Origin of the sequence: Streptomyces griseomycini, from assembly GCF_014203535.1 — a bacterium.
Taxonomy (GTDB): domain Bacteria; phylum Actinomycetota; class Actinomycetes; order Streptomycetales; family Streptomycetaceae; genus Streptomyces; species Streptomyces griseomycini.
Genome location: NZ_JACHJI010000024.1, coordinates 1 through 57,671, shown reverse-complemented (window position 1 = coordinate 57,671; position 57,671 = coordinate 1). Strand labels below are relative to the sequence as shown.

Annotated in this window: 34 protein-coding genes and 21 pseudogenes (1 of these 55 running past the window's edge); 25 read left to right on the top strand and 30 right to left on the bottom strand. The window is 69.1% G+C overall.

Going from position 1 to position 57,671, the window contains the following annotated elements:
* Nucleotides 1–549 carry the 5' portion of a response regulator gene (locus FHS37_RS35915; RefSeq protein ID WP_081235485.1) on the bottom strand. It extends 138 nt beyond the left edge of the window, so 549 of the gene's 687 nt are visible here — the first part of the coding sequence; the start codon lies at nt 547–549; its stop codon lies beyond the left edge, outside the window.
* Between the two features lie 163 nt (nt 550–712).
* Between FHS37_RS35915 and FHS37_RS35910 the strand changes: the two genes are divergently transcribed.
* Nucleotides 713–1,582, top strand: coding sequence for a DUF3152 domain-containing protein (locus tag FHS37_RS35910; protein ID WP_221500721.1), 870 nt, complete (start codon nt 713–715; stop codon nt 1,580–1,582).
* A gap of 946 nt (nt 1,583–2,528) precedes the next feature.
* Nucleotides 2,529–3,017 (top strand): annotated as a pseudogene (locus FHS37_RS35905) (IS6 family transposase); the annotation flags it as partial.
* A 191-nt stretch (nt 3,018–3,208) separates the two neighbouring features.
* Here FHS37_RS35905 and FHS37_RS35900 read toward each other — a convergent pair.
* The 3 genes and pseudogenes from FHS37_RS35900 to FHS37_RS35895 all read right to left on the bottom strand — a co-directional run.
* Nucleotides 3,209–5,017, bottom strand: a pseudogene (locus FHS37_RS35900) (AfsR/SARP family transcriptional regulator); the annotation flags it as partial.
* Between the two features lie 369 nt (nt 5,018–5,386).
* A pseudogene (locus FHS37_RS40935) lies at nt 5,387–5,551 on the bottom strand (helix-turn-helix domain-containing protein); the annotation flags it as partial.
* A 58-nt stretch (nt 5,552–5,609) separates the two neighbouring features.
* Entirely contained in the window at nt 5,610–5,876 is a 267-nt protein-coding gene (locus FHS37_RS35895) for a hypothetical protein (protein ID WP_221500720.1), read from the bottom strand.
* A gap of 800 nt (nt 5,877–6,676) precedes the next feature.
* Between FHS37_RS35895 and FHS37_RS35890 the strand changes: the two genes are divergently transcribed.
* Nucleotides 6,677–7,660 carry a phosphotransferase family protein gene (locus tag FHS37_RS35890; protein WP_184829058.1) on the top strand — a complete coding sequence of 328 codons (984 nt, stop codon included), beginning with the start codon at nt 6,677–6,679 and terminating at the stop codon, nt 7,658–7,660.
* 46 nt (nt 7,661–7,706) lie between these two features.
* Here the strand turns inward: FHS37_RS35890 and FHS37_RS35885 are convergent.
* Nucleotides 7,707–8,923 (bottom strand): annotated as a pseudogene (locus FHS37_RS35885) (IS256 family transposase).
* An 852-nt stretch (nt 8,924–9,775) separates the two neighbouring features.
* Between FHS37_RS35885 and FHS37_RS35880 the strand changes: the two are divergent.
* Both FHS37_RS35880 and FHS37_RS35875 read left to right on the top strand, forming a co-directional pair.
* On the top strand, nt 9,776–10,261 hold the full coding sequence (locus FHS37_RS35880; RefSeq protein WP_184829056.1) for a hypothetical protein: 486 nt from the start codon (nt 9,776–9,778) through the stop codon (nt 10,259–10,261).
* Nucleotides 10,262–10,383: 122 nt separating this feature from the next.
* Nucleotides 10,384–10,999: pseudogene (locus FHS37_RS35875) on the top strand (IS6 family transposase).
* 175 nt (nt 11,000–11,174) lie between these two features.
* On the opposite strand, the gene FHS37_RS35870 reads toward FHS37_RS35875, so the two are convergent.
* On the bottom strand, nt 11,175–12,458 hold the full coding sequence (locus tag FHS37_RS35870; RefSeq protein WP_184829053.1) for a phthiocerol/phthiodiolone dimycocerosyl transferase family protein: 1,284 nt from the start codon (nt 12,456–12,458) through the stop codon (nt 11,175–11,177).
* 6 nt (nt 12,459–12,464) lie between these two features.
* Nucleotides 12,465–13,160, bottom strand: coding sequence for a TetR/AcrR family transcriptional regulator (locus tag FHS37_RS35865; protein WP_184829051.1), 696 nt, complete (start codon nt 13,158–13,160; stop codon nt 12,465–12,467).
* Nucleotides 13,161–13,278: 118 nt separating this feature from the next.
* On the opposite strand from FHS37_RS35865, the gene FHS37_RS35860 reads away from it, so the two are divergent.
* The gene (locus tag FHS37_RS35860; protein WP_375372337.1) at nt 13,279–14,469 is read left to right on the top strand and encodes a cytochrome P450 family protein; all 1,191 of its coding nucleotides are present in this window, start codon (nt 13,279–13,281) and stop codon (nt 14,467–14,469) included.
* Here the strand turns inward: FHS37_RS35860 and FHS37_RS35855 are convergent.
* The 5 genes from FHS37_RS35855 to FHS37_RS35835 form a co-directional block, all read right to left on the bottom strand.
* Complete coding sequence (locus tag FHS37_RS35855) at nt 14,466–15,824, bottom strand: cytochrome P450 (protein ID WP_184829047.1); 1,359 nt, start codon at nt 15,822–15,824, stop codon at nt 14,466–14,468. The two genes, FHS37_RS35860 and FHS37_RS35855, sit on opposite strands and share 4 nt — an antisense overlap.
* 67 nt (nt 15,825–15,891) lie before the next feature.
* Complete coding sequence (locus tag FHS37_RS35850) at nt 15,892–17,253, bottom strand: cytochrome P450 (RefSeq protein ID WP_184829045.1); 1,362 nt, start codon at nt 17,251–17,253, stop codon at nt 15,892–15,894.
* 10 nt (nt 17,254–17,263) lie between these two features.
* A complete protein-coding gene (locus tag FHS37_RS35845; RefSeq protein ID WP_184829044.1) occupies nt 17,264–18,172 on the bottom strand; it encodes a terpene synthase family protein in 909 nt (302 codons plus the stop codon).
* Nucleotides 18,169–19,236 carry a polyprenyl synthetase family protein gene (locus FHS37_RS35840; protein ID WP_184829042.1) on the bottom strand — a complete coding sequence of 356 codons (1,068 nt, stop codon included), beginning with the start codon at nt 19,234–19,236 and terminating at the stop codon, nt 18,169–18,171. Before FHS37_RS35840 ends, FHS37_RS35845 begins: the two co-directional genes overlap by 4 nt.
* A 228-nt stretch (nt 19,237–19,464) precedes the next feature.
* Nucleotides 19,465–20,439, bottom strand: coding sequence for a cytochrome P450 (locus tag FHS37_RS35835; RefSeq protein WP_184829040.1), 975 nt, complete (start codon nt 20,437–20,439; stop codon nt 19,465–19,467).
* Nucleotides 20,440–20,870: 431 nt separating this feature from the next.
* On the opposite strand from FHS37_RS35835, the gene FHS37_RS35830 reads away from it, so the two are divergent.
* The 4 genes and pseudogenes from FHS37_RS35830 to FHS37_RS35815 form a co-directional block, all read left to right on the top strand.
* Nucleotides 20,871–22,022, top strand: coding sequence for an acyl-CoA dehydrogenase family protein (locus FHS37_RS35830; protein WP_184829038.1), 1,152 nt, complete (start codon nt 20,871–20,873; stop codon nt 22,020–22,022).
* Nucleotides 22,023–22,139: 117 nt separating this feature from the next.
* Nucleotides 22,140–22,481: pseudogene (locus FHS37_RS35825) on the top strand (transposase); the annotation flags it as partial.
* Between the two features lie 82 nt (nt 22,482–22,563).
* Nucleotides 22,564–23,385: a hypothetical protein gene (locus tag FHS37_RS35820; RefSeq protein ID WP_311136978.1), complete on the top strand. Its 822-nt coding sequence runs from the start codon at nt 22,564–22,566 to the stop codon at nt 23,383–23,385.
* Nucleotides 23,271–23,988: pseudogene (locus tag FHS37_RS35815) on the top strand (IS6 family transposase); the annotation flags it as partial. The gene FHS37_RS35820 and the pseudogene FHS37_RS35815, both read left to right, overlap by 115 nt.
* On the opposite strand, the pseudogene FHS37_RS41235 reads toward FHS37_RS35815, so the two are convergent.
* The 5 genes and pseudogenes from FHS37_RS41235 to FHS37_RS35795 all read right to left on the bottom strand — a co-directional run.
* Nucleotides 23,966–24,328, bottom strand: a pseudogene (locus FHS37_RS41235) (transposase); the annotation flags it as partial. The pseudogenes FHS37_RS35815 and FHS37_RS41235 sit on opposite strands and share 23 nt — an antisense overlap.
* A gap of 124 nt (nt 24,329–24,452) precedes the next feature.
* Nucleotides 24,453–24,671, bottom strand: a pseudogene (locus FHS37_RS41230) (transposase); the annotation flags it as partial.
* Nucleotides 24,672–24,779: 108 nt separating this feature from the next.
* Nucleotides 24,780–25,602, bottom strand: a protein-coding gene (locus FHS37_RS35805) for an IS5 family transposase (RefSeq protein ID WP_375372338.1) whose coding sequence is annotated in 2 segments (ribosomal slippage) — nt 24,780–25,406 and nt 25,408–25,602 — 822 coding nt in all. Because the reading frame shifts where the segments join, the coding sequence is not laid out codon by codon here.
* Nucleotides 25,603–25,825: 223 nt separating this feature from the next.
* Nucleotides 25,826–26,602: a hypothetical protein gene (locus FHS37_RS35800; RefSeq protein ID WP_184829034.1), complete on the bottom strand. Its 777-nt coding sequence runs from the start codon at nt 26,600–26,602 to the stop codon at nt 25,826–25,828.
* 227 nt (nt 26,603–26,829) lie between these two features.
* Nucleotides 26,830–27,270 carry an ALF repeat-containing protein gene (locus FHS37_RS35795; RefSeq protein WP_184829032.1) on the bottom strand — a complete coding sequence of 147 codons (441 nt, stop codon included), beginning with the start codon at nt 27,268–27,270 and terminating at the stop codon, nt 26,830–26,832.
* A gap of 259 nt (nt 27,271–27,529) precedes the next feature.
* On the opposite strand from FHS37_RS35795, the pseudogene FHS37_RS40290 reads away from it, so the two are divergent.
* Both FHS37_RS40290 and FHS37_RS35790 read left to right on the top strand, forming a co-directional pair.
* Nucleotides 27,530–27,712 (top strand): annotated as a pseudogene (locus FHS37_RS40290) (alpha/beta fold hydrolase); the annotation flags it as partial.
* A gap of 165 nt (nt 27,713–27,877) precedes the next feature.
* Nucleotides 27,878–28,681 (top strand): annotated as a pseudogene (locus FHS37_RS35790) (transposase family protein); the annotation flags it as partial.
* 23 nt (nt 28,682–28,704) lie between these two features.
* On the opposite strand, the gene FHS37_RS35785 reads toward FHS37_RS35790, so the two are convergent.
* The gene (locus FHS37_RS35785; protein ID WP_184829030.1) at nt 28,705–29,454 is read right to left on the bottom strand and encodes a transposase family protein; all 750 of its coding nucleotides are present in this window, start codon (nt 29,452–29,454) and stop codon (nt 28,705–28,707) included.
* A gap of 346 nt (nt 29,455–29,800) precedes the next feature.
* Here FHS37_RS35785 and FHS37_RS35780 point away from each other — a divergent pair, with 346 nt between their 5' ends.
* Together FHS37_RS35780 and FHS37_RS35775 are read left to right on the top strand one after the other, a co-directional pair.
* Nucleotides 29,801–35,980 (top strand): DNRLRE domain-containing protein, encoded by a 6,180-nt coding sequence (locus FHS37_RS35780; protein ID WP_184829028.1) that lies wholly within the window; start codon nt 29,801–29,803, stop codon nt 35,978–35,980.
* A 514-nt stretch (nt 35,981–36,494) separates the two neighbouring features.
* Entirely contained in the window at nt 36,495–36,761 is a 267-nt protein-coding gene (locus tag FHS37_RS35775) for a hypothetical protein (RefSeq protein WP_184829087.1), read from the top strand.
* A gap of 19 nt (nt 36,762–36,780) precedes the next feature.
* Here the strand turns inward: FHS37_RS35775 and FHS37_RS41385 are convergent.
* Nucleotides 36,781–36,888: pseudogene (locus FHS37_RS41385) on the bottom strand (IS5/IS1182 family transposase); the annotation flags it as partial.
* A gap of 21 nt (nt 36,889–36,909) precedes the next feature.
* Nucleotides 36,910–38,005, bottom strand: a pseudogene (locus tag FHS37_RS35765) (transposase family protein).
* Nucleotides 38,006–38,132: 127 nt separating this feature from the next.
* Between FHS37_RS35765 and FHS37_RS35760 the strand changes: the two are divergent.
* The 3 genes and pseudogenes from FHS37_RS35760 to FHS37_RS35750 all read left to right on the top strand — a co-directional run.
* Nucleotides 38,133–38,593: pseudogene (locus FHS37_RS35760) on the top strand (IS5 family transposase); the annotation flags it as partial.
* A 192-nt stretch (nt 38,594–38,785) separates the two neighbouring features.
* A complete protein-coding gene (locus FHS37_RS35755) occupies nt 38,786–39,139 on the top strand; it encodes a DUF4406 domain-containing protein (RefSeq protein ID WP_184829075.1) in 354 nt (117 codons plus the stop codon).
* On the top strand, nt 39,136–39,876 hold the full coding sequence (locus tag FHS37_RS35750) for an NUDIX domain-containing protein (protein WP_184829026.1): 741 nt from the start codon (nt 39,136–39,138) through the stop codon (nt 39,874–39,876). Before FHS37_RS35755 ends, FHS37_RS35750 begins: the two co-directional genes overlap by 4 nt.
* Before the next feature lie 79 nt (nt 39,877–39,955).
* On the opposite strand, the gene FHS37_RS35745 is transcribed toward FHS37_RS35750, so the two are convergent.
* Nucleotides 39,956–40,165: a DUF6207 family protein gene (locus tag FHS37_RS35745; RefSeq protein ID WP_184829024.1), complete on the bottom strand. Its 210-nt coding sequence runs from the start codon at nt 40,163–40,165 to the stop codon at nt 39,956–39,958.
* 232 nt (nt 40,166–40,397) lie between these two features.
* Nucleotides 40,398–40,778: pseudogene (locus FHS37_RS40285) on the bottom strand (YceI family protein); the annotation flags it as partial.
* Between the two features lie 205 nt (nt 40,779–40,983).
* Between FHS37_RS40285 and FHS37_RS40280 the strand changes: the two are divergent.
* The 3 genes and pseudogenes from FHS37_RS40280 to FHS37_RS35730 form a co-directional block, all read left to right on the top strand.
* Nucleotides 40,984–41,115 (top strand): annotated as a pseudogene (locus tag FHS37_RS40280) (IS5/IS1182 family transposase); the annotation flags it as partial.
* 472 nt (nt 41,116–41,587) lie between these two features.
* Nucleotides 41,588–42,127, top strand: coding sequence for a hypothetical protein (locus tag FHS37_RS35735; RefSeq protein WP_184829020.1), 540 nt, complete (start codon nt 41,588–41,590; stop codon nt 42,125–42,127).
* Between the two features lie 66 nt (nt 42,128–42,193).
* Nucleotides 42,194–43,144, top strand: a complete 951-nt coding sequence (locus FHS37_RS35730) for an ornithine cyclodeaminase family protein (protein ID WP_184829018.1) — start codon at nt 42,194–42,196, stop codon at nt 43,142–43,144.
* Nucleotides 43,145–44,360: 1,216 nt separating this feature from the next.
* Here the strand turns inward: FHS37_RS35730 and FHS37_RS35725 are convergent.
* The 4 genes and pseudogenes from FHS37_RS35725 to FHS37_RS35710 form a co-directional block, all read right to left on the bottom strand.
* On the bottom strand, nt 44,361–45,614 hold the full coding sequence (locus FHS37_RS35725; protein WP_184829016.1) for an MFS transporter: 1,254 nt from the start codon (nt 45,612–45,614) through the stop codon (nt 44,361–44,363).
* A gap of 337 nt (nt 45,615–45,951) precedes the next feature.
* Entirely contained in the window at nt 45,952–46,626 is a 675-nt protein-coding gene (locus FHS37_RS35720; protein WP_184829015.1) for an ArsR/SmtB family transcription factor, read from the bottom strand.
* A gap of 144 nt (nt 46,627–46,770) precedes the next feature.
* Nucleotides 46,771–47,127, bottom strand: a pseudogene (locus FHS37_RS35715) (MarR family winged helix-turn-helix transcriptional regulator); the annotation flags it as partial.
* Between the two features lie 6 nt (nt 47,128–47,133).
* Nucleotides 47,134–47,310 (bottom strand): hypothetical protein, encoded by a 177-nt coding sequence (locus FHS37_RS35710; RefSeq protein WP_184829011.1) that lies wholly within the window; start codon nt 47,308–47,310, stop codon nt 47,134–47,136.
* Between FHS37_RS35710 and FHS37_RS35705 the strand changes: the two genes are divergently transcribed.
* The gene (locus tag FHS37_RS35705; protein WP_184829073.1) at nt 47,240–47,758 is read left to right on the top strand and encodes an LLM class flavin-dependent oxidoreductase; all 519 of its coding nucleotides are present in this window, start codon (nt 47,240–47,242) and stop codon (nt 47,756–47,758) included. The genes FHS37_RS35710 and FHS37_RS35705 overlap by 71 nt on opposite strands.
* A 1,770-nt stretch (nt 47,759–49,528) precedes the next feature.
* Entirely contained in the window at nt 49,529–50,314 is a 786-nt protein-coding gene (locus FHS37_RS35700) for a DeoR/GlpR family DNA-binding transcription regulator (protein ID WP_184829009.1), read from the top strand.
* A 132-nt stretch (nt 50,315–50,446) separates the two neighbouring features.
* On the opposite strand, the gene FHS37_RS35695 is transcribed toward FHS37_RS35700, so the two are convergent.
* From FHS37_RS35695 to FHS37_RS35685, 3 genes and pseudogenes are all read right to left on the bottom strand, one after another.
* A complete protein-coding gene (locus FHS37_RS35695; RefSeq protein ID WP_184829007.1) occupies nt 50,447–51,325 on the bottom strand; it encodes an alpha/beta fold hydrolase in 879 nt (292 codons plus the stop codon).
* Between the two features lie 180 nt (nt 51,326–51,505).
* Nucleotides 51,506–52,282, bottom strand: coding sequence for a GNAT family N-acetyltransferase (locus FHS37_RS35690; RefSeq protein ID WP_184829005.1), 777 nt, complete (start codon nt 52,280–52,282; stop codon nt 51,506–51,508).
* A 1,255-nt stretch (nt 52,283–53,537) separates the two neighbouring features.
* Nucleotides 53,538–54,254: pseudogene (locus FHS37_RS35685) on the bottom strand (IS701 family transposase); the annotation flags it as partial.
* A 68-nt stretch (nt 54,255–54,322) separates the two neighbouring features.
* Here FHS37_RS35685 and FHS37_RS35680 point away from each other — a divergent pair.
* Nucleotides 54,323–55,534 (top strand): annotated as a pseudogene (locus FHS37_RS35680) (IS110 family RNA-guided transposase).
* A 198-nt stretch (nt 55,535–55,732) separates the two neighbouring features.
* On the opposite strand, the pseudogene FHS37_RS35675 reads toward FHS37_RS35680, so the two are convergent.
* Nucleotides 55,733–55,927, bottom strand: a pseudogene (locus tag FHS37_RS35675) (IS256 family transposase); the annotation flags it as partial.
* A gap of 168 nt (nt 55,928–56,095) precedes the next feature.
* Between FHS37_RS35675 and FHS37_RS35670 the strand changes: the two are divergent.
* Nucleotides 56,096–57,028 carry a glutaminase gene (locus FHS37_RS35670; protein ID WP_184829071.1) on the top strand — a complete coding sequence of 311 codons (933 nt, stop codon included), beginning with the start codon at nt 56,096–56,098 and terminating at the stop codon, nt 57,026–57,028.
* A gap of 208 nt (nt 57,029–57,236) precedes the next feature.
* Nucleotides 57,237–57,671 (top strand): annotated as a pseudogene (locus FHS37_RS35665) (helix-turn-helix domain-containing protein); the annotation flags it as partial.

Sequence of the window (57,671 nt, the reverse complement as noted above, 5' to 3'; positions counted from 1 at the left end):
GACCGCTTCCAGCAGCTGCTGGCGGCTGAACACCTGGCCGGGCGAGGCCGACAGGGTCAGCAGCAGCCGCAGTTCGGAGGGGGCGAGGGTGACGGGTTCGCCGCGGTGCGTCACCACGAGCCCGGCGCGGTCGACGACCAGCTCGCCGTGCGTCTCCGCCCGGGGACGGGTGCCGTCCGGCAGCGACGCGTCCTGTCTGCGCAGTACGGCCCGTATCCGTGCGTCGAGCACCCGGGCCTGCACGGGCTTCACCACGTAGTCGTCCGCACCGGTCTCCAGTCCCACGACCACGTCGACGTCGTCTCCCCGGGCCGTCACCATGATGATCGGCACCTGGTCGCGGTCCCTGATCCGGCGGCACACGTCCAGGCCGGACATGCCGGGCAGCATGAGATCGAGCACGACGACGTCCGGCCGGAAGGGGAGGAGCTGTTCCAGCCCTTCCTCCCCCGTTTCCACGGCGAAGACCTCATGCCCCTGATGCCGCAGACCCAGTTGGACGGCCCTGCGGACATCTAGGTCGTCTTCGACGATCAGAACCCGTGGCATTGCGTCAGTGTAAGCAGACCGGACGAGAGGACCGTCCCGAGGAGGGCCCCTCTCCGACCGCCGTTACACAACGATCACACGGGCCGGGGAACGCGGGCGTCGTTATCTTTCCGTGACAGCGCCGGCTCATGGGGATCATCTGGGATCACCAGATTGAGCTGCCATGTATTCGGCACGAGAGCGGCAATCCGCACCCGCCACCGGCAGCACCGCGGCCGGTCACCGCGCCGGTCGCCGACGCCGGTCCGCCCATCGCCGGGGACGGCCGCGCCGCCGGGGCCAGAGCCTGCTGATCGGCCTGCTGGTGGCCGCCGGCCTGCTGGGTTCGGCGGCGTACCTCCTGGGAGGCGGGCGGAGCGACGCGTCGAGCGGTGCGCCGCACCCGCGGAGCACGCACGTCACCCCCACTCCCACACCGTCCCCCTCTCCCTCTCCCTCCGCGAGCCGGACCGAGATCGACGTCCCCCCGACGGGCAGCGGTACGTTCGTCACCGCGCAGGCCAGTGGGGAGACGGTGGGCAGCGGTCCCCGCCCGGTGCGCTACGTCGTGCAGGTCGAGACCGGCCTCGACGTCTCGCCGTCCCAGGCGGCGAACGAGATCGCCGAGATACTCGCCGCCCCGCGGGGCTGGACCCACGACCCGGACAACGCGTTCCAGCTGGTGGGCGCGGGATCGCCGCACGACATCACGATAAAGATCGCGACACCGGCGACGGCGGACGCCCTGTGCTGGGCGGGCATCCAGCAGGACACCGGAGGCGAGTACAACTGCGAGGTTCCCGGAGGGGTGGTGGTGAACCTCAAGCGCTGGGTCAAGGGCTCGCCCAACTTCGACGGGCCGATCCATGACTACCGGGCACTGATCATCAACCACGAGGTGGGGCACTTCCTCGGTCACTCGCACGTGACCTGCGGGGGCGCCGGGCGACTGGCCCCCGTGATGATGCAGCAGATCAAGGGCCTGCACGGCTGCGTCGCCAACGCCTGGCCCTACGACGAGAACGGTGACTTCGTCACCGGGCCGCCCGTATGACCGGCGCCGGTCCCGAGGCCGGCCGTCACGGCGGCCGGCCGTTACAGCTCGGTCATGTACCGGCCCCAGGGCCTTGAACTGCCGACACCACTGTGAACTCCGCGTTCTCCTGCGTCCGCAGGCGGAATCCCCCTCCCCCCGATCGGATGGAAGTAGATGACTCGTTCCCGTACTGTCCGGAGACCGGAGACTGGCCGCCGCGGCGGCGGTCGGTCTGCTGCCGCTGCTGGCGGCTTGTGGCACTGACACCGGCACCGACACCGGCTCGGAGTCCCACGCGTCGGACGGTGAGAAGACCACGGCCGGATCGTCGGGGCAGCTCGACATTCCCGCCGACGCGAACGCCGATCTCAGGAAGCAGTACCTCTTGGAGAACGCGATCGCGGCCTGCATGAAGAAGCAGGGATTCACCTACACCCCCGTGGCCCCCGAGGATCCCGCCGCCTCCTGGACCACCTACGGGGCGGACTACGCGCTGACGAAGAAGTACCGGCAGAAGTACGGTTCCGGCATCTACGCGGGCATCGTCTACCCCGACGACGCCGGCGCGTCGGGCAGTGCGGCCGACCGGCAGGACTCGGACAGGACGCCCAACGCGGACTACGTGGACACGCTCACTCCCGAGCAGAAGGCCGCGTACAGCGAGGCGTTGGGCGCTTTCCCCGACCCGAAGGCCGGTGAGAAGAACTGGACCGGCTGTCAGGGTGAGGCCGACAAGGAGGTCTACGGCTCCGCGTCGGCCCAGGAGCGGAGCATCGAGGCCGCGAACCGGGACCAGGCCAACGCGCAGGCGTTCAACGGTGATCCGGAGCTGGTCGCGCTGGTGCAGTCGTACGCCTCGTGCCTGAGGAAGGAGGGCATCTCCGCCACGACCACGCAGCCGACCGGCGTCGGGGAGACGGTCAGGTTCCAGGCGCTCAGGTCCGCTCCGGCCAGCGGCAAGGGGCATCCGGACGAGGTCTTCATCGAGATCAACGGTGAGCGGAAACACCTGTGGCGGGCTGTGGACCGGGACGGGATGGTGCCGGACATCCTGGTGCGGAGCCGCCGGGACACGGCTGCGGCCGAGCGCTTCTTGCGCACGCTGCTGACGAAGACGGGCCGGGTGCCGCGGGTGATCGTCACGGACAAGCTCCGCTCCCACCGAGCGGCCCACCGCGAGGCCATGCCCTTCGTCGAGCACCGGTCGCACAAGGGCCTGAACAACCGGGCCGAGAACAGCCACCGGCCCACCCGGCAACGAGAACGGGCGATGAAAGGCTTCCGCGGCGTGGGCGCCGCGCAGCGGTTCCTGGCCGCGTTCAGCGGCGTCTCACCCCACTTCCGGCCCCGCCGCCACCTGATGACCGGCACCCGACACCGCGCCGGGGTGACCGTCCGCTTCGCTGTCCGGGAGCAGGTCACCGGCGTCACCAGCCGGCCTGCCGCGGCCTGAGCCCAGGGCCGGCACCCGGCCCCCACCACACCTCGACACGCCGTCAGACACCCACACACCCAACAACGTGACAACGCCCTCCACGCGCATGGGGAGCGCCACTATAGAGCTACCAGCTTATGGACCAGCAGACTGATTCTCACCAGCTTTTGATGTTACTCGTTGAGACGCAGGCTTCACGGGCAGGGAAGGGCTCTTGCGTAGAGCCAGGCCAGTAGGGGCACCTGGTATGCCCCGCCGCCGATGGAAGTCAGCAGTCCGGCGTCGACCAAACTCTCCGAAAGGCGCTCCGCGTCCGCGACGCTGCAGCCGAGGAGACATGCGGCCTGTTGCAGGGACAGGAATGAGTCGGCGGACGAGCTCAGTGTCCGGAAGCTGTCGGCCTGTTCCGCACTGAGCTGGCGGTAGCTGTCCTCGATGACAGGCCTCACCGCCACGTCCCCTGCCCGCAGTTCGTCCAGCCTGCTGTCCTCGTCCGCGAGCTTGTCCGCAAGGTCCGAGACCGTCCAGGCCTGGCGTGCGACCAAACGGCAGGCGGCGGCACGGATAGCGAGCGGAAGAAAGCCGCATGCGGCTATCACATAGCGAGCTGACCCGTGTTCACCTGATTGGGGGCGGCCAACGATCCGGGTGAAAAGCTGGAGTGCCTCTGCAGGGGACATGACGTCAAGCTCCACCAAATGCGCACCGGCCAGGTCGATCATCCGCCTGCGAGAGGTGACCAGTACGGCACACCCACGCGCTGCAGGCAGCAGCCACTGGACCTGCGCCGCGTCCTTGGCGTGGTCCAGGACCACGAGGACGCGCCGGCCGTGCAAAGCAGAACGGTACAGCGCGGAGCGTTCAGTGAGGCCTGCCGGAACGACCGTCTCCGCCACCCCCAGAGCTTGCAGTGCCGCGGCGAGCGCAGCCTCCGGCGTCGTCCGCTGCAGGTCCAGGTAGAGATGCCCGTCCGGGAAGAATTGTGCAACCGCATGGCCAGCCTGGACAGCCAGGGCGGTCTTTCCCACACCGCCGGGACCGCAGACAGCCGCGACCGGCAGGCTTTCACCGGCCGCGGCGGTGGTCAGCACACCCGTCAGTTCGGCGAGGACGTCTGACCGTCCTACGAAGTCGGGGACGGCGGGCGGCAGCTGAGCAGGGCGGATGAAGGAAACAGCCTGCGCGTCGGTGGGGGAGGGCATCGCCTCGAGCGCCAGCTGTGGGTCTGCCCGCAGGATTCGCTGCTGAAGACGGGTCAGTCCTTCCCGCGGGTCAACGCCCAGCTCGTCGGCAAGCAGTCGGCGGATGTCCGCATACACAGCGAGGGCCTCAGCCTGCCTCCCCCCGCGGTACAGGGCGAGCATCAGCAACTCGCGCAGGCGCTCACGCAGCGGATAAGCAGACGTCAACGCGATCAGCTCAGCCACGACGTCAGCGTGCAGACCGCACGCCAGGTCCATGTCCAGTCGTGTTTCGAGCAACTGCAGACGCCATTCCTCCAGGCGGACGCGCTGAGTCTCGGCATAGGGTCCTGGAACTCCGGCGAGTGGCTCCCCCTCCCACAGCCCCAGGGCGTGCCGCAGCAACGTCCGCGCATGCTGTAGGTCCCCCTGGATGCGCATCTGCTCAGCCTGCCGTGTCAGATGCATTGCCATAGTCACGTCACATGCCTGACCGGGAAGGCGTATGGCGTAGCCGCCAGACTCGCTGACGAGCGTCCCTGGGTCCATCATTTTGCGCAGCCGGGAGGCGTACGTGCGCACAGCGGCCAGAGCCTGGGACGGCGGCTCGTCACCCCACAGCGCGTCGATGAGTTCCGCCGCTGTTGCGGTCCGTCCTTCCCGCAGCACCAAAGCGGCCAGCAGCGCACGTTGCTGCGGGGAGCCGGTGGACAGCGGCTCGCCTTCCTGCCACAGCCGCACCGGCCCGAGCACCGCGGCGTACAGGCCCGACGCGGGAACCGAAGGGCGTACAGGTGCGGCCAGGGTCGCACGTCCGTGCGGCACGCGCCTTTGCAGCGGGACGGGGGAGGGAGCTGTGTCCTGCTGCTTGCCGCGGGCTCGCTGCCACGCCGCGACCCACGCCGGATGCTCTGACGAGGCGACCAGGCACGCGGTGAGGAAACCGGTCAGCTGGTGCGCGTCACGCGGCACCGTCCGTCCGAGCAGGATACGATGAGCCGTGCTGTGAGGAAGTCGTCCCGCGCCCGCGCGCTCTTCCATCACACGGACGGAGGGGCGTCCGGCCAGCTCATACAGCTCTCGTAGCCCCGCGCGAAGCATCTCGACGCCGTCAATGTCCTGCGGGCTCGGCGGGGCCGGCCCTGCACCGCGCAGCCTGCCCCGGCGCGCCTGCCGCCACAGGTCCATCGCCGTGTCCACCGACGCACCGCAGGCGATGGCATAGGCGCGCACACTGCGCTCACTGGGAACCGACTGGCCCGACGCCGCCCGCTGCAATGTGGTGGGGTGGAGACCCACACGTGCGGCCAACTCGGCGTACGAGCAGCCGCTGTTCGACCGTTGGTCACGCAGCCACCTGGCCAGTTTCACCAGTGCTCGGTTCGATGAGGCGATCGGCCTCTCCTTGCGCCCCACAGCCGTTTGACCGTCAGCCGGCGGCGATGGCGGTCGCAGCCTGCACCACGGCGTGGTGCAGACGCTTGCCTGCTCCGCGAACAGCAATCAGCGTGCAGGCCGCCACGATGCCAGCGCCTCCCAGCAGGGCCAGGACGGACAAGAGTTCCAGTCCGTACACGGACAGGACGCAGGCCAGTACGGCAATCACCACGATCACTAGGGCATCGGCGAACGGAGACCGGTGTCCGCACGACGAACCGTGCACCACACACCGCGCCGGAAAGAGGGTTCGAGTCATGGTGTTTTCTCCTGAATCAAGTGCGCCCACGCAGACAGCGGGGCACGTTGCGGGCTCCAATGCCGAACTACCGAAATGGCGTTTGCCGACGCCATCCGGGACCTGCATCCTGCCACCCGCCCCACCGATCAGGGGATACCTTCAGAATCGATGATGCGCCAGTGTCCAAGACTTTCGTGCGGATCCGTCCAGGCGCCGCTGCCCGCAGGAACCCTGGCGGACCAGCACGTTTGCAGCCGACAGCAGAGCCTCCTGTGGCCTGCGCGGCATTTAGATGTCGCGCCATCCCAATCCTGTTCAGTGCCCGTTGAGAGACAGCAGGCACTGTTCGACAGGCACTATGGCTTCGGCCACTCCTGAAAGTTGCGGGCTCCATCCCAGCAGATCAGGACCCCAGCGCGATCACGTTGCCGCGTGAGACCGCTCCAGGCCGGCACTCTCCCAAGAGCGCCGGCCTCGCCGCATATGCAGCATGGCTGAGGAGCGCACGATACGGGAGCGGGACGCCTCGGCCGTGCCTTCCCGCTCTCCCCGGCTGCGGACGGTCGGTGACCGCTCGCGCCGTCCCGGCCAGGGTGCTCTGCCCGAAGTTCCCCGGCACCGTCAACACGGCAGCGTCCGGGCCGCACCAGGCCGGAGCCAGCCGGAAGCCGCAACGCTCCGCAGCACTACCGTCTAGTGGAACGCCCCACGTCGACGCGCGCACGGTTGAGACGACCACTGTCAGGTCCTGAGCAGTCGTCAAGAGTTGTGGGTGGGGGGCCAAATGCGTCCGTCGATGAGATCGATAGCCTGCCTCCATGGTTGCGGACGAGGGAGCCGAGCACATCGGTAACAATCTTGAGGACCAGGGTTGGGGTGCGACGCGTGCCTGGGTGGAGAAGGGGCTGTCCGAGGAAGAACGCATCGAGGATGTTGCGCGGTTGCGTGGCGGCTGGACGTCGGAAATGCGCCGTCTGGACATCTGCGGGCGGGACGGTCGACGGTCGCTGGTCCTGCGGTCTTTCGTCAAGCCCTTCTACGTTCGGCACGCGGAGGGCCTGCTGACTCGCGAGGCAGCTGTTCTGCGCCTGCTCGGCAGCACGGACGTGCCTGCGGCCAGGCTGGTGGCCGTGGACGCGACAGCGCAGTACTGCGACCATCCGTCCTTGCTGATGTCCCTGTTGCCCGGGACCGTGCGCCTGGGCGATGAGGGGGCCGACCGGCGTGCCGAGCTGCTGGCCCACCAGTTGCTGCGCATCCACCGGCTGCCAGTGATCGCCGAGGCACGGCCGCGCGCGTATCAGGCGTGGACCTCTCCCGAGCGGGTGAGCCCACCCGAAGACACCAATCAGCCTGAACTGTGGCAACGGGCCGTAAACGTGATCCGCCGCGAGCCCCCGGAGTACCGGGCCTGCCTCCTGCACCGGGACTTCCATCCCGGCAATGTCCTCTTCACGGGCGACGGCGACGGTCTGCGGATCAGCGGTGTCGTCGACTGGGTGGAGACCTCCTGGGGGCCGGCCGACCTGGACGTGGCCCACTGCTCGACGGCCCTGGCTCTGCTGCACGGGGTTTCCGCGGGCATGGACTTCGCCGACCGCTACGTTGCGGCAGGAGGAACGCTGGCCGAAGATCGCGCCGCCCATCTCTACTGGCGTCTGCTGGACGCCCTGGCCTTCGCTCCGGACGCCGAGAAGGTCGCCGTCCCGTGGCGCGAGGTGGGCCGTGCCGATCTGACTCCCACCCTGCTGACCATGCGGCTGGAGGGATACCTCCAGGCCCTTTTCGCGCGCTACGTCTGAAGCCGGATCGACGGCCTGCGAGCAGGAACCCTGGCTAGCGGGCCTGTCATGCTGCGAGCTGTTCGGGGCGTTCGACGAGTTGAACGCGTTCAAAACGGGCTCCGGTGCGGACGAGGGCGACGAGGTGGGGGGCGTTCACGGCCCGCCACCGTTGCTGGGCGGACTCGACGAGTTTGAGGACCATGGCCAGGGCAGCGGTGCGGGAGCCTGCGCCGCGGGTGACCTTGGTCCGCAGCCGGACAGCGGCGAAGGTCGACTCGATCGGGTTCGTGGTCCGCAGATGGATCCAGTGCTCGGCCGGGAAGCTGTAGAACGTCAGCAGCTGGTCCTGGTCTTCGGTGATCTTATTGGCGGCCTTGGGAAACTTCGCGCCGTAGAGCTGGGCGAACGTGGTGATCGCCGCCTCGGCGTGGTCACGGTCTTCGGCGTTGTAGATGTCCTGGATGGCCTTCTTCGTGCCGGGCTGCGCGGACTTCGGCAGGGAGTCGAGGACATTGGCCGTTTTGTGAACCCAGTACCTCTGCTCGCGGGTTTCGGGGAACACCTCGGCCAGCGCCTTCCGGAAGCCCAGGGCACCGTCCCCAACCGCGAGCACCGGGGCGCGCATGCCTCGCCGGACTCGCGGTAGCCGTCCTTGAGCGCGACCAGCTCCTTGGAGCCGTCGGCGCGCACCCCGATGAGCACCAGGACGCAGGCTCTGGCCTTCTCCAGACGGACGTTGAGGTGGATGCCGTCGGCCCATACGTACACGTAGTCGACCTCGGACAGGTTGCGGTCCATGAAGGCGGCGTGGTCAGCCTGCCACTGCTGGGTCAGCCGGGTGACCGTCGCCGGGGAGAGCCCGGCGGAGGAGCCGAGGAACTGCTCGGGCGCGGGCACGAAGTCGCCCGACGACAGGCCGTTCAGGTAGAGCAGCGGCAGCACCTCGCTGGTCTTCGGCGACTTGCGGCACCACGGCGGCAGAATCGTGGAGGGGAACCGCTTGCGCTCGCCGGTGGCGTCGTTGACGCGCTTGTCGTTCACCCGCGGCGCCTTCACCTCGACCGCGCCGGCCGCGGTGGTGACCTGCCGGGGCTGGTGGTAGCCGTTGCGGACCACGAGCCGACGGCCGGTCTCGTCCCGCTGATCGGTCAACTCAGCGATATACGCCTTGACTTCGGCCTCCAGGGCGGCGGCCGGCATCCTCCTCGCTCCCTCGCGGACGATCTCGTCGATCAGGAAGCCGTTGGCGGTAGTACCGTCGTCGTTGACTACGCTGAGCACGGGCGTGCCTTCCCGACCGGTGCTGCGAACACCGGCCTACTCGATGACCATCAGTCGATCACTCGGGAAGGTACGCCCTTCGCGTGCCCCCCGAGCTCGATCCACAGGTCTTGAGCATGGCTCGCCCCGAGTCGATGGAACTCTCTGCTCGGGCGCCGGGCGTGTGCTTCCGTGCGCCCCAAATTGACTGCCCCGCACGCCTTGTTATCCCTTCACACCGGGCTCACGATCAGTCGGTCGGCTTGCACCGCTCATAGGGGGCATCCGTGGAAGCACTGTTTCGGCACCTTACCGCCGTAGCCTCCGCCACGGCCCTGGCCGCGCCCCGCCATTGTTCACTACACGATCCGCTCAGGCCGTGCCTCTGGTCACCTGCACAGGAACAGCGGACCAGCAAGACAGCCCAGGCCTCACCCCCGGCCAGCAAGCGGTTCGACTCCAGAGGTAGGTCTCCTACCAGACCCACGTCGGCGACAACGCGATCAACGTCCAAGCTGTATCCACAGCGACCGTCGGCTTCCTGCTCAGCCTCATCAGCCGGATCGGCCAAACCAGCCACTCCAACAACGGCGATGCCACCACACCGCACGCCAGCGGCATCCTCCTTGCCCCCGGGAGGGACCGTCGTCGCTTCCAACGACACTGTCACCGGCGGACACCGTATCGGTGCCACGTTCCTCCGGACCGTCGCCTTCGCCACCCCGCTCGACCGGTCCCCAGCCTGCCTCACACCGGCCAGGGGAGAGGATCCCACAGATGCTCGGGCCATGGCTGAAGCCCTGGTCCTCCAGGAAAGGAACCGTACGTATGAGGCGCAGTTCATGGGCAGCACTCGTCGCTGCCGTCGCGGCCATGGGTATGTTCATGATGCCGGCAACCGCGTCGGCGTCGGTACTGGCGCGGCCGCTTCAGGTCGTCCAGTGCACGGGCACGGAGACCACCACCTACAATCCCGGCGTCCTCTTCCAGGCTCGCGAGATCAGTCTCAGCACCACCGGTACCTTCACCTCATGCCTCGATGCGACTGGCCAGGTCACCAGCGGTGGTTACGGGGAACAGTTCACACTGTTCGTCGGCTGCAACGACCTGCTTGGCGCCTTCACCGGCCAGCGCACGATCACCTGGAACACCGGCGATACCAGCGTCATCACCGGTAGCGGAAGCAGCACCGCCATCGCCGGCCAGGTCATCACCACCTTCACCGGCACCGTCACCCAAGGCCCCTTCCAAGGATCCAGCGCGGTTCAAACCATCGCCCTCCCCCAATTCAACGCCCTCAAGTGCCTGACCACCGGTATCACTGACGCCACCGGCATCACCACACTCACACTTACCTGAGCTTGAGGCAGGGTGCTGTCACGTTGGCTGTCCGGGTGGGGTGATCTTCGGGTTGGTCGTGGTGGAGGGGGACCGCCCGTGGACAGTGCGCCGTCGTACAGGGGCACCGGTGTCCGGTCGAGGTGATCTCGCGCTGCGTGTGGCTGTCCTTCCGCTTCCCGCTCGGTTTCCGGGAGGTCGGGGAGCTGGTGCCGGAGCGCGGCATGATCGTCTCGTGCGGGACCGTCCGGCGCGGGTGCCTGGAAGTTCGGTCAGCAGTACGCCAGCGGCCTGCGCCGCCGGCAGCCTCAGGCCGGCGGCAAGGGGCATCCGGACGAGGTCTTCATCGAGATCAACGGTGAGCGGAAACACCTGTGGCGGGCTGTGGACCGGGACGGGATGGTGCCGGACATCCTGGTGCGGAGCCGCCGGGACACGGCTGCGGCCGAGCGCTTCTTGCGCACGCTGCTGACGAAGACGGGCCGGGTGCCGCGGGTGATCGTCACGGACAAGCTCCGCTCCCACCGAGCGGCCCACCGCGAGGCCATGCCCTTCGTCGAGCACCGGTCGCACAAGGGCCTGAACAACCGGGCCGAGAACAGCCACCGGCCCACCCGGCAACGAGAACGGGCGATGAAAGGCTTCCGCGGCGCGGGCGCCGCGCAGCGGTTCCTGGCCGCGTTCAGCGGCGTCTCACCCCACTTCCGGCCCCACCACACCTCGACACGCCGTCAGACACCCACACACCCAACAACGTGACAACGCCCGTCGATGCCCACATCGGCGCTCACCAGGACCCCCTCCGGCAAGCAGCCTGATTGACATGGGAGCAAGTGGACGCCACCGAGGACCGGTCCAGTTCTCGTGGAGCGGAACGGTCGTGGGGCTGACGTGAGGGATGGCTCCCCAAGGCGGGCCGCGGGCGCGGTTGTCGTCAGCGGACCAGGTCCATCAGTGAACCGCGCAGCGTCTCACGCAGCTGCCGCATCTGCTCAGGGGAGTAGGTCCAGCTGTCGTACTCGTTCTGTACGAGCAGTCGGCCACCGAAGCTGGCGACGCCGATCTTGGGGGGCATGCCCGGCGCGTTGGCCGTCCCGCCGAAGCGGAGCAGTTCCATGTCTTCGGGGACGGGGTGCGCGGGGATCCGGCCGACGTTGGAAATCCCGTAGCTGACGACTGGGACGGGCACCGCGATGCCCCGGGTGCCGGCCCTGAGTGCGGCCAGCAGGAAGCGCTCAGGGTCGCGCCGGGCCAGTGCGCCGGCAACATGGTCGGCCACCTCCCGGCCCACACTTTCCGGCCGATCGTCGTGGCCGACCGCCAGCGTAGTCTGCAGGCCGGTGATGCAGTTGAGCACGGTGCTCAGGGGCAGTTCGGGTGTCAGCCGGGTACGTAGGTCGACTCCGTGACCACAGGTCATTACCAACGAGCCCTGTTCGGGCGCAAGTTGGGCGCGGACAGCGGTCAGGACCAATCCCGTGACGAGGCTGTTGACGGTCACCCCGCGGGCCCGGGCGGCGGCCACCACGGCGTCGGTGGTCCGCACGGCGAACTCCAGCCGGTCGACTACGAAGCGGCGCGTCGCGACCGGTCGGTCGGGGCGCCCCACACCCTCGGTGGGCAGGACGGCGGGCTTGGTCTCGGTCGCAGGGCCCTGCGCGATCGTGTCGACCACGGCATCGATCTCCGCGTCCGGCAGGGCGCCGGCCAGTCGAGTGTCGATCGCCTCGGGAAGCTCCTCGCGTCGCTCGACGGACGGACTCGCGCCGGCCGCCAGAGCGGTGTAGTGCTGCCAGAACTCGTCGAGCAGGGCGAAGGCCGAACGGCCGTCGGCCACCCCGTGGTGGACGCCGAGCACCACCTGAGAGCGCTCGCCGTCGGTGAGCAGCCAGGCGTGCAGCAGACTCTCGGTCCAGTCGGGCCGCGTGTTGATCAGTTCGGCATAGGTGTCCTCGATGCCGTCGAGCAGGGTGAGTGGCGGCTCGACCCGGTCGCGGACCCGCAGTAGCAGGCCCACCTCACCGGCCACCACCTCGGAGCGCAGGATCGGATGGCGTTCGGTCAGCAGGCCGAGCGCCATCCGCATCAGCGCCGGGTCCAGCCGGCCGCGTACCAGGGACTCCACGAACGCCGGCATGTCGTACAGGGGGAGGCCCGCCGCTCCCAGGTCCAGGAAGTAGACGCTCTCGAAGGGGGATATGGGCCGCTGACGGGTCATGGGGGTTCAGGTCTCCGATCTCGGTGGACGAAGGGATTTTTTCCTGCCGGGCCGCTCCCGGTGGACGCCGCCGAGACGGTGCAGGACGGCCTCGAACTGCTCGTGGTCGAGTGGTGGCGCGGGCAGGGAGCGGGCAGCCGCGGGGCGCAGGCCGTCTAGCAACAGGGCCAGGTAGCGTCGCCAGAACCTGGGGGCGGCGGGTGCGGCCCGGCCCAGTACGGCCAGCAGGAACAGCAGGTCTTCGACAGTGATGTCGGGGCGGATCGTGAGCTGTTCCTGGCCGCGGCGCAGCAGCGTGTCCAGCGTGCGCCAGTTCTCCTCGTGCAGGGCATCGAGGGTGGGCACGCCCCGGATGCCAGTGGTCATCAGGTCGCCGGCGCCCCGGTCGGCGGCCAGCAGCGTGAAGACCCGGTCCAGGTAGGAGGTGAGACCGCTCCAGGCGTCCTCCCGCTCCCGGGCCTTACGGGCCGCGTCCAGGATCGGGGTCAGCGCATCGTTGAAGACGGTCTCGATCAGTGCGGCGCGGTCGGTGAAGTGGCGGTAGAGCGTCGCGTTGCCGACTCCCGCCCGGCGGGCGATGTCGTCCAGCGGCGCTTCCACTCCGCGTTCGGCGTAGATCTCCCGTGCGGCGGCGATCAACATCTCGCGGTTGCGGCGCGCATCACTGCGCCGAGGTGTCCGCCGTTCGTCTCCGCCGCCCATGCGCGGCACCCTAACAGCAAAACCGGGGACACCTCCCCGTTTCATTGCTAGGGTCGCCGTCCACCGGGGGAATACTCCCCGCTCAACCGCACCAGCGAGTTCGAAGCGAGGAACACCGTTGACTTTGACGGGATTTGAAGATCTGACAGCACTTGGCCAGTCCTTCGTCGACGATCCTTACCCGGTCTACGAGCGGATGCGCGCGCAGGGGCCGGTGCACCGGGTCCGCACCGCGGCGTCAGGGGAGTTCTGGCTGGTCGTGGGGCACGCGCAGGCGCGGTCGGCGCTGGCTGACGCACGACTGTCCAACGACGTCAGGCACTCGACCGGGTGGCAGGACGACGGAGGCAACTCGATCGGTCTGAACATGGTGCAGACGGACCCGCCGCAGCACACCCGGCTGCGGGGGCTCGTGGCGAAGGAGTTCACCTCCCGGCGTATCGAGGCGCTGCGTCCGAAGATCCAGCGGATCGCGGACGAGCTGGTGGACGCCATGCTGCCGCTGGGCTGCGCGGACCTGGTCGAGTCGTTCGCCCTGCCGTTGCCGCTGGCCGTGATCTGCGAACTGCTCGGCGTGCCGACGAGCGATCGCAGAACCTTCCACAACTGGTATCTGGAGAGCACCGACTTCACTCGGCCCGAGGCCGCCGCCACAGCGGCCCAGGCCATGACGGGGTACCTCACCGAGCTCGTCGCGGCCAAGCGGAGCGAGCCCGGCGAGGACATCCTGAGCGCGCTGGCCGGCCGCCTGAGCGAGGAGGAGGACGGCCTCACTCCCGAGGAGATGCTCGGCATGGCCTTCGTGCTGCTGGTGGCCGGCTACGAGACGGCGGCCAACCTGCTGTCCAGCGGAACGCTCGCCCTGCTGCGCCACCCCGACCAGCTGGCGGCGCTGCGCGGCGACTGGTCGCTGCTGGAGAACGCAGTCGAGGAGATGCTCCGCTATGAAGGGCCGGTGGAGACCACGGCGTTCCGCTACGCCAAGGAACCCGTGAAGATCGACGGCACGGTGATCGGCGCGGGGGATTCCGTGGCCATCGTGCTGGCCGCCGCGTCCCGCGATCCGAAGCGGTTCCCCGAACCCGACCGCTTCGACATCCGCCGTGACACCCGCGGCCACACCGCCTTCGGCTACGGCATCCACCACTGCCTGGGCGCCCCGTTGGCCCGTATGCAGGGCGCAATAGCCTTCCGCACCCTGTTGGAGCGGTGCCCCAGCCTGGCCCTGGACACCGAGCCCGCCGACCTGCGGTGGCGCCCCAGCCTGATGCTCCGCGGTCTGCATGCGCTCCCCGTCACCTTTTGCTAACGCGGTTCGGGCACCATCGGCAGCGGCCCGGCCGTCAGGCTCATCTCGGCCCGGGGCGAGACGGTGGTGCCCGGCACGGGCCGCAGGCGCCAGCGGGAGGCGAGGGCGGCCAGCGCGAGCGTCGCCTCCGTCATCCCGAAGACGTCGCCGATGCACTTGCGGCTGCCCGCCCCGAACGGCAGATACGAGCCACGGGTGACGTCCTTGGCACGCTCGGGCAGCCAACGGTCTGGTTCGAAGGCTTCCGGACGCGGGAAGAACTCCGGGATGCGGTGGATGACGTAGGGGCTGATCAGGATGTCCGTACCGGCCGGCAGCCGGTGACCGGCCAGTTTAGTGGGCTGGGTGGTCACCCTGGTGTACATCCAGGCCGGCGGGTACAAGCGCAGGGTCTCGGTGAAGATCCGTTGGGTGTGGGTGAGCCTCGGCACGTCGGCGTACGTCGGCGTCCGGCCGCCCAGCACCTCGTCGACCTCGGCGTGCAGCTGCGCCTCAACCTCGGGGTGGGCCGCCAGCAGATGCCAGGTCCAGGTCAGGGCGCTCGCGGTGGTTTCCACGCCGGCCAGCAGCAGGGTCATGACCTGGTCGTGGACCTCCCGGTCGGTCATCGCGCCGCCGTCCTCGTCGTCCCGCGCGGCCAGCAGCGCGGACAGCAGGTCGCCGCGGTCCTCGCCGGAACGCCGGTAGTCGCTGATGATGCCGTCGATGAGGCCGTGCAGCCGGCCGAGCGCGGCGTCGAACTCACGGTTGGCGGCCAGCGGCAGCCTGGCGATCAGACCAGTGGGATCGAGGGCCCGGCGGAACGCGCCGCGCACCATGATCGGCAGGCTGCGCTGGACCTCCGCGACGGAGTGCGGCGCCATGTCCGTCGAGAACAACGCGCGTGCCGTCACCCGCGCGGTCAGCGCCTGCATCGCGTCGCCGACGTCGACCGGCCGACCCGGCCGCCACGTCTCTGCGTGCGTCGCGCACTCCTCGCGCATCACCTCGGCGTACGTCGCGATGCGCGTGGTGTGGAAGGCGGGCTGGATCATCCGCCGCTGTCTGCGGTGGTCGGCCCAGTCGGAGGTGATCAGCCCGTTGCCGAGGATGGGACGGGCCTTCTCCTTCACCGGGCCTCCGGTGTCGTAGACCCGCGCGTTCAGCAGCACCTCCTGCACCAGTTCCGGATGGCAGGGCAGATAGGTGAGCCGGGTGCCCAGCCGCAGCTCGACCAGGTCGCCCAGGGCGGGCAGCGACGAGAGGTACTCCAGCGGACGGCGCGCCAAGTGCAGTGCGTGGCCCGCCAGCGGAAGCCTGCCCGGCGCCTTGGCGATCCGCCAACTGCGCCTGACCGGGTCGGATTGAGTCTTCATGCCGGATGCGCCCCCTGAGACGGTACGGACGGAGAGAAGGGGAAGGGAGAAAGAGGGGGAAGACGGGTCAGCGGCGTTCCAGCACCATAGGCAGCGGGCCCGCCTCCAGGGTGGCCTTCGGCTCCGGGCGCAGCCGGCTGCCGGGGGCTGGGCGCAGCCGCCAGCGCGCGGCGACGGTCGCGACGATCAGTGCCGTCTCGGTGAGCGCGAGGACGTCGCCGATGCACTTGTGGCTGCCCGCGCCGAACGGCAGCAGTGCCCCGCGAGGTACCCGGGCCGCCCGCTCGCCCTCCCAGCGCCCCGGGTCGAAGGTCTCGGGATCCGGGAAGAGCTCGGGATTGTGGTGCAGGGCGTAGGCGCTGTACAGGATCATCGTCCGGGCGGGGATGGTCCGGCCACCGAGCTCGACGTCCTCGGCCGCGACCCGCATCGCCATCCATGACGGCGGGTACAGCCGCAGCGCCTCGGTGATGACATTGCGGATGTACGGCAGCGCGGGCAGGTCGGCGGAGACCGGCGTCCGGCCCTCCAGTGCGCTGTCCACCTCGGCGTGCACCTGCTGCTCCACCTCGGGGAGCGTGCCCATCAGGTGGAAGACGAAGGCCAGGGTGGAGGCGGTGGTCTCGCTGCCGGCGACCAGGAAGGTGACGACCTGGTCCAGGACCTGGGCGTCGTCAAGCTTCTCCCCGGTCTCGGGGTGCTCCGCCCGCAGCAGGGTGGACAGCAGGTCGCCGTGGTTGGCGTCGGACCGGCGCCGTAGCGCGATCATGTCCGCCACGATCTGCCGCAGCCGTGTGTTGGCGTGGTCGTAGGCGCGGTTTCCTGGGGTGGGCAGCTTCTCCAGAACGCCCAGCGGGGCGACGGTCCGCCGGTAGATGCCCTGCGAGACCGTTCGCAGGCACTGCCGGGCCTCCTCGATGGTGTCCTCGTCGAGCCCGGTGGAGAACAGGGTGCGAGCAGCAACCCGCATCAGCAGGGCGTGCATGGTGTCGCTGATGTCCCGGATCTCGCCGGCCCGCCAACCATCGATGACGGTACGGGTGTCCGCGGCCACCGCCGTCGTGTAGGCGGCGATCTTGGTGGTGTGGAACGCGGGCTGGATCAGCCGCCGCTGGAAGCGGTGCTCCTCGCCACGGGAGACCGACAGGCTGTTGCCGAGGAGCTGGCGTGCCTTGTCGAAGATGCCGCCCTTGTCGAATACACGTGGGTTGAGCAGAATGTGCCGGACCAGTTCGGGGTGGGCGGCGAGGTAGGCGCGGCTGGGGCCGAGCCGGACTTCGACCAAGTCGCCGTGCGCGGGAAGCGAGGCGAGGAACTCCAACGGACGGCGCCACAGCGCGGGGATGTGTCCGAGCAGTGGCACGGCGCCGGGCGCGGCGCCGATCCGCCAGGATCGTTCCACCGAGGGCGATCTGGGAGTGGTGGGCATCCTGGGTCCCCTACTGGATCCGTGAGTTGACGTCGTTGACCGCGGCCTGGTACCGCCGGTCCCGGGTGGTCCAGACGAAGTTGCCCTGGATGAGGTCGAGCAGAACGTCCCGGGTGAGCGGGTCGAACGCCTTGATGCACTCCATGTCCTCGGCCATGTCGTCAAGGCGGGCCTGGAAGAACGCCTGGAAGTCGGCCTCGTCGGACATGTCGCACAGTCGGAAGCAGTTGGTGATCTGCCCGAGGGCCTGCTCGCGTTCGTAGGAGTAAAAGTCGTTGACTACGGCCAGGCCACGGGTGGTCATCCGGGCGGCCAGCCCCGTCTTGGAGTGCTCGGTCAGCTCGGGGTGACGGTAGATCGGGTATGACATCCGCATCCAGAAGTCCACACCTACGTCGGTGACGCGGAAGCGGAAGTACTGCTCGGGCGAGGTGCCGCAGAGCACCCTCTTGAGCTCCGAGTCACGGAACATGTGGTCGCTGGTGACGAAGGCGCGGGCGCCCTCATAGGCGAACTCCGCTTCCTGCGGGGTGTAGTACCGCTCGCACACCGCTCGCAGCTGGGGCAGGAAGAGGTCGAAGTCGTGCAGGGCGGGGTCCATGTCGTCCCACACGAAGGTCACGCAGTTGAGCACGCAGACGGCCTTGAACGCCTCCATGTCCTTGATGTGGCGGGCGCTCTGCGACCAGCGCACGACGTCCATGTAGGAGATCCAGCGCTTGTCCGAAACGCTCTTGCCGAGCGGGGCGACCGCGCGGTTGCAGGCATCGATGACCTCGCGCAGCTCGGCGTCCGTCATCGGCACCTTCTGGGCCTCGTACCCGACGTGCCGGTCGAAGAGGGCGGCGAACCGGTCGGTGCATTCCTGCCAGCGGCGGGTCGTCCCCGCCGGGGCTGGTGAGGTCAGATCCGCGGTCATGAGTTCCTCCTGGTCGCCGTGGTGGAGAGGTGTCTGAGGGCGGTGACCGCGTCGGCGGTGAAAGGGGCGGTGTCCAGCACGCCCAGCGCCCGTCGGTAACGGTCATCGATCATGCGTTCGACGGCGTCCCGGGCGCCTGTGGCCGCGAAGATCGCGCGGACCTCCTCGGCACCGGTCTCGTCCAGTTGGGGATCGCCGATCAGCGTGCGCAGCCGGGCGCGTTGTGCCGCGTCGCCCGCGCGCAGTGCCAGCGCGACCAGGGCGGTGCTCTTGCCGGCCCGCAGGTCGTCGAGACGCGACTTGCCGGTGTCCCGGACCTCGCCGTACACGCCCAGCAGATCGTCGCGGAGCTGAAAGGCCTCCCCGAGGGGCAGCGCGAATGCCGTGCAGGCGGCCAAGACGGGAGCGTCGGCGCCCGCGAGGGCGGCGCCGATGTGCAGCGGCCGTTCCACCGTGTACTTGGCGGTTTTGTAGCGGTTGACGGTCAGAGCGGCATCGACGTCGTCGGTGAGCTCGCCGGTCGCCCGCAGGTCCAGGTACTGGCCGAGCATGACCTCGGTGCGCATCTCGGTGAGGATCGGCAGCACCGCCGCCGACTGTGCGGGGGTGAGGCCGGCCGTGTGAAGCAGGTTGTCCGACCAGGCGAAGGCGAGGTCGCCCAGCAGCACGGCGCCGCCGATTCCGAAACGCTCGGTGCGGTCGTCACCACGCTTTCCGGCGAGTATCCGGTGGATGGTCGGACGGCCGCGCCGGGTGTCGCTGTCGTCCATGATGTCGTCATGGATGAGTGCGAACGCGTGAAACATCTCGAGTGACGCGGCTACACGTACCACGGTCGTCAAGTCATTTTCTCCGCCGGCCGCCTGCCAGCCCAGCACGGTGAGAATCGGCCGTATTCGCTTGCCGCCCACCATGAACTCTTCGAGCAATTTCACAAGCTGGGCCAGCTGCCGTTGCCCGGGATTTTTTCGGTGATTGTCCAGGAAATCAAAGAGGACGTTGTCCACGGCGGCCTTCGCGGAGACAGGGTCCAGTATGTCGGGAGATATGGTGTGGGTACTCATGTTTCTGCGCTACATCCCCACTCGTAGGGCCCGTCAAATCGTTTCCGCGCACAGGACGACGTGCGTTGATATCCCCGCGCTGAGCGGGGACGGCGGTGCGGGAAACGGCGTTCGGACGGGCCGGATGATGGGCGGGCAAAGGGGCGGTCGGCCGCCCGCTGGGAAGGTCCTGGCCTGACGGGGTCCGCGGGGCGACGCAGCCCGGCGCGCCGCGGGCCCCCTCAGGCGTCAGGGGATCAGATCGACGCGGAGTTCTCTGAGACCGCGGATGTTGACCTGGGGGCGCCAGACGACGTCCTCGCGGGCCAGCGTGATCTCGCGGTACCTCCGCAGCAGCTCGGTGAAGACCAGGCGGGCCTCGGCCTTCGCCAGGAGCGCCCCGATGCAGTAGTGCGGGCCGCCTCCGAAGGACAGCGGGCGGATGTCGGAACGCCGCAGGTCGAGACGGTCGGGATCGGCGTAACGCCGTGGATCGCGGTTGGCGGCGCCGAGCAGGATCATCACCTTGGCGCCGGCCGGGATCGTGGTGCCCCCGACCTCGATGTCACCGGTGGTGATGCGGGCCACCAACTGGATGGGCGCGTCGTACCGCAGCAGTTCGTCGACGGCGTTGTCGACGAGGCCGGGCTCCTCGCGCAGAGCGCGCAACTGGTCGGGATGGCGGAGCAGGGCGAGCATGCCGTTGCCGATGAGGTTGACGGTCGTCTCGTGACCGCCCATGAAGAACATCATGACGTTGGCGATGATCTCGCCGTCGGAGAGCTTCTCGCCGTCGAAGTCCGCCAGCAGCAGGCGGGAGATGATGTCGTCCCGCGGGTCCGCGCGCCGTCGTGCCAGATGCTCGGTGATGTACGCACCGAACTCCTCCGCCGCGTCGTTCATGGCCCGGCGGGTGGTTTCGTCGGTGGCCGGGTCGATGACGTGACCCAATGCGTCGGTCCACTTCCGGCACAGATCACGGTCCTCGACCGGCAGGCCGCCCAGGCCGCAGAAGACAGTCACGGGCACAAGGGCCGCGAGGGATCCGATGAGGTCGACGTCCCGGCCGTCGCCCATCTCGTCCATGATCTGGTGAACGATGCCGATCATACGGGGAGCCGTCTCACGGATGGACCGGGCGGTGAACACCGGGTTGGCCAGACCGCGCAGCCGACGGTGCGCCTCCCCGTCCCGCATCAGCATCCAGCTCCGGGTGGCCTGCACGATCGGGCTGTCCTGTCCGCCCCGCTGTGCGGCCCATTTCGGGTCTTGAGGATATTCACTGGATAACTCGGGCTTTCGCAGGATCGCGGCGACCTCGTCGTACCCGGAGACCACCCAGTGCCCGTACGGCGTCCGATGGACCGGTTCGGCGTCCCGGAGGCGTTTGTAGAGGGGATACGGGTCGGTACGCAGTCGTGGATCGCGCGCATTGAATAGAGGTTCGTCCCCCGATGGTTCCATGCCAGTCTCCCCCATGAAATCGGCAGGCAGGACCGTCGGCCTGCTGAAGCGACCGAGATCCCTGTGGCCGAATACTAGGCACATGAAGGGCGTGGGTGGCAAGGCCCGTCCTCCCTGGACACCGCCCACGACTCCGTATTACGTTCGAGCAGTTGACGAGGACGCCGACCAGAGCAGCAGGGGGATGAACGGTGCGACGCACTGTTTTTCAGCACGAGCACGAAGCCTTCCGTACTCAGGTGCGCGAGTTAATCGAGGCGGAAGTCGTACCCGTCTATTCGGAATGGGAAGCCGCCGGCCGAGTGCCACGTGATTTCTATCGCAAGCTGGGCAAACTCGGCATTTTCGGGTTCGGTGTTCCGGAGGAGTTCGGCGGGGCCGGTCCCAAGAGCTTCAAGTTCAACGCCGTCATCGCCGAGGAGTGCGCGAGGGCCGGCGTCACCTTCGGTGGAGCCAGCGCGCACCTGGCGCTCCCGGCCACCCTGGTGGACTACACCACCGATGATCAGAAGCGGCGTTGGCTGCCGGGGTTCGTCACGGGTGAGCTGATGACGGCCATCGCGATCACGGAGCCGGAGGCCGGCTCCGACGTGGCCGGTATCCGGACGACGGCCGAGCTGTCCGAGGACGGCACGCACTACATACTCAACGGGAGCAAGGCCTACGTGTCCGGGGGAGCCCAAGCCGATCTGGTGCTCGTCGCTTGCCGCACTGCGGCCGCGGGGACCGACCGGCGCGGCGGCATGTCCCTGCTGGCCGTGGACACCCGCGCCCCGGGTGTGGTGGTCGATTCGGAGCCGGCCACGCTCGGCCTGCGCTCGTCCGACATCGTCGGGATGACCTTCACGAACGTACGCGTGCCCGTCGGCGACGTGGTGGGCGAGCCGGGCGACGCCTTCGCCTGTCTGGTCGGCATCTTCCCGCAGGAGCGGCTGGGCATCGCCGTCGGCGCCTACGCCCACGCCGCCGCAGCGGTCCGACTCGCCACCGTCTTCGCCCGCGAGCGCACCGCCTTCGGCAAGCCCGTCGCCGCCTTTCAGAACACCAAGTTCGTGCTTGCTGACTGCAAGGTCACGGTGAACGCACTGCAGGCGGTCGTCGACCAGGCCCTGGAGGCGTTCGACGCCGGGGAACTGACCGCCGAGGAGGCGGCCGCGACCAAGCTGTACTGCACGGAGGCGGCGACCGGCGTGCTCGACAAGTGTCTTCAGTTGCATGGCGGCCTCGGCTTCACGATGGACCATCCGATCACCCGGCTGTACGCCGACAACAGGGCCAGCCGGATCTTCGGCGGTACCAGTGAGATCATGCGCACCATCGTCGCCAAGTCCATGGGGCTCTGACACCGCCCGGAGACACCCGTCAGGCGCGGAAGAGGTGACAGCGGCTGACTCAATGAGGTGGGCAGGCGGTGACGGCCGTGTCCGGGGCGGGAGTCGAGCGTTCGTTCCCGTGCAGGGATGTCACCGTGATCGTGTCGGATGAGCTGTGGGATCGCCTGGAGCCGTTGCTGCCGCAGCGTGAGCGGCGCTTCCGGTGATCCCGGCCGCAGGTCATTGCCGGACCCGGGGGTGCTCCGCAGGATCCTGTACGTGCTGCACACCGGAATCCAGTGGGGGCATCTCCCTCAAGAGCTCGGCTTCGACATGACGTGCTGGCGCAGGTTGCGGGACTGGAACAGGGCCGGCGTCTGGCCGCGGCATGAGGTGCTGCTGGCCGAGCGCAACGCGGCCTCCCGGCCAGACCGAGCCCCTGTACCGGCTCGTCGGCGCAGAAGAGCAGGAGAAGGACCGCAACAGTCCATCGCCACCTGCAACAACGTCTGGGGCGACTACAGCGGGACGCTGTGCCGTTCAGAAATGTGTCGCTGCAGGTCGTAGGGGTATGGTGGCGCTCGGGGCCGCCTGGGCCGATGGCTGGGTGATTGTCTCGCTGGCGTACCAGGTGACGAGGAAGCTGCTCTCGGTCCCGGCTGTGTTCCTGCGCCGACAGGCGACCAAGGACGCCGAACTGCTCGTCCTGCGGCAGGAGAACGCGGTGCTGCGTCGACAGCTCGCGGGTCCGGTGCGCTACGAGCCGGCGGACCGGCTGTGGTTCGCGGCCCTGTCCTCACTGATACCCCGGCGGCGCTGGACGGAGGTGTTCTGGATGACACCGGGCACCGTGCCGGCGCGGCATCGAAGGCTCGTCGCACGCCGATGGAACGACAGCAAGCGCCGGAACAGGCCTGGCCGACCACCGACTGCGCAGACCGCCAAAGGGCTGGTGCTGCGGCCAGCCGAAGAAAAACCGCGCCGGGGCTGTCACAGGATCCAGGGTGAGCCCGTACGGCTCGGGCACCAGATCGGAGCGTCCACGCTCTGGCAGATCCTGACCTCCGCCAGGGTGGACCCGGCTCTCCGCAGGAGCGGCCCGACCTGGCGCGAGTTCCTGACAGCGCAGGCCGACGGCATCATCACCTGCGACTTCGCCCACATCGACCTGGTGGACCTCCACCGGGTCTACGCACCGGCCTTCCTCGAGCAGGTGCTGTCACGTTGGCTGACTGGGTGGGATGGTCTCCGGGTTGATCGTGCTGGAGGGGGCTGTTCGTGGGGGGCGCGTCGCCGTCGTACAAGGGCCATCGGTACCCGGTCGAGGTCGTCTCCCACTGCGTGCGGCTGTGCTTCCGCTTCCCGTTGTCCTACCGCGAGGTCGAGGAACTGATGCCCGAGCGCGGCGTGATCGTCTCGTACGGGACCGTGCGACGGTGGTGTCGGAAGTTCGGGCAGGCCTACGCGAGCGGGCTTCGCCGCAGGCGTCCCCGGCCCGGCGGCAAGGGGCATCCCGACGAGGTCTTCATCAAGATCAACGGTGAGCAGAAGTATCTGTGCGGGCTGTGGACCGGGACGGCAACGTCCTCGACATCCTCGTGCACAACCGCCGCGACAAGGCCGCGGCCAGACGGTTCCTCCGCAGGCCGATGACGAAGACCCGGGCAGTGCCGAGGGTGATCGTCACCGACAGGCTCCGCTCCTGCAGCGCCGCCCACCACGAGGTCATGCCTTGCGTCGAGCACCGCTCGCACAGGGGACTGAACAACCGGGCCGAGAACAGCCACCAGCCGACGAGGCAACACGAACGGGTCATGAAGGGCTTTTCCGCTCCGTGGGCGGGGCGCAGAGGTTCCTGTCCGCGTTCAGTGGCGTCCCACCCCACTTCCGGCCTCGTCGCCATCTGATGCCCGCACCTCACCACCGCACCGAAATGACCGTCCGCTTCACCGTCTGGGAGCAGATCACCGGCGTCACGGACCGACCTGCCACGGCCCGAGCACCGGCCCGGAACCCGGCCCCACCCCACCTCGACACACCGCCAGACGCCCACACACCCAACAACGTGACAACGCCCTTGCGGTAGATGACCGGCAGGATCCGACGTTTCCGCAGTTCGCGCGGTTGGGATTGGAGTCGTAGCCCTTGTCGCCGAGGAGGGCCTCGGGGCGGCGGCGGGGTCGGCCCGGGCGGCCGGCAACGGGTGGGACGCCGTTGACCAGGGCGAGGGCCTGGGTGACGTCGTTGACGTTGACCGCGGTGGTGATGACCTTGAGCGGGGTGCCGCGTCCGTCGCAGATCATGTGGTGTTTGCTGCCCGTCTTCCGCCGGTCGACCGGCGACGGACCGGTGTCGGCTCCCCTTTTTGGAGCGGACGTGGGAGCCGTCGACGCATGCTCTGGACCAGTCCAGCTCGCCGGCTGAGTGCAGCTTGGCCAGTAGGATGCGGTGCAGTTGGTCGAAGACTCCGGTCTGCTGCCAACACCCGAGGCGCCGCCAGCAGGTCTGCCCCGAGCCGAATCCCAGCTCCCGGGGCAGCAGTTGCCAGGCGATGTCGTTCTGCAGCACGTAGAGGATGCCCTGCGGGCACAGCCGGTCCGGCACCGGCTGCGGGCCAGGGGCCTTCTCGGGCCAGGGCGGCAGGAGCGGCTCGATCAACGCCCACAGGTCGTCGTCCACGATCCACGGCCGGGTAGTCACACCATCTCGAACGGCCGAATCGTCACACCGGTCACGGCCTACCAGGACCGTTCAACAAGATCATGTTACGGTCTCTTAGACCGTGTCCTACGTGGTGAGGCAGATGAGTCGCTTGTAGCAGCACAGGGCGGCGGCGAGGCCGAGAAAGGCCAGGTAGTTGCGGGGATCGCGTTCGTAGCGAGGGCTCAAGCGGCGGTAGCCGGACAGCCACGACATCGTCCGCTCGACGACCCATCTGGTCTTGCCCAGGCCGGATCCGTGGGCGGTGCCCTTGCGGGCGATCCTCGGCGTGATGCCGCGGGCGCGGAGCAGGCGTCGGTACTTGTCGTAGTCGTAGCCACGGTCGGCGAACAGCCGCCGTGGCCGGTAGCGGGGCCGGCCCACCAGGCCGCGGATGCGAGGGATCGTGTCCAGCAGGGGCATGAGCTGGGTGACGTCGTGACGGTTTCCGCTGGTCACGGACACTGCGAGAGGTGTTCCGTAGCGGTCGGTGATCAGGTGGTGCTTGCTGCCGGAGCGGCCGCGGCCGACCGGCGAAGGTCCGGTGTGAGCCCTCCCTTTGAGGGCTCTGACGTGTGAGCCGTCGATCGCGGCGTCGTCGATGTCCAGCAGATCTGCCGTGCGAAGTTCCGCGAGGAGGATGGCGTGCAGGCGGGGCCAGACGCCGGCTTCGGTCCAGTCCCGCAGACGTCGCCAGCACATCACCCCGCTGCAGCCAGCCGATCGTCTCGGTCGGCACGTCCGCCCAGGTCACCCCCGTGCGTAGGACGTAGACGATCCCGCGCAGAGCCGCGCGGTCATCCGCCGGCAGGCGGCCTGGATACCGCCGGCGCCGCGGCGGGCGAGGAGGGAGCAGCGGGGCCACGTGATCCCACAGGCCATCAGGCACAAGATCATCCGAAACCTGCAGAACTCTGCCGCCCGCCAGCCCAACTGCCAAGCCCCTGAACCAGAACTCATTCTGAATTGATCAAGGGGTGTCTTCCTCGTGGGGTGCCTGCGGCCGGCGGTCCGCGCCCATGTGACGAGCCCGTTCTCGCGAGCCGACCGGAGCCGAGTGCGGACGGCAGATTCCGGGAGCTGCGCACACGTGGGAACCGTGCGCAGTGGGCAGAGCGCAGGGGCGGGCCCGATCAGTTGGCCGACGTGTTCCGTATCATCTCGGCTGCCTCGGTGATGGCGCGTTGTCTGAGATCGCCGAACAGTTGCATCGTGACGGCGGCCAGGACGTCGTCCCCGCCAACAGTCCGCCCGTCCCCGCGGCGGGTGGACAGGGCGAGGAGGGGATCCTTGAGCAGCGGGGCCGGGGCTGGCTCGCCCGGCACCACCAGACTGACCGTCCCGAACCGCTTGACCCCGCCCTCGCGGACGACCTTGGCCGCGTCCCGGGCGAGGTCCGTCAGGAACACGCTCGCGATTCCGTCCAGGTCGCGGACCATCGCCGGGACCGCCCTCACCCCCCGGCTCCCCAGCAGCCTTCTCACCCCGGCCTCGAACCGGTGGGCGCCAGCCACACCACTCGGTGTACGTGCCCCGCGGCGCTCACGAAGAGACACGAGCAGACCATCGGCGTTGCGCAACTCGCCCATCAGGCCGTGGAAGGTCGGGCTGTGCAGGTACCACTCCGATCCCACCTCCACCTCGACATTCCGGTCGATTGCCGAGATGAGGTCCTTGGGAATCAGCCTCTTCCTGGCCTCCTCGGCTGCCGCGCTTCTCGCGCCGTCGATGATCTCCGTCAGCACGGTCCGCGTCACCGACGCGGCGGCCCACGCGGCCGGCCGGGAGACGTGCAACGAGGTCACGTCCCTGAACACCGCTTTGACGAGCTGAGGCTTGAACGGCAGGTCGGTCACGACGGAAGCGGTCTGCGGACCGCTGCGCTCGGTGCGTAGGGGTTGTGTGGTCATCGAAGAATGTGCTTTCTGCTGTCGGAGGTGTCAGTGGCCCATGCCGCACCGGGCGGCGAGACCACAGAGCTCTGCGGAGGGCGCCGAGCCGACACAGGGCCTGCCGGGCGAGGCCGCCGGCACACAGAGGTGCAGGTGGCCCCGCCCGGATTCTCGGCGTTCCGGCGACCGGGCGTGCGGCAGGGTGTGCCACCCGGGCGACGCGCTGTGGTGCGGCGCCGTGCCGGTCAGGCGACCTGGTACCTGCCGACTTCCAGGAAGTGGCGCAGCGTTTCGGGTGTGTTGTCGTCGAGGGCGGCGTTGGCTGCCGCGCACAGGGCCGGGCTGATGGACGGGTCAGCGAGGATGCGGGTGATGGTGACGCGGTCGTCCTCGGCCTGGGCGATGGGGTAGCCGGTCTCCAGCCAGGCGCGCATCGCCTCGGGGTCGTTGGCGTCCAGGAGGGCGTTGGCTTCTCGTGTCACACGTCGGCCGCTGTCCGGGTCGGTGAGGATCCGGACTATGGCCACCCTCAGGTCGTCGGCGTCCGGCTCGTCCGCGGACGAGGACACCGCGGGCACCGTCACCGCGGTCGGTGCCGCCGTGGCGGCGAAGGACGGGGTGGCGAGCAGGAGGGCCGGGGCGAGGATGCCCGCGGCGATGCCGGGCGCTACGCGATGCAGTCGCAAGGGGAATACTCCTCTTCGTTTGCTACGGAGGTGAGCTGAGGACGCCTCAGGGCGTTCACTTCGGTGATGCTGCCACCTGGGTCTGACAGTGGCGGTCGCCCCGCTGCGGTCGCAGGACACCGTCGCCGCGGACGTGGCCGGTGTTTCATGGCGGCGCGCCTTCCAGAAGGGCGACCTTGAGCGCGGCTTGTGGCTGTCGGGGCATGGTCGGGGCGAGACAATTCCTGGGGCGGGCGATCGTGGTGCGTCCGAGCGTGTGGTGGTGCGCGACGGGGTTCGGCTTGTCCGCCGGGACCGGGGCGGGCCGGGGGAGCCGGTCGTGCCGCTGCGCGGCTTGGCCGGTCATGCGGGTGAGTGGGAGGTGGTGGCCTCGCGGCCGATTGCCCGGTATCGGGTCGTCGCGGTCGATCAGCGCGGGCACGGCACGAGCGAGCGTCATCCGTATGCGCGGGCATCCACCTCAGCCTGCTCCAACTCGCCTGCAGCATCGTCTGCTTGAGACGACTCCAAACCTCATTCTGAAACGATCAGTGAACCGTTTTCATCCTGTCCTGCAGGGGTGATGGTGCAGGCCGGCGGGGTGGTGTGACGAGGCGTGATCGTTGCGGTGGTGTTCTCTACGCACCACGCCTTGTCCGAGGAGCCTCGCTCGGTCCCGTATCGAGCCACGCTCGACGCTCCGCATGAGCTGGTCGGGCATGTCTCATGGCTGATCCATGCCCGAAGGTGTGAACGCGGCACGCGGTGGCGCAAGCCGGGCTGCTTCCACCAGGTCTTGCCGGCGCTGGTGCACCTGCGCGAGAACGAGACGCTGCCCCAGCTCGCGGCGGGATGCGGGATCTCCACCGCAACCGCCTGGCGGTACGTGGACGAGACCCTCGAAGTTCTGGCCTCCTGGGCACCCGGCCTGCAGGAAGCCCTCGTCGGCCCGGGCGAAGGAGACTTCGTCATCGTCGACGGCACGCTCATCCCCATCGACCGCATCGCCGCGGGCGAGCCGTACTACTCCCAGAAACACCGGAAGCACGGCATGAACGTCCAGGTCGTCGCGGGTCCGGACGGCACCCCTCTGTGGTTATCGCGCGCAACCCCGGGCCGCACGCACGACCTGACCGCGGCCCGCGCTCACGGCATCGTCCAAGCCTGCCCGACCCGGCAGATCCTCGTGCTCGCGGACCGCGCCTACCAGGGTGCCGGCGCCACCTTCCGCACCCCGTACTACCACTACAGCGAACAACCGGAGCACTACCAGCAGTTCAACCGCGACCACACCCGACTCCGAGCCCCCGGCGAACGCGCCTTCGCCCAACTCAAGACGTGGCGGCTACTGCGGCGAGCACGCTGTTCCACCCGCCGCATCGGCACGGCAGTCCAAGCCGTCCACACCCTGCTGACCTGCACATATTCAGGACGAAAACGGTTCACTGAGCTTCTTCAGCGTTGCAACTCCAGGGTGAGCACCGCGGCAGCGATGATCGTCATCCGGTTCGGGCTGCAGCGGCTTCGTCGGAAGATGCGCCAGGACTTCAGTCGGGCGACGCCTCGTTCGACGGGAGCACGGGCGTGGGCGAGTGCGCGGTTCAGCGTCCGCTCGGTCGGCGTGAGTTCGCCGTTTGGCGGGCGGCGGATGGCGGTGATGACCCAGCAGCCGGCTCCGATGTAGGCGCGGTCGGCCACGATCGGGACGCCCTGACGTTCGCAGGTCCGGATGATGCGGTGGGTGCGGGCGACGGTCAGGTCGTGGGCTCGGCCCGGCAAGGCCGGTGAGATCCACAGCAGCCGGCCTTCGGGGTCGGTAACGACCTGCACGTTCACGCCGTGGCGTCGGTGCTTGTGGGAGTAGTCGGCGCGTCGGTCGCCCAGGCGGTCGCACTCGCTGAGGGTGCCGTCCAGGAGGACGTAGTCGGGGTCGTGCTCACGCAGTGTCTTGAGCAGGCCCGGCGCCCGGTCGGCCAGCAGTCGCACGACCGAGGTCGTGTAGGCGTGGGCGGTGCCCACGGATATGCCGAATCCGGCGGCGATCTGGGCGAGGGTGTCGTGCTTGCGCAGGTAGGCAAGAGCGACGAGGGCACGCTGATGCGGCGGGAGCTTGCACCGACGGTCACCCTCACGGGTGACGACAAGCATCGTGACCCACTCGACCAGCGCATGAGGCAGGTCGAGTGCGGCAGGATAGGGAACCAACAGGGCTCCTGGACCGACAGGTTGAGACTTCGAACACCTCACCCAACGGCACGGGAGCCCTGTCCGTTGCGGGCACCGAGGCCCTCACCCGATCGGTGGCCAGCCTGAAAACGTTCAATGGGTGCTGTTACCCATCTTCCTTACCTTCTCTTTACGTGATTCAAAGATCATGTTTGGATCCTCCGGGCGCGCTCAGCGCCATCACTGCAGCTTGTCGCCGTGTTGCGGCAAGAAGGGGAGGAACGTGAACAGCCATTCACCCGGAGGTTTCTCCGGGCGCTTCGGGCTGCGTCAGCCCGAAGGGAGACGGGCTCTGCGCCACATCTCCATTGGTTTGGCCGTCGTCATGTCGACGTCGGTTTTCTACGGGACGCAGGGTGCCGTCGCGGCCCCGCTGCCCGCGGCACCTGTTGAGAAGCCGGAGAAGGCCGCAGCCACTTCGGCCGCGGACATCGCGTCGGCCCGGGTCGCTGCTCGGCTGAACAAGAAGCGTGTCGAGGCGCTGTCGGAGCGCACGGAGACGTCGACGACGTGGGCGAATCCGGACGGCACGCTGACCACAGAGCTGTCCGCCGGTCCGGTCCGGTTCCGCGACGGTGACAAATGGCGCTCGGTCGATCTGGACCTGGTCCGCGATTCGGATGGGTCCGTGGCGCCGAAGGCGCATCCGCAGGGGCTGGAGCTCGGCGAGCGGGGCGGCAAGAAGCTGTCGTCTCTGTCGGAGAACGATGACGCGGCTGCCCGTGACCTGGTGACCCTCGGTGAAGGTGACCAGCGGATCCGCTTGCAGTGGAAGGGCGGGCTGCCGGAACCGGAGCTGGACGGCAACCGGGCAACGTACGTGGGCGCGGTGCCGGACGGCGACGTGGTCGTCGAGGCGACCCGCACCGGATTCGAGCAGTACGTCACGATCCGCAAGCGGCCTGCGCAGGAACGTTACTCCTATACGCTGCCGCTGAAGGCCAAGGGCCTGAAGGTCAAGCAGCTCAAGGACGGCAGCCTGCTCTTCACGGACAAGAAGAGCAAGAAGCGGGCCGTTATGCCGGCGCCCGTCATGTGGGACGCCACCGTCGACAAGCGGTCCGGTGAGCACGCCAACCGTGCCAGGGTCTCAATGAAGGTCGTCAAGACCACCGACGGCGTGGACCTGGTCCTCACCCCGGACGCCAAGTTCCTCGCTGATCCGAACACGCAGTACCCGGTCACGGTGGACCCGTCGACGTCCTCGCTGTCGAACGTCTTCGACACCTACGTCCAGCAGGGCGAGACGGTCGACTGGTCCGCCGACACCGAGCTGGACCTCGGCAACCCGGGCACGAAGAACGCCGACGGCACCCCGCGCACGGCACGGTCCTTCATCACGTGGAACACCACGCCGGTCCAGGACGCCTTGATTTCCAGCGCGAAGCTGAGCCTGTGGAACTTCCACTCCGGCAACACCGACTGCAAGGCTTACCCGTGGGAGGTGTGGTCCACCGGCGCGGCATCGACGTCCTCCCGCTGGACCTCACAGCCGGCCTGGACCGCGAAGAAGGCGACCTCGACCGGCACGACCGGTAACGCGGGCTGTTCCACCCAGCCGGACGGGTGGATCAACGCCGACGTCACTGGTCTCGTGCAGGAGTGGGCGTCCGCCAAGGCGGCCCGCGGCAACATGGGCCTGCGGGCCTCGGACGAGTCGGTCCTGGCGCAGTGGAAGCGGGTCAACTCCGCCAACGCGGCCTCTAATCCGCCCAAGCTGGTCGTCAACTACAACTACCGGCCGCGCACCGGCACCAAGCAGGAAGCCGGCCCGCCGTACCTGTCGTATTCCGGCAGCTACATCGTCGACACGAGTACGCCGACGCTGCGCGACACCTTCGTCGACCCGGACGGGGACAAGGTCACCGGCAGCTTCCAGATCTACGACGCCGCCGCCAACACGCAGGTCGGCGATGTACTCGTCTCGAAGGCCGTCCCCTCGGGCCAGCCCGCGTCGGTCACCGTGCCTGCCGGCGTCCTGGCCGAAGGCAAGACCTACAAGTTCCGCACGTCTCCGTACGACGGCACGCACTACAACACGGGCTGGTCGGCGTGGAAGACGTTCACGATCGACACCAAGGCACCCTCGGCCCCGTCGAAGATCGTCTCCACGGACTACCCGTCGGACAAATGGGTCAAGGGCGCCGGGCAGGCCGGCACCTTCACAGTGACGCCACCGGGCAGTGACCACCAGTGGCTTGAGTGGACGCTGGACGGGGTGAACTGGACGAAGGTCGCCACCAACGGCTCCACCGCCGACAAGGCGATCACCGTCACTCCGCAGGAGGACGGCACCCAGACTCTGCAGGTCCGCTCCGTGGACAAGGCGGACAACAAGTCCGAGGCTCTGGACTACGTCTTCCACGTCGGCCCCGGCGGGTTCGTGCAGCCGTCCGACGGACAGCGCACCGCGCGCCGTCTGCCGCTGGCCGCCGAAGCCGAGGCCGGCAAGTACGACAGCGTGTCCTTCTCCTGGCGGCGCTCCGCCTCCGACACCTGGCAGAAGATCCCGGCTGCCGACGTGACGGTCGGTGATTCCGCGCTGTCCGCGTGGCCTGTGTCCCTGACCGACGGCAAGAACGCTCCGCTGTCCTGGAACGCGGCCAAGACCGTCGATCCGGACGGCAGCATCCAGATCAAGGCCGACTTCACCGGACCCAACGGCGCCGCCAGCAGCACCGAACCGCTGACTGCCGTGGTGGACCGCAATGCTGAAGGCGCCTCGACCACCGATCTGGGGCCCGGCCAGCTCAACCTGCTGACCGGCGACTTCAAGATCACCGGGACGGAGGAGGGCTTCTTCGGCCTGACCGCCTCACGTACGGCCTCCTCCCGCCAGCCCGCCGCGGGCGGCTCCCAGGAGGGCCAGGCGCCGATCTTCGGCAAGGAATGGGTGTCCGGCACCGTCGCCGAGGTCTCCCCGACCGGATACACCCACATCCGCAAGACGTCCGGCACGTCGCTCGACGTCGTGCTCGATGACGGCTCGAGTATCTACTTCACTGCCAAGGCCCCCGAGGCAACCAGCTGGACCCCGGAGCCAGGAGCGGAACACCTGACACTGACCGGCACGTTCGCCAGCGGGTTCAAGCTCACCGACACAGCCGGCGTGGTCTCCGAGTTCGCCAAAGTGGCGGCGGCCGCCACGACCTGGCAGATCACCTCCTCCGGCATCAGCGGAGCGAAGAACTCCACGACCGGCATCGTCTCCGAAGCCGTGACGGTGGACGGCAAGACGCTGGCACGCCCCAAGCGGCTGATCGCATCCCAAGGCTCGGTGGCCAACGACACCTGCGCCCAGACGCCCAGCACCCGCGGCTGCCGTGTCCTGGAATTCGTGTACGCCACCTCCACCACCGCCACCTCCACCGCCCTCGGTGACTTCACCGGCCGGGTGAAGGAACTCCGCCTATGGGCCACCGAGCCCGGCGCCTCCTCCGCCACCTCCAAGGTGGTGCAGGCCTACCAGTACGACAGCAGCGGGCGCCTGCGCCAGGCATGGAACCCGCAGATCAGCCCCGCCCTGAAGACGGAGTACACCTACGACGCATCCGGCCGCATCACGAAGCTGACACCGCCTGGCGAGCAGCCCTGGTCGTTCAGCTACGGCAACGCCGGCGGCTCCATGGCCGGTGAGGGCATGCTGACCAAGGTCACCCGCCCCACCCTGACGCCCGGCACCAAGGCAACCGTCAACGGCGACGCCGCCACGTCGGTCGTCTACGACGTGCCGCTGTCCGGTGACAACGCGCCGTACGCGATGAACGCCTCCGGCGTGAAGAAGTGGGGCCAGCTCGACACACCCACTGACGCGACCGCCATCTTCCCGGCAGACTCCGTGCCCGGCTCCCACCACGGTGGCAGTCTCACCAAGGGCAGCTACACCCGCGCCGTGGTCCACTACCTCAACACCTCCGGCATGCAGGTGAACACCATCGACGAGGCCGGAGGAACCGAGACCACCGAGTTCGACCAGCACGGCAACACCGTCCGCACGCTGAGCGCCGGGAACCACGCTCTCGCACTCGGAGCCACCGACGCCGACAAGACCCGCCTCGCAGACCTGGGCATCGCCTCCCTCAGTGTCAGCGAGCGTGCCGCGCTGCTGTCGACCACATCCCGCTACAACACGGCAGGCACCCGCCTGCTGGAGGAGTTCGAGCCGCTGCGCCGCATCGAGCTGGCGAAGGACTTCAAGGACGACACCACTGTCCTGATCCCGGCCGGTACATCGGTCGCGGCCCAGCCGTGGACGGTCAACGAGTATGACGAGGGCCGCCCCACGGACGGCTCCGCCACCATCAGGGACCAGATGACCCTGGCCGTCGTCGGCGCCCGTGTCCGCGGCTACTACTCGGTCATGGCGGAGGAGCGGGTCACCGAAACCCAGTACGACTGGGTCAAGGGCCTGCCCACCCTCACCATCGAGGACGCCGGCGGTCTCAACCTCACGACCACGACGCACTACGACGACCAAGGCCGCGTCACCTCGCACGTCCCGCCCGGCGCGACCGGTCAGGACGCCGCGACGCGGATCACCGAATACTGGAAGGCCACCGGCACCGGCTGGTGCGAGGGCAGGCCGGAATGGGCCGGCCTGGAGTGCTGGACCGGTCCCGCCGGAGCCATCACCGGCGGCGGCAGTCAGCCCTCCGAAGCCATGGACACCAGCACCGAGTACGGCTTCTACGGGCAGGTGACCGAGAAGGCCGACACCGCCAACGGCGCGACCCGAATCACGGCGACCGTCTACGACGACGCCGGACGGATCAAGAGCACCCAGACCGACAGCGCCACCGGCAAGCAGGTCAAGGGCACCTCCTTCACCTACGACGCCAGCACCGGCGGCGTCAGCGCTCTGGCCTCCGAAGACGGCGGCACCATCAAGCAGGAGTACGACACGCTCGGCCGCGTCATCTCCTACACGGACGCCGACGGCGGCGTCACCAAGACCGAGTACGACAACTTCGACCGTCCGCTGAAGGTCTCCGACTCGGTTCCCTCCACAGTCACCTACACCTACGACCACTCCACCGAGCCCCGCGGGCTGGCCACCATCATGACCGACTCCGTCGCCGGCACGTTCAAGGCGTCGTATGACGTCGACGGCGACCTGGTGAAGGAGACCCTGCCCGGCGGCTACACCATGACCCAGACCGCGGGCAAGCCCGGTCTTCCGATCCAGCGGCTCTACACCCGCGACTCCGACCAAGCGATCATCATGTCGGACGCGGCCACCTTGACCGCGCACGGCCAGTGGGCATCCCACTCCGGCGGTGCCGGCGCCGCCGAGGAACAGAACTACCGCTACGACGCCATCGGCCGGCTGACCCACGTGGACGACCGGTACAACGGGGTCTGCACCACACGCGACTACACATTCGACAAACGCACCAACCGCACCTCATTCACCACAGCGCAAGGCGCTCCGGGCGCGGACTGCCCGACGACCGGCGGAACCACCGCCACATCGGTCTTCGACAGCGCCGACCGGATCGTCGACAGCGGATACACCTACGACGCCTTCGGCCGCACGACCAGCATGCCCGGTGGGACGACGCTGGAGTACTACACCACTGATCTCGCCTACCGGCAGACCACCGGCGATATCCGCCAGACCTGGTCGCTCGACGCTGCCGGACGCTTCCGCAGCACGGTCAAGGAGACCAACGCCTCCGGCACATGGAGCCAGACGGACGCCAGCGTCAACCACTACGGAGGCTCAACCGACAGCCCGCGCTGGATCTCCGACGCCGCCACCGGCTCGGTCTCCCGCATGGTCACGGGTCTGGCCGACGGACTGGCCGCCACGACCAGTTCCTCGGGCTCGGTGCTGCTCCAGCTGAGCAACCTGCACGGAGACATCAGCCTCATCCTCCCGCTGGACACCGCCGTGGCTCCCACGGCTCTCAGCACGGACGAATACGGCAACCACCGTGGCGCCGTCGGCGGTCGCTACGGCTGGCTCGGCTCCTACCAGCGCTCGGCGGAGACGCCCACCAGCACCATCCTGATGGGCGTGCGCCTCTACAATCCGGCAACCGGCCGCTTCCTGTCCGTGGACCCGGTCTACGGAGGCAACCGGAACGCCTACGAGTACTCCCACGCCGACCCGGTCAACCGCCACGACCTCGACGGCCGCTGGAGCAAGACCAAGACCAAGTACTACAAGTGGGGTCGCCTCTACACCAAGATCTGGACCAGCAGAACCTGGTACGGCGCAACTAAGTACAACGGCAAGGTCGAAATGCGGTTCAACCGCTCCTACACCGCCAAGCTCGGACGCAGCGCCCACTGGTATTGGGGACCGTTCTGGGCAGCCGTTGCGCTGATGGGCCCGGTCGGAGCCGGCTTTGCAGTCGTCGGCGCAGGCTGGTCCGGCTTCTTCCAGAAAGCTGCTGCCAAGGCCAACAGCAAGAAACGATGCATCACCCTCGGCGGCGGCGTCACCGTCCTGCACGGCCTCGCCTGGGGCGGACCGTACTACTACGACCGCCGCTGCTAAGAACGCCCCCGCACGCTGAACTCAAGCGTGCGGCATAGCCGGGTCCGTCAGTCAGACACTGACTGACGGACCCGGCCTCCATGAATGCCTGACAAAGGGACCCGAGGAAAGCCGCGCATCCATACATGATGCCAAAACCGCGGCCACACTCATCAGCTCGATCACCGTAGCCGTTCACAGCATGCTTCTCTGGGCCACACTCACCCACAGAGCGGCTGGCCTTATACTCCTGCTGCCACCCGCTATCGGCTCCCTCATCGCCGTCTACCTCGTTCACAAAGGCACGCGGATGCACCACGCAGTCCACGCATCCGGACAGTGTCAGCACATGAATTTGGCGAAGGGGGCGACCAAGCAACACCGCACGCCTCTGACGGCAGTCCCCGTGGTGCACCCGCCCAGCGCCTGCCACCTGCCCGCAGCGACACCGCGCTCGCGGCAGACGGTGCCGTCTGCATGAACACCGAATCCCGCATCATACGCACTTACACGCATTCCACGGAGGAGCCCGCTAGTGTCCCTGCTTTTCCTCGTCTTCACCCTCGTCCTTGCCCTGATACTGCTCATCCTAGGGGGGAGCGCCATTACCACGGGCCGGGTCCCGGTCCGATGGATCCGCCGCTACGCCCACCCTCAGCTCTGGGGTGCCGGTGTGCTGGTCATAGGCATCGCTGTGGGAACCGTGAGGATCGCGCCACCGAGTATCTTCATGGTGCTGTTCCTGTGCGGACTCAGCCTGCTCGGCTTTGCCTACGGCGCCAGCCGCCCGAAGAAGAGGTAGTGAGCCGTTTCCAACCTCGTGCTGAAACGTGGTGAAGGGCGAGGACGGCCTTCACGGTGTCGGTGATGCGGTTGGTGCTGCAGCGGGGTTTCCGCAGCGGGTGCCGGTCTTTCAAGTTTGCCCTTGCCGAAATCCTCGTCCGGGCAGGTCAGGCGGCATGCTCGTACTCGTGGAGAAGGCCGCCGAGGCGATCGCGTCGTCGTACCTCGAGGCAGGCGATCCGGTCCGGATCGATGATCGGCGGGGGCAACGGGTTCGACGGGCGGGCGTTCGCGATGCCCTGATGGGGCCGGTGCGCATTGGGGAAACGCTCGAGTTCCTGCAGGGCGTGGAGCAGATGCCGCTGATCCCAGGTCAAGGTCCGGTCCAGCAGCTCGCGCCGACAGGGCTGCACCCGGCGTTCCATGACCGCATTCATCCGCGGCATCCGGACACCGCTGAGCACGACCTCGATCCCCGCATCGGCGAAGACCGCGTCGAACAGGGTGGGGAACTTCCCGTCCCGGTCCCGGATCAGGAACCGTGCCCGGCAGTTGACATCCTCCAGGTCCATGACGAGATTCCTCGTGGCCTGCGCCACCCACGAGGCCGACGGGTGCGCGGTCGCGCCCGGGATCCGGATCCGTCGGCTGGCGTGATCGATCACGGCGAACACGTACAGTCGTGCCCCGGTCAGGGTGACCGTCTCGGGGAAGTCGCAGGCCAGCAGCGCGTCGGCCTGGGAGCCAGGAAGCCGGCCCACGTGCTGGAGGTCCGCTCGGGTGCCGGATCGATCCCGGCTTCCCGCAGGATCTTCCAGACCGTAGAGGCGGCGACCTTCACGCCCAGCACCAGCAGCTCGCCGTGGAGGCACCGGTAGCCCCACGGGGGATTCTCCCGTGCCAGGCGCAGCACCAAGGCGCGGGTGGAGTGCACGGTGCGGGGGTGACCCGGGCGCTTCGGCTCGGACTCGGCGGCGTGGCGGCGGGCGACCAGGTCGCGGTGCCAACGGAGCACTGTGTCCGGCCGCACCAGCAGCCGCAGCCTGCACGGCACGCCCGCGGCAGCCGGTACAGCAGCGCCGCCGGGAAAGCCCGGTCACTCGGGCTGAAGCGCACCTTCTCCTTACCGAGTCGGCGCTCCAGCACCGACAGTTGGTGGCGCAGGGCGAAGATCTCCATATCCTTGTCCCGATCGCTCATCGGGAGCAGACGCAGCATGGCGAACGCGTTCGCCATGCCCAAGCGGGCCAGTCGCAGCAGCACGGTCGGTCATCATGCCGCGTTGGTCGACAGCCGCGCGACGGCACGGACTCGACCGACCGCACTCGACATCCCGCACACCCCGCACACCAGCTCCGACCAGGGCGGATGAGGTTACCGGCAAGCGCAGGATCACACCGGGCCCTCGCCCGTCGATCGCGCCCGCCCCGGCTCGAAACACCATGTGATCGTCGACCGGCACGGAACCCCGCTCGCCGTCACGCTCACCGGCGGCAACCGGCACGACGTCATCCAACTCCTGCCCCTGCTCGACGCGGTCCCGCCGATCCGGGGCCTGCGGGGACGCTTCCGCCACAAGCCCGGCGCCTGTGCGCCGATCGGGGTTACGACTTCGACAAGTGCTGCCGCCTGCTGGGGAAGCGCGGCGTCAAGCCGGTGATCGCCCGACGGGGTGTCGCCCACGGCTCAGGACTGGGCAAGGTGCGTTGGGTGGTCGAGCGCGCCTTCGCCTGACTGCACCAGTTCAAACGGCTCCGTATCCACTACGAACGACGCGCTGGTCTCCACCAGGGCCTACTCGAGCTGGCCTGCGGCCTCATATGCCTCCGTCGCCTGTGTACCTCACTCTGAAACGATCAGCTGTAGAACATGAAGTTGTTCAAATGGACAAACGCATGTTAGAAATGGTTCCTGGGCATCGTCGGCCGACGGAACCTGACCCCTGTGGTCGGCTCGGGCTCCGACGGGCCTTCCCTGTCGGAGCCCGCCCAGCGTCAGATCCCGTGGAGGAGGCATCCCGTGAGCACCCACCCGCATCCGCTGATGATCCTCGTCGCCGGACCGTACCGATCGGGCACCGGTGACGACCCGCGCAAGCTGGAGGCGAACGTCCGTGCGATGAACGAGACCGCCCTGGCGCTCTTCCGCGCAGGCCATCTCGGAGTCACCGGCGAGGCACTCGCCCTGCCGCTGCTGGAGACCGCCGACAGCACCGGCCCCGGCGACGCCGCCTACGAGGAGATATTCCACCCCGTCGCCGAGCAGCTCCTCTCCCGCTGCGACGCGGTCCTGCGCATCGGCGGCCCGTCCGAGGGGGCCGACCTGATGGTCGCCCGAGCGCGCGCTTGGGGCAAGGGCGTCTACACCAGCCTCGACGACATCCCGGCCGCCCGGTGACGGCCGGGATCGACGTACCCGACCGACGCGGCCGCACCGGTCTCGACCGGCACGGCCGCGATCTGACCGGCAACCCGCGGGTGCGCATCCTCGACGTGCGGGTCCTGTCGTGCGACTGGTACGTCCTGCGCAGGACGACCTTCGACTACCGGCACGACGACGGACACTGGAGCCGCGAGCAGCGCGAGACCTACGATCGCGGCGACGGCGCCACCCTCCTCCTCCACGATGCCTCCCGCGGCACCGTCCTGCTGACCCGTCAGTTCCGGCTGCCTGCCTATGTCAACGGTCATCCCGACGGAATGCTCATCGAGGCAGCGGCCGGCCTCCTGGACGGGGACACGGCCGAGGAGGCGATCCGCAGGGAGGCGGCCGAGGAGACGGGCCGGACGGTCGGCACGGTCGAACACGTCTTTGACGTGTACATGAGTCCAGGCTCGGTCACCGAGCGCCTGCACTTCTTCGCCGCCCCCTACGAGAACACCACCGCTCCTGCGGAGGGGACGCGAGGAGTCGCCGACGAGGGCGAGGACATCGAGGTCCTGGAACTCCCCTTTCCCGAGGCCCTCGCCATGATTCGCAGAGGAGAGATCGTCGACGCGAAGACGATCATGCTCCTGCAGTGGGCCGCGCTGGAGGGACCCTTCAAACACATCAGTCGTCGAACCGTCCCCCCGCCCCCGCGGCATCGATGTTCGGGAGACGGTGCTGCGCCGGCTCACCGGCCAGGGTGCTGATACCGGGGACAGCGGGCAGGCGCTCACCGACTCGGACAACCTGCCCCTGCTAATCGGCGGAACCGGGCCACCGACCGGCTCAGTTCGGAGCTGGTCGACGCGTGTCCAGGTGACAGCGCACCCGTACGCCGGGCTGACCGGGGACGTGGGTCGTGCGTTCCACCGCGGTGCTCGTCCACAGCGAAGCGAGCGCTTCCTGGAAGGTGAAAGCGGTCCGGTCGTCGGCAGCTGCCACGTCCACCACGACCAGGCCCGGCTCGGACACGTGCACCTCATTGATCACATCCATGGTCCACACGACGTGCCCCAGCCGGGAGGGGGTCTACCCACGGCGGGGGTTCACCCGTCCGGCGCAGCGATGGTGCGCCGGAGGAACGACCGGGGGGCAGCCGTCGAACCGCGCCTGCACGATTCGGCTCGGGTGTGTCCGGTGGGCGGGCGGATACGGCCTTCGTCGGCTGCGGTCGCCATGGCGGCGATCCGCAGGATGCCTCCGGCGAAGACGGCCCTCGGGGCGGCTGCGACGAGGCCCGGACGGCGGAGATGCCGAACTGCAGCCGGACCTTCTCGCTCACCACGGCGCCGTTCTTGAGGCGCCGGTTGCAGGCCGGGCCCCACTCGGTGCGGTCGATGGTGGTGGTGCCGTCGAAGCCGGCTCGCTCGTATCCGAACGGGTCCATGACCGAGCCGAGGCAGTCGAGTTGCAGGTCGACGGGCCGGGTGACGCCGCGGATGGTCAGCTCTCCCGTCATGCGGAAGCCCTCCTCGCCCCTGTGGAGGGCGGAGGCGCTGCGGAACACCACCTCCGGGTGGCGCCGCACGTCGAAGAAGCCGGGGCCGATAAGGTGCGCGTCCCTCCGTTCCACACCCGTGTCAACCCCTGTCTGGTCACTCCGCGCCATCGCGGAGTCGACAGGTGCTGCGTGGTGAGATGAGTGGTCTCCTCCGGGTCCCATGCCGTCGACTGCAAAGCTGCACAAGATCGACATGAAGTGGTTTCCGGTTGGCCGGTGAGGCCGACTCCTCGTGCGACCAGTACGTTCAGTGGTATTGAAAGAGTTCGGGTGGCCGAGGCTGCCACCGTGCTTGCCGTCGGCTGCCCCTGCAGGCGTGCGCATCGCGCGCGAAGACATCGAGGCCGGCGAGTGGCCAGGGCGGCGCCGCTGGGGCAGCGGGAGCCCCATGGCGTGGCTGTCCGGTCACCGTCGACTCAGCCCTCGCCGCGAACGCGATCCCCGCATGAGGGAGGGGCGGGTGGAGTTCATACGAGTTTCTCCCCAGAGCGCGCCGTGCTCACCCTCCCGGAGAGCGGGCACGACGCAGGACGGCGCCTGGGCGAGGCGTACCCGATCCGGGAACCGCGCGGCCCTGACCCGCAGGCGCGGGCGGTGCTGTCCCGCGCGCACCGGCTCGGCGGCGTACGGCGTACGGTGCCCTGTCACTCACGAACTGCCCGCCGAGAAGACAGACTTGCAGTTCGCCTCGGAGAGATGAACATTTTGATTGTTCACACAAACGCGACTGTGTTAGAAAGTGCACAGGGTCCGCGGAACGACAGCGTTCCTCCGCATCCCCTCACCCGAGGGCTTGGGACGGTCACGTCAAGGCTGCGACCTGGAGGGCCAGGCAGGCAGACGATTCATCGCGAGGCCCTCTGTCCCCGTCCACGACTCACAGTCCGCGAGGAGACGAAATGACCTGTCGCACGCTCATGGCCGCGGTGCTCGGAGCGGCCACGGCCGCCGTAGTGGCACTCCCGGCTGTCGCGACCGCTTCCCCCCACGACTCGGAGACCCCCGTCACCGTCACCCGGGAGAAGGGACACGTGCTCGCGTGCACGGGCACGGCGTCCGGCGTCGAAGTGGCGGTCGACCTCTACGACAACGATGTGTTCGGAACACATGCCGCCGTGAGCGTGCGGACGCCGGACGACGAATACGTCCGGGGAGGCGAGACCGGGGCGGGCCTCTTCCACAAGGGCCGCATAAAGCGAGAGTTCGTCCTCGACTCCGGTACCTCGGGTACCGCGCAGACGGTCGTGGTCAGTGGCTCCTACGTACGGTCCGGGCCGCCGAAGCGCGTCCACGAGGTGTACGACGAGCCGTTCGGTCAGGTGGTGACCAAGGGGTGGAACTATCCGCTGAAGGCCGGCGTGACAGTGCGGACGATGGGGCGGCAGGTGAAGCTCACGTGTGGAGAGGCCTTCGCCTACAAGCTCACGACATGGCGTCCGGACAGCACCGCCGAGTGACCGACCGGGCCCGTCGAGCGCGGCTGCGCCGCCGACGTCCGGCTCGCCGCCCGAGGGAGGAAACCAGTGACACGCGTCCTGACCCGCAGCGATCTCCTGTCCGCCCTGGATATCGGATCGTGCGTCGAAGCACTGCGTGAGGGGTTTCGCAACGACGACCGTATCGCCTCACCGGGGTCGAGGGTGCACGGCGACCTCCCCTTCCCGGGCACGGCCACCGTGCTGGCCCCGGGGCTGCTTCCGGGAGTGAAGGCGTACTCGGTGAAGGTCAACGCCAAGTTCCCGGGCGCCCGACCCGCCCTGCGCGGCGTCATCTGCCTGCACCGAGGAGCCCACGGGGCGTTGCTCGCCCTGCTGGATTCGGCCACCGTCACCGCGTGGCGGACGGGCCTCGCGGCCGCGCTGGGGACTCATGTCCTCACCACCGCGCAGGGGACCGGCGGTCCCGTCGTGGGCGTCGTGGGAGCGGGAGCCCAGGGCGAACTCATGGTGAGCGGCTTGCGCCACTTCCGTGACCTGCAGGACCTCCTCGTCCACGACACGGTCGCCGACCGGGCCGCGCATTTCGCGGGACGGCACGGTGGCCGAGTGGTCGGTTCGGCGTCCGAAGTCGCCGCGGCGTCCGACACGGTCCTTCTGGCGACTTGGTCACGCCGGCCGTTGTCGGGGCTCTCGGAGACACGACCCGGCCAGCACTTCACCACACTGGGCGTCGACGAGCCGGGCAAGCAGGAGTTGGCAGCCGACCTGCTCGAAGCGTCGTTCCTGGTGGTCGACGATCACAGCCTGGCAGCTGCGGCGGGCGTTCTGACCGGGGCCGACGGAAGCACGCGGATCACCGCGGACGCCTCGCTCGGCGAGCTCCTGCGGGGCGGGCGCTCCGGCCGGGCGACGCAATCGGGGATCACGGTGTACGCCCCGGTCGGCCTTCCGCGGCAGGACCTGGCCATCGCCTGGCTCGCTTACCGGCAGGCCGAGCTGAACGACGTGGGCAGCAGGGTCGATCTGCTCGCGTGAGCGCCGGGGCGCGCAGGCCGCCGTGCCGGGGCACCGGCCGGCGCCTGCGCGGCCACCCTCTGCCTTCCCGGCACTCGGGCTCCCGCCGGCGAATTCGGTCATGACCGATCTGCGCGGCGGCGAGTCGAGTACGGAGACCGGTTGTCCCACGTCCGTTCGAGGGAGAGGGGCATCTCTTGCACATACGAACATCTTTCACGGTCCGGTCCGCGGTGCTCGACGACGTGCAGTCAATCTGAGACCTGATCGACATGGTCGGCGTCATCGAGACCGGCGAGTCCGAGACCGGAGTCGTCGAAGTGATACGTGACATGACCCGGACCGGGACTTCCTCCGCCTCCGATACGTGGCTCGCCTTCGACGGCGAAGGGCGGCTGGTGGTGTACGCACTCGTGTGCGACACCTACGGAACCGGGCGCCTCGACGTGGATCACTACGTGTTGCCCGAGTGCCGGCAAGCGGGAGCCGTACTCCTCGACCTCATGGGCGACCGTGCGGGAGCCGTCGCGCGTGCCAATGGGGCACAGGAGATGACCGCCCACCTCTACCTGAGCGAGCGGACCACCCTGAACACCTCCCTGCTACGGGAGAGGGGCCGGCTGCCGGTACGGCGGTACGGCGTACTGACGAAGTCTGTGGCCCCGGCGCCAGCGCCTCGCCCGCCGCCCCCTCCACCCCGGTCAGAATGCCACGTCGTAAGTCTACGAGCACGGCGAAACCCTTCATGCCTCCGTGCCCAGGAGTTGGGAGACACTAGCGGGAGTGTGGTGGCGGCCGCCCGGATGAGGACCTCGTACACGGCCGTCGAGGCTCGTCGGGCCGGGCGTCGCCGGCCGTCGAAGCAGTGCAGGGGACGGGGTGGAAACCATCGGTGACGTGCCGCCCGTCGGCTCCCACCGGAGCACGGGCACCTGCGCGTCACGGCGCGACGCCGTCGGAGCGCATGGTGCCCGAGGACGTCGTCACCCTGGACGATGACTGCGCAGTGAGTGCCGCTGCGCAGAAAGACGACCCCCTGAAGCCGTCCCGACGCGCGAACATCGGACGGGACATCTCGCCGGCGAAGGTGCCGTGCTCCTCTCCGGCCGGAGGGCTCGCGGGGGGCGGATGCCGTGGGACAGGAGCACGGTGGCCCTCCGCAGGAACGACGACCGCGCCCCGTACGCGCTGTGCGCGTGCGAACCGGCCGGTGACGGCCGACGTGCGCGCGGCGGACTCATCGGCTGTTCGCGGTGGCGGCGACGGCGGGGAGGATGGCGAGGGCGAGGATGCCGGAGACGAGGGCGAGGACCGGGAAACCGCCGACGGAGACGACGACTCCGGAGGCGAGTCCGCCGGTGGCTCCCGCGACAGCGATGGAGACGTCGACCATGCCCTGTCCTTTGGCACGGGTGGCCGGCGGCAGGGCGTCGGTGATCATGGCCGTCCCGGAGACGAGGCCGAAGTTCCAGCCGAGGCCGAGGAGGGCGAGCGCCAGGGCGAGCAGGACGACGGAGTGCGCCGGGGCCGCGGCCGCGGTGAGGCCGGCGGCCAGCAGGGTGAGGCCGGCGGCCGCGGCGACGGTCCTGCGGCCGTACCGGTCGACGAGCCAGCCCGTCAAAGGCGACGGCAGGTACATCGCGCCGACGTGGATGCCGATCACGAGGCCTGAAGCGGCGGTGCCGTGGCCGTGGTCGTGCATGTGCACGGGGGTCATCGTCATCACGGCGACCATGACCAGTTGAGCCAGGATCATCGTGAGGGCGCCGAGGACGAGGCCCGGTCCGCGGCTGGAGCCCGACGCCGGGGCGGTGGTGGCGGAGCTGGCCGTGTGCCGCTCCCCTTCGAGACGACGGGCGAGGAGCAGGGGATCGGGACGGAGCCAGACGAGCAGGACGAGGGCGGCCAGGCCATAGGCGACGCCGGCGAGGAGGAACGGCCCGGCGAGCGTGGGTATGCCCAGGGCGTCGGCGAGGACGCCGGCGGGAGCAGCGAGCGTGGGGCCGACGACACCGCCGAGCGTGGTGGCCACCAGGACCGTCGAAACAGCCCGGGCGCGATGAGCGGGAGCGGCCAGGTCCGCGCCGGCGTAGCGGGCTTGGAGGTTGGTGGCCGTGCCGGCCCCGTAGACGAAGAGGGCGGTGAACAGGAGCACGGCACTGCCGACGGCTGCTGCCGCGACGACGCCGGCCGATCCGACGGCGCCGGTGAGGTACCCGGCTGCCAGGCCCGGTCGGCGGCCGCGGGAGTGGGACACGCGGCCGACGCCTACGGCGGCGAGAGCGGATCCTGCGGTGAACAAGGCGCTCGGCAGACCGGCGAGGTCGGTCGAGTCGAGCATGTCCTGTGCGAGCAGGGCGCCGACGGTGATGCCGGCGGCGAGTCCGGCGCCGCTGAGGATCTGGGAGGCGACCAGGACGGTCAGGACGCGGCGTTGCGTGGCGGAGCGCGGCGGTGTGTCGGTCGGAGAGTCGTGTGTGGTGGTCGTCACAGGGGTTTCCTTACGGGGCGGCCGCAGCCGTGAGGGCGGAGCGCAGGTCCGGTGCCGCGTCATGGAGGCGGGAGCGGACCGCGCGGAGGTGGTCGGGAACAGGTGAGGCTCGTCGCCGGCCTACCGGCGGTTCCGGAGCCTGACGCCGCGTCACCGGCAGCGGATCTGTGCGTACGGGAGCGATGCTTCCGGTCGGGCCTCGGGGCGGCGCGCACGGTAGGGGGATCCCACGGTGCGGGATCCGGGGGCCACCGTCTTGTGTACCGCCCCCGGCGTGCGGATGCGTCCGGCGGGTCCCGCCGCCGGGAGTGCGCGTCGGCGTCGCCGGTCGCCCGGGTCAGGTCGGTTCTCCGGCTGCGACGGGCATGTCGGCCAGGCGCCATTCCAGCATGCCGTCGCTGAGGCGGATGGCGCGCCTTCCGCGGTCGGCCAGCAGGCGGACGGCGTCATGGGCGAGGACGCAGTACTCACCGCGGCAGTACACGACGATGTCGACGTCCCGAGGCAACTCGCCCACTCGGTCGGCCAGTTCACCGAGCGGGACGGACAGGGCACCCGGAATGTGGCCGGCGTGGTACTCCTCCTGCGGCCGGACGTCGAGCACCACGACCTCCCCTGCGGCCACGCGTGTCAGGAGTTCCTCGCGGCTGACCTCGGCGGCGCCGTCGTGCCCCAGATAGGCGTCGCGTGCCGCCGGCACGGCACTGTGGTGCCTCTCGGCCACCTTGCGCAGGAGCGCGAAGAGCTGGGCGACGTCGTCACCGGCGAGCCGGTAGTGGATGCGCACGCCCTCTCGGCGCGTCGCGACGAAACCTGCCTGTTTGAGGATCTGCAATTGCGCCGACGCGGTCGTCAGGTTGAGGCCGGCTGCCTTGGCGAGCGAGTCGACGGTCCGCTCGCCCTGGGCGAGGAGGTCGAGCAGTTGCAGCCGCTTGCCGCTGGCCAGTGCCTTGCCACTGGCCGAGAAGGCCTCGTAGAGCCGTTCGGGAGAGGCCGACGGGGTCACATCCATAATCCATTCCTCCATAAATCTATGGAATATTGTAGCGCACGGAGGAGGGGGGATCGTCCGGCCCGGCGGTTGCGCGGCCGACCGGCCGTGGTCGGGGCGGGCCCCGCGGCGCGCTCCCCGGGCGCCCGACGGCCCAGGGGCGCCTCACGCGTCGCCGGAGGGGTTGTCCATGGGGGACAGCCAGGACGCGAGCAGTGTTTCGAGAGCCTCGGCCTCGGTGGACGTCAGCAGATCGAGCAGGCGGCGTTCGTTGCGCATGTGGTCGGTGAACGCACGGTCGATCAGGTCCCGGCCGGACTCGGTGAACCTGACGATCCGGCTGCGCTGGTCGGCGTCGGAACGCCGGCGGGTGACGAGCCCGGCCTGTTCCAGGCGGTCGATCCTCTTGGCCATCGCGCCGGTGGTGACCATGGTGTGCGCGGCGAGTTTCCCGGACGCCCGTTCGTAGGGTTCACCGGCGCGCCGCAGGGCGCACAGGCCGACGCCGTGCTGGCCGTGCACCGTGCTCTACGCCGACGGTTCGACCACGTCGGCCAGGTGCGGCAGCAGTCCCCGGGCGGCGAACACCTGGATCAGCCGGCAACCACCATAGACGGACAACCCCGCCAGGCCGATCCAGGACAGGCTGCACGAGTGGACCGAGCTCGCCGACCTGCTGCTGCGCCAGGAGCGCGTCGACTTCACCGGCCGCTTCTTCTCCGCCCGTCAGGTCGCCATAGGCGGCGGGCGGCCCAGGCGTCCACCGCTGGCGGTCGCCGCCACCGGAAAGCACGGCATGCGGACGGCCGCCCGTTTCGCGGACCTGTGGATCACCCAGAACGTCGGCCAGGACCCGACCGCCTGCGCCGGCGCACCACATGCCGAGGTGCGCCGCCCGGTCGCCCTGCTGGACGAAGTCTGTGCACGGCAGGGGCGTGAGCCCGGCACGCTGCCGCGCCTGGCCGTACTGGGGTACGGCGGTGAGCGCCCCCTGTCCTCGGTCGAGACGTTCCGCGACTGCGTGGGCAGGTACGCGGGACTGGGCATCGCGACACTGGCCGTCCTGTGGCCCCGCGGGAACCAGGAACACACCCGCCTCGCTGTGCTGGAACAAGCGGCGGCCGAGTGCCTGAGGCATCGGTCCGTCCCCTGAACCCGTCTCAGGGCCGGCGTTGGCCGACGGTCCCGTGCGACGAGCCCTGCCTCTGTGCTTTGGTACCCCGAGGCAGGCGGCCCTTCGCCGGTCTCCGGTCCTGGCCCGGTGTCCCGAGGTGCGGGTGGCAGGCCGCCGCGCGGCATCCGCACGGTGCCGCGCGCCCCGGTTCCGGGAAACCAGGGGGAGGTCCGCTTCCGCTGGCCGTGCTTGAAGCCGTTCCGCCGGAAGTCCTCAGTCGAGAGCACACCCGGCGCATCGCGAGGGCCGTGCCGAGCGCCCCGCTCGAGGACCGACGTGGCGCGGACGGGGGAGGACCGCCTGGCGGACGTAGCCGAACGACATCTGGTCGTCCGTCCGCCCGGGACGCACTTGTACGCGCCGCCCGCGTTGCACCACCCCGTACGGAACCACCACTGTGCCGAGGAAGTCGCCGAGCGCCCGCTGTCCGCAGGCGTTCGGGTGGAAGGATCTTTTGAGGCCTCCCTGGAACACGCCGGTGCTGAAGCAGCGGGTCCAGTCCGTGGCCGCCGAGGCCGGGCGGTTCTTCGCGTCCGCGATGGTGGACTCCGAGCAGGTCTCGTGCCCTGGAAGGCGTCGCTCAGGTCGGTGAAACCGGCGTTGTGCGCGTGGGCGAGGCACCGATCCCGGACGAGAGCGCGGGAACCAGGGAGCCCCGTGCCCGGCCGAGGTCCTGATCGCCCGGTGGGCACCCCTGGTAGGCCCGGCTGTTCGCCAGGGTGCCGTTCTCCGGATAGCGCGTTTCCGATGCGCGAGGCAGCGGGACGGGTGGGACTGGACGACCAGCCGGTAGGTGTTCACACCGGTCTCCTCGTACCCGTTCTCGGCCATGACGGATCGAATGTCCTTGACGGCCTTGCCGAGGAGGACCACGGTCCGGTCGGGCTTCGTGTTCAGGGCGGCCTGTTCCGAGACGTGGCACGACGTCCCGAACGGGTTCTCGGACGCAGTGATGCAGTCGGCGATGATGTCGCCGAAACCCACGTCGTTGCCGCTGACGGGGACGATGGCCCGGACGCTGTCCTGCTTCGCCACCTGATCCAGCCGACCGTCCTGCGACTGTTCGCGCCCGGACGGCTTTCCGCCCGCCTCGAGCGGTGGGATGTTCTCCGCGCTCGCCCCGGAGCACGCCGGGTTCACCGTCTTGAGCATCCCCCCTGGAGGGAACGGCCGCGCTCGTGCTACCGGTCGTGTCCGACCGGTAGCACTCCCGCTGTCGCCCAGGGACACGATGGTCGGAACATCCTGCACACTTCTTCGGCCTCCCGGGGGCCTCGAGATCGAGCGGGAAGAGCGTTATGCGTGTCATGCGTGCCTCGTCTCGTGATGCCCTGATGTCCTTGTCGTGGTTCTCGTCCTTCACGCTCCTCGACCGGTGTTCCGGCACAGGCACGCAGCTCCGCCCGTCCCGCCGACTGCGCCGAGGACGGCATCGGCACGCCGTCGACGACCACTCCCACGCCGTCCTGAGCACCGCTTTCCCCGATGTGCTGGGCACCGGGGACTCAGGCGTGCGGCGTGCGCGTCCGCCGTCGCGCGGCCCCGACCGCGGACGTGTTCGCGCAGTTCACGGCTTCGGCGTCGCCGGTCGGCCTGGGCGATGGAAAGCGCGTCGGGCCCTGCCCCCGGGCAACCGGACGGCGTCACGGCGTGAACATTCCGCCCATTCCCTCGTAGGCGCGATACCCGACAGCGAGGCGGCGGGCCCCTCGTTTGTTCAAACGAACAGAGTGGTGTTAGAAATAGCGCATGAGCGCCGGAGACCGTCTTGACCTGACCCTGCGGCTTGTCCAGAACGCGGGCAAGCTGTCCGTGTCGGAACTGGCCGAACGTCTCGGCGTCTCGGAGATGACCGTTCGCCGGGACCTGAACGCGCTGGAGAGCCAGGGCCTGCTGCGCCGGGTCCACGGGGGCGCCGTTCCCGTGCGCCCGCGGGAAGAGGGCGGGGGCTTCCTCGCCCGTCGCGAGTGGCAGGCCGCGACCAAGGACCGGCTGGGGGCGGCGGTCGCCGCGATGATCGAACCGGGGTCGAGAGTGCTGCTGGATGCGGGCACCACCACAGTTCACGTCGCCGAACACCTGGTGGAGCGCGCCCCGCTCACGGTGGCCGTGCTGAGCCTGCAGGCAGCCGAGGTCCTGGCGGACAGGCCGGGCATCGAACTTCTCGTCATGGGAGGGCGATCACGTCCGGGTGAACGCTCGCTGGTGGGCCCTCTGGCGCTGCGCACCCTGGAAGCCCTGAGCTTCGACTGCTTCGTCATGTCGATCGGCGGGGTCCACGCCGAACGCGGCTGGACGGAGCTCTCCCTCGACGACGCGGCGGTCAAGCAGGTGGGTCTCGTGCAGGCGGCGCGAACCATCGTGGTGGCGGACGCCACCAAACTCGGCGTGCGAGCGTTCAGCCGGGTGGCTCCGCTGAGCGCGGTGGGCGTCTTCGTCACCGATGCCGCGGCGAAGGACGTGCAGACCCATCCGAACGGGCCGCTCACCCTCCAGACGCTGAGGGAGGCCGGGGTCGAGGTCCACCTGGCGTGACGGCCGCCGGCTCCGTGTCCGGGGCCGGCGAGACCTGTCTCACGCGGCGGCCGTCCGCACGGGCCCCGGTGTGCGCCGGCCTCGGCTCCGCGCAGGCCGTGTCGCGGCCTCCTGCGCTCCGCCTGCCGGTGCTCAGGACCGCGCCGGGGAACCTCCGGCCCGGCCGTCGGCGATCAGATGCCGCAGGGCACGGGCCACCTGCTCCGGGTCCTGGAGCTGAAGTCCGTGTCCCACACCGTGCAGCTGTGCGATCCGTACGTCGGGGACCTGCGTCCTGATGAACTCGACGTCCGCGTCGGTGAGGAGGCCGCCGGCCGCCGGGTCGGCCCGGAGCAGCGCGACGGGGACGCCCAACCGGCCCAGCAGGCCCTCGTCCAGCCGCCGGTACGTATCGGTGAAGCGCTGCGTCACCGCGTCGAGAAAGTCGCCGTCGTGCCGGAACAGGGAAGCGGCCATCTCCCGGACGTACGGGTGGTCCCCGCCGAAGACGTCGGCCATCGTGGCGGTTCCCTGCGGGGTCGGGACCTCCAGCGCCAGGAGGCCGTCCAGCACATCGCGCTCCGACGAGACGACGGTGGTCAGAGTCCGCCACGATCGATTGATCCCGTAGGCCGACTGCATGTGGGCGAGCATTCTGCCGCGGGTCATCGGAGCGTCGCCGATGACCAGGCCGGCCACCAGATCGGGTCGGTCCTCCGCGAGCACGCCACCCACGTGGGCGCCGTGGGAGTGTCCCACCACCCAGCAGGGCGGGGCTCCGGCGTGTTCCAGGACCTCGGCCACGGCCGCGGCCGAGTCCTCCAGCCGGTAGGCCCCAGGGGTCGCCGGCGACTCCCCGTGGCCCGGCATGTCAGGACGAACCATCCGCGTTTCGTCCGACAGCAGAGAAGCCAGGAAGTCGAACCACTGACGACGGCCCGAACCGCCGTGAAGCAGGAGCAGTGTCGTCTCACCGCTGCCGAGGACGTCGTAGGCCACGCCTGCTGCGGTCCGGCGCGTCTGTGTCTGCATGTCACCACTCCCGAGTGATCTTCCGTGTGGGGCTCGCCGGGGGCAGGGGAGGTGAGGCGGTCGTCGAGACGGCTGCCCCTGCCGCACGCCGGGACGCACCAGAGCGGCGCGGGGCGTGACCGGCGGGGCGGCTCGCACGCCCTCTCGCCCCCGGGTCAGCGCCGCGGGGACACCTCGGGGTCATGCGAAGTCCTGCGGGCGGAAAGCGTGCTCCGTGAAGCTGCCGCACGCCGTGAACCCCAGGCGCCGGTAGACCGGCTCACCGTCCGCTGTCGCCTGGAGCACCGCGCGGCACCGGCCGTGTTCGCGTGCCGCGTGCAGCGCGGCCACGGTGATGGCGCCGCCGTAGCCGCGTCGGCGGTGGCCGGCGAGGGTGCTGATGTTGTAGATGCCGGCCACACCGGCGTGGTGGAAGACTTCCGCCGAGCAGACCGGCTGGTCACGGTGGTACCCGACGAGGTACCGGGCAGGACAGTCGGGTCGGAGGGCCCAGTGGGCCGCGTCGCGGTAGAAGGCCCGCACCGTGGTGGCCGGCGGGTCCCAGTTCGCGGACAGCACCGCTGCATAGTCGGCGAGCTGTTCAGGGGTCCTGACCTGATGGACGTCCAACTCCGCGACGTGGGGACGGGGCGGGAGCGCATCGAGGGGCGCCCACATCGCCGTCTCGCTCTCGGTCGCTCCGAGGCCGGCCGCCTCGAGGCGGCCGGAGAGGTCCGAGGGCGTGGAAGCGGGTCCGACCCACCAGGAGAAGGGGCGTCCCGCGGCCTTCAGCGTGTGGACCGTCGATTCGATGCGAGCCACGGCCTGCCCGGGGGCGAAGCGTGCGGCCGCCACGATGTTGAACGTGTCGTCGTCGGTCCCGCTGTCGGCGATCAGCAGATCGTCCGTCTCGGTCACCGTCGCACCGCTCACCTGCCGGTGCAGGTGGGCCGCGTGCTCCGCCAGGTTGGTCTCCATGCGCACGAGGATGTCCGCTGTACCGACACCTGCGCACTGCTTCGTGATCACTACCGTCTCCAATCTCTCCAGGTGTCACACGGCTTCCGCCTCGCCGGACGACCGGTTCCATACCGGGTGACCCGTCAGCGATCCGGAGACGGTGAGCGGACTTGAACGAGAAGTGCTGCCGGCGCATGCGGCGGCAGGGATCCTCCCCGCTGCCCGGCGGGATACGGAGCCGCGCCCCGTCGAACGCCTCCTCCGGGGCAGGGCCACTGCCCACGGGGATGATCCTCTGTCGCGTCGCTCGACGGACTCCGCGGGGTGTTCACCGTCCCGCGGCCGGTCGGCAGCCATACGGGGGAGGGGACGGACGACGAGGGCGGGACGCCCCTGTCCGGGCACCGTGTCAGGGCTTGAAGGCCGAGGTCCGCCCAAACGCCTTCGTCGATCACGACATCGCCGCGGGACGCCGGGGTCGGGACGGTGGCGTCGCCGGTGCCGGTCGTGAACTTCCCAGTGAGGCCGTAGGCGTAGGGCAGACTGCCGCCGTTGCGCACCGCGCTGCCAGACGCTCGACGGCATCGTCGTACGCGCAGTTCACGATCCGCACGTCGCGCAGGGCGTTCGTGGTGCCCGGCTTCAAGTGACCGGTCCTCTGGTGTCCTGTGCGCGTACTGTCGGACTTCTTGCCGGAACTGCTGCCGTGCGAGCCGCATCCGCCGGTCAGGACGACCGGAACGACGCCGAAGACGGCGACGGTACGGACGTTGCGAGGCTTCACCTTGATCCCCCCTGAATCGGTAAGACGGGCGCACCGTCGGCAAACGCGACCACACTGTAACACCAATCGCACATAGCATGTTCGTATGAACATGAAGATTGCGGGATCGCGTGAGATGGATTATCCCGTCGACCTGCGGAAATGCCGTCGCAGTCGCACGACATGCCTGTAACAGCGTTCAAGGAGGGGAAAGTTGATGCGGTGGACGTGTCCGAACGAACAACGCCGATGCGTACGGGAGCGGAGGCCGTGGCGAGCGGCCAGGCCGGCACCCCCGTCGCGACGCGCGAACAGCGGGTGAGCGCGCCCTCCGGCCTGCGGCAGTCACCGTGCGCGGCACCAATGGCACACCCTGACGGCGAACGGGACGCCGACGGACGGCGGCGTCCTCACGGACGGTTGCCGGACGGAATGCCCAGCCGTTCGCCCCGATGCCGGGACGGTAGCGTACCGACCTCATGCTCCGCACATGGAACGCCCTGTTCGGCAGTCGAGCGCCCAGCGGGTGACGATCGTGTCATGGCGGGTGGTGGCCATGACGTGGAAGACGTCGGCCTGCTCGAGTCCGAAGCACCAGCCCTTGCTGCAGCCGTAGCCGGCGTCCGCGGTCACCCACCGAAACGGGACCCTGTCCGCGATTGCCCGGCGGATCATCGCCTTGGCCATGGCGACCTTCGTCTCGAAGACGATGCCGTCGTCGATGCCCGCCCGTCGGCACCGGTCCCGGTCGTCGGTCCAGGAGGTAGGCAGATACAGGCGGCGATCGATCAACGTCCGTCCGCGGTCGGTTGCGTAGGCGAGGAAGACGCCGATCTGACTGTTCTCCGTACGGCCCGCAGTGCCGGAGTACTGCCACTGCACCCCGGCCGACCGGGTGCCTTTCTTGAGGAAGCCGGTGTCGTCCACAACGAGCACCGCCTCGGGATCGCCGAGATGTTCCACGACGTAGTCGCGCACGTCGCCCAGGACCTCCTCGGCGTCCCACTCGATCCGGTTCAGCAGTCGATGGATGCGGTCCGGGCCCGCGTGACCGGCCTGCTCGGCCAGCGTCCAGCCGTTCTTCCGCTCCAACGGAGCGATCAGCCCTCGCATATAGGCCAGTGCCGACTGACGCGGCTCCTCCCGGCTGAACCGGTGCACGAACCGCTCATGCAGAGCGTCCAGTTCACCCGCCCACACCCTGGCATCGAGAAGGTCCCCACCCATGACCACGCCAACGACCGATCTGACCAGCAGTCACGACAAGCACCGTTGCAGTATTAGGAAGGGGCCCGATGTTCGAGATCGAAGACGTGGGCGTGTTCCTCGGCCTGGACGTCGGCAAGAATGCCCACCACGGTCACGGACTCACTCCGGCCGGGAAGAAGGTCTTCGACAAGTCACTGCCCAACAGCGAGCCGAGGCCGCGGGCCGTCTTCGACAAGCTGCGCGACAAGTTCGGCACCGTCCTGGTGATTGTCGATCAGCCCGCCTTGACCGGTGCCCTGCCGCTGACCGTCGCCCGCGGCGCGGGCTGCCAGGTGGCCTACCTGCCCGGACTGGCCATGCGCCGGATCGCCGATCTCTGCCCGGGCGAGGCCAAGATCGACGCGAAGGACGCCGCGGTGATCGCGGACGCGGCCCGCACCATGCCGCACACCCTGCGGTCCCTGGAACCGACCGACGAGATCACCGCCGAACTTACGGTCCCCGTGGGTTTCGACCAGGATCTCGCGGCCGAGGCCACCCGCACGTCCAACCGGATACGCGGCCTGCTCACCCAGTCCCACCCCAGCCTGGAGCGCGCCCTGGATCCCCGCCTGGACCACCAGGCCGTGACCTGACTGCTGGAGCGCTGCGGCTCCCCGTCCGCCCTGCGCAAGGCCAGCCGCCGCAGACTCCTGGAGCTGATCCGCCCGAAAGCCCCCCGCATGGCCCAGCGGCTGATCGACGACGTCTTCGACGCACTCGACGAACAGACCGTCGTTGTCCCCGGCACCCTCGACATCGTCACCCTCTCCTTGGCCGCATCCCTGGCCGCCGTCCACACCGAGCGCCGGGCGATGGAAGCCCAGATCAACACCCTGCTGGAGCCTCACCCTCTTTCCCCGGTCCTGACGTCGATGCCCGGCGTCGGCGTCAGGACCGCCGCCGTCCTGCTGGTCACCCTCGGCGACGGCACCAGCATCCCCACCGCCACGCACCTGGCCTCCTACGCCAGACTCGCCCCGACCACGAAGCAGTCGAGGACCTCGATCCACGGCGAACACGCATCCCGAGGCGGCAACCGACAGCTCAAACGGGCGATGTTCCTGTCCGCCCTCGCCTGCATGAACACCGATCCCGCCTCCCGCACCTCCTACGACCGCCAGCGAGCACGCGGCAAGACCCACACCCAAGCCCTCCTCCGACTCGCCCGCCAACGCATCAGCGTCCTGTTCGTCATGCTCCGCGACGGCACCTTCTACGAATCCCGGGCACCAAAAGACATCAAGCTCGCCACATAACTCCAATAACCCCGAACCATCCCAAACTTGACAGGAGTGCCTTGACGGAAGACATAGAGACACCCCTTGCCGCGCAGCGCGCGGTGATCCGCTCAAGCGCCTCGGGGTCCACCATGCGCCAGAGCGTTCGAGTGCAACCCGAGACGGCGGGCGAGAAATCGCAGAACCCGCACCTGCCAGACGATCTACACCTCACGTGCGGCGCCGGCGGCGGCCGTTGTGCACGACCAGGCGCCGCCCGGCCCCGTCACTCTCACCGGCCAACTCGGCTATGTACTGGTCGACCCCGGCCTTCAGTGCGGCAGCCGGCATCCGCCTCGCGCCCTCGCGGACGATGCCGTCGATCAGGGAGCCGGACTCGGTGGTGCCGTCCTCGTTGACTACGCTGAGCATGGGCTGGACGAAGCCTGCAGCGGGCCGCTTCCAGGCGTTCGGCGTAGTCCACTGCGAAGATCCACAGTAGCGACCTGCCAAGTCCTCGGGCGGAAATCGGAGGTCGCCGGCGGTTCGCGCCATCGCCGACGAGGGCCTCACCGCAGCCCCATGGGCCTTGTGAGCACAATGGACGCCGTGACATCGACGATGGACTATCAGCAGGTTCTGGAACATATTGCCGAGGAGATCGCGCGGACGCCCGGCCGGGGGCGGTCCGCCGACTACATCCCGGCGCTCGCCGCCCGCGACCCGCGCGCCTTCGGCATGGCCGTCGCCGAGCTGGACGGCACCGTCCACGGGGTGGGCGAGTGGCGCGAGCCGTTCTCCACGCAGTCCATCACCAAGGTCTTCACCCTGGCCCTGGACCTGGCCCATGAGGGCGACGAACTGTGGGAGCACGTGGGCCGCGAACCTTCCGGCAACCCGTTCAACTCCCTGGTACAGCTCGAGTACGAGAACGGCATCCCGCGCAACCCGTTCATCAACGCCGGCGCCCTGGTCGTCACCGACCGCCTCCACACCCGCACCGGTGACGCGGCGGGCGAGCTCCTGCGGCTGCTGCGTGCCGAGAGCGGGAATCCGGACCTCGATTTCGACCTGGCGGTCGCCGCCTCGGAGGCCGCGCACGGCGACCGCAACGCCGCCCTCGGCCACTTCATGGCCTCCTACGGCAACATCGACAACCCTGTCCCGCTCCTGCTCGACCAGTACTTCCGCCAGTGCTCGATCACAGCCTCCTGCGCCGACCTCGCGCTGGCGGCCACCCTCCTGGCCCGGCACGGCATACGCGCCGACGGCACTCGGCTGCTGACCCGCAGCCAGGCCAAGCAGGTCAACGCCGTCATGCTGACCTGCGGAACCTATGATGCCGCTGGCGACTTCGCCTACCGCGTCGGCCTGCCCGGCAAGAGCGGGGTGGGCGGCGGCATCATCGCCGTCGTGCCCGGTCGCTGCGCACTGTGCGTGTGGAGCCCCGGCCTGGACGAACGGGGCAACTCCGTCGCCGGAGTGGCGGCGCTGGACCTCTTCACCACGCTCACGGGGTTGTCGGTGTTCTGATCCCGTCGGGCCGGGCGGATCCGAGGCTCCGGCTTGTCGACGGTCACGTATGAGCGTGATGGACACCGCCCTGCGTCAGTGCCTGAAGCAGTGAGCTTTTTCAGAGTGGCCACTGGTCGAGTGACGGGGCGGCCTCCCGCAACGCACGAGGCTCCTGTGCCGTTGAGAGAGGTGTTCGACGTCTCAAGTCATCTGCCCAGGAGCCTCGTTGGTTCCCCATCCTGCCGCACTCGACCTCCCGCACGCCTTGGTCGAGTGGGTGACCATGCTCATCGTCACCCGTGAGGGTGACCGCCGCTGCAAGCTCCCGCCGCACCAGCGTGCTCTCGTCGGCCTGGTCTGCCTGCGCCGACATGACACGCTCGCCCAGATCGCCGCAGGCTTCGGCATATCCGTCGGCACCGCCCACGCCTAGTCACCGCCGTCGTCGGCCACCTCTCCCGCCGGGCGCCCGGGCCGCTGCGGGTCCTGCGGGAGACCGATCCCCATCACGTCCTGCTCGACGGAACGCTCGCCGAGTGCGACCGGGTCGGCGACAGCCGGGCCGGCTTCTCCCACAAGCACCGCCGCCACGGCGTGAACGTGCAGGTCATCGCCGATCCCACCGGCAAGCTGCTGTGGATCTCACCCGCACTGCCCGGCC

Excerpts from the sequence above, each read along its gene's own strand:
- FHS37_RS35755 (WP_184829075.1), top strand. The coding sequence starts at position 38,786 with ATGATCCTCGTCGCCGGACCGTACCGATCGGGCACCGGTGACGACCCG.
- FHS37_RS35910 (WP_221500721.1), top strand. The coding sequence starts at position 713 with ATGTATTCGGCACGAGAGCGGCAATCCGCACCCGCCACCGGCAGCACC.
- FHS37_RS35735 (WP_184829020.1), top strand. The coding sequence starts at position 41,588 with ATGGCCGCGGTGCTCGGAGCGGCCACGGCCGCCGTAGTGGCACTCCCG.
- FHS37_RS35855 (WP_184829047.1), bottom strand. The coding sequence starts at position 15,824 with ATGAAGACTCAATCCGACCCGGTCAGGCGCAGTTGGCGGATCGCCAAG.
- FHS37_RS35840 (WP_184829042.1), bottom strand. The coding sequence starts at position 19,236 with ATGAGTACCCACACCATATCTCCCGACATACTGGACCCTGTCTCCGCG.
- FHS37_RS35865 (WP_184829051.1), bottom strand. The coding sequence starts at position 13,160 with ATGGGCGGCGGAGACGAACGGCGGACACCTCGGCGCAGTGATGCGCGC.
- FHS37_RS35845 (WP_184829044.1), bottom strand. The coding sequence starts at position 18,172 with ATGACCGCGGATCTGACCTCACCAGCCCCGGCGGGGACGACCCGCCGC.
- FHS37_RS35850 (WP_184829045.1), bottom strand. The coding sequence starts at position 17,253 with ATGCCCACCACTCCCAGATCGCCCTCGGTGGAACGATCCTGGCGGATC.
- FHS37_RS35720 (WP_184829015.1), bottom strand. The coding sequence starts at position 46,626 with ATGGATGTGACCCCGTCGGCCTCTCCCGAACGGCTCTACGAGGCCTTC.
- FHS37_RS35890 (WP_184829058.1), top strand. The coding sequence starts at position 6,677 with ATGGTTGCGGACGAGGGAGCCGAGCACATCGGTAACAATCTTGAGGAC.
- FHS37_RS35695 (WP_184829007.1), bottom strand. The coding sequence starts at position 51,325 with ATGCAGACACAGACGCGCCGGACCGCAGCAGGCGTGGCCTACGACGTC.
- FHS37_RS35800 (WP_184829034.1), bottom strand. The coding sequence starts at position 26,602 with ATGACCACACAACCCCTACGCACCGAGCGCAGCGGTCCGCAGACCGCT.
- FHS37_RS35745 (WP_184829024.1), bottom strand. The coding sequence starts at position 40,165 with ATGGATGTGATCAATGAGGTGCACGTGTCCGAGCCGGGCCTGGTCGTG.
- FHS37_RS35880 (WP_184829056.1), top strand. The coding sequence starts at position 9,776 with ATGGGTATGTTCATGATGCCGGCAACCGCGTCGGCGTCGGTACTGGCG.
- FHS37_RS35780 (WP_184829028.1), top strand. The coding sequence starts at position 29,801 with ATGTCGACGTCGGTTTTCTACGGGACGCAGGGTGCCGTCGCGGCCCCG.
- FHS37_RS35700 (WP_184829009.1), top strand. The coding sequence starts at position 49,529 with ATGAGCGCCGGAGACCGTCTTGACCTGACCCTGCGGCTTGTCCAGAAC.
- FHS37_RS35895 (WP_221500720.1), bottom strand. The coding sequence starts at position 5,876 with ATGACTCGAACCCTCTTTCCGGCGCGGTGTGTGGTGCACGGTTCGTCG.
- FHS37_RS35670 (WP_184829071.1), top strand. The coding sequence starts at position 56,096 with ATGGACGCCGTGACATCGACGATGGACTATCAGCAGGTTCTGGAACAT.
- FHS37_RS35820 (WP_311136978.1), top strand. The coding sequence starts at position 22,564 with ATGGTGGCGCTCGGGGCCGCCTGGGCCGATGGCTGGGTGATTGTCTCG.
- FHS37_RS35870 (WP_184829053.1), bottom strand. The coding sequence starts at position 12,458 with ATGACCCGTCAGCGGCCCATATCCCCCTTCGAGAGCGTCTACTTCCTG.
- FHS37_RS35690 (WP_184829005.1), bottom strand. The coding sequence starts at position 52,282 with ATGGAGACCAACCTGGCGGAGCACGCGGCCCACCTGCACCGGCAGGTG.